The following is a 57,671-nucleotide window of genomic DNA, read 5'->3' on the forward strand; positions in this document are numbered from 1 at the left end:
TACGGCTCAGTCCAGCATATACGTCGCTACCCGGGCGCTTGCGCTTTTGCTTTTACATCGGGTCTTCTTGTGTTTGGTTTTCGTCATCGTCTGCGTAGTTACTTACATCATCGCTATTATCGTCATTTTGACCAGGGGATTGATATAGGTCTAAATGGGTTTGAAGGGATGTTCGGATGTTTCGTAAGCTGTCGTCTTCTAGCATGTAATAGTATAAGCCATCATCTAAGAATTGGCCTTCCCCTTCTAATTGCATCGTATCAAAGGTGATGTTGTTTCGGTTTATGACGTATTCTTTCAAGGACATCATTTCATCAAAATCCATGTTCGTTTTCATGTTACTACCGATGGAATCGATGACGGATCCGTATTTGTTGATGGAGGAAGGGTTTGATGCTTTATTAAAGATTGCCTTCATTAGCTCCATTTGACGTTGTCCTCGTTCTAAGTCACTATCGTATTTTCGTGTTCGTGCTAATGCTAGTGCCTCTTCGCCATTTAATTTTTGATACCCTTTTTCCAGTTCAATGGCATTATCCACATCATTACTATTTTGTTCTTTTAGATCAAACGGAACTTCAGCACTTATGCCGTTTAATGAGTTAACTGTTTCAATAAAGGCATTGAAATTAAGGCGTACGTAGTAATCGACAGGTACGTTAAACATGTTTTCCACAGCTGCTATGGAGGCATCAACGCCGCCAAAAGCGTGAGCGTGTGTGATTTTATCTTTATAGCCTTCTGTTGGAAGGTAAACGTATGAGTCTCGTGGGATACTGACTAATTTCATTGATTTTTCTTCTTCATTTAATGTTGCCAGCACCAAAGCGTCTGATAATGGATTTTCTTTATTACGCTTCTCACTGTTATCCACACCGAGGAACAAAATTGAAATATTGTCGTAGTTTGGATCGACAACCTTTTTACGCTTTTTCGATTTTTGACCACGATCTAATTCTTTTTGAGCGTCCTGTGTAACTTTTTCTGCCTTTTTCGTTAAATAAGCTCCATATCCTGTGGCAGCCCCTGCTGTTCCTAAGAAAAATATGAGGAGGAACCAGAGAATCAGTTTTCTCTTGGATGTTTTCCTGCGTGTCATTTTTCTATTCTCCTTTATGGTCTGGCGTCACATCTATTTCCATATACGACACATCGCCAGAAGTAATCGTAGCTTGATCACTCGTTAAATCAACAATCCATGTGGAAAAGATATCTTCGTTTCCTTCTTCCACATATACTTCTATTACCACATGTTCCAGGTATTCAATCTTTTTAATGATGTATGTACTAGAACGTAGTTCATTTTCTAGTTTACCTAAGAGTGAATAGTCAGCTGTTACGTTCATCGTTCTCATCAGCTGTCTTTTTACAATACCTGTCGTATGTAATGCTTCTGAGGTAGTGCTTGAATAGGCTCTTATCAGCCCTCCTGCGCCTAGTTTAATCCCACCAAAGTAACGGGTAACGACTACTACGGTGTCTTTTAGCCCTTTTTGCTTTAGGACGTTTAGAATAGGTACTCCCGCAGTCCCACTTGGTTCTCCGTCATCATGTGCTTTTTGGATTTGATCATGTTCACCTATCATATAGGCTGAACAATTATGAGTGGCGTCATGATGCTTTTTTTTAATTTGTTGAATAAATTCTTTCGCTTCTTCTTCCGTTTCTGCACGAGTTACATACCCAATGAAACGCGACTTTTGAATAACAATCTGTTCGGAACCGTCTCCACGTACTGTGAAATAAGTATTTAGCATGTTGCAATTAACCTCCTAAAACTTCATTATAAAGGTGTAAGAAATATTCGGCAATTCTATTCTGGAGGATGTGTAAATAGTCTTGGAAAAAATGGACAACACACCTTATGCGTCCTAACGGTCTAGAAGAGGTTATGCCGTATCCATCTTTTTTCACTGTCTAGGAACGATAACATTTTGGTTAATGTGAAATGTAATAATCTTTAGGAGCCACGTCCAGCTCCAGCGCCCAGCGACTAGTATGCTTCCCTCGCCTCCGTACGATAAGTTAACATCGAATCACTACGTTCTTCGTGTTGCCTTTATCTCCTACGATATCAGGGGAAGTTCTGGGGTGAAGAAGGTTCGATTAAAATCGCTGCATCGTGCAGCAACATCGAACTGACCTACATCCTGTAGGCCCGCATCACGCAGCAACATCGAACCAACCTACGTCGTGTAGGCCGCAGCATATATGTCGCTACCCGGGCGCTTACGCATTTGTTCCTAGTATGTCATGTTAAAGATTAGCTTTTTTTGATTTTTATAGGGAAAACCCCCACAAATATGAGTAGGAAAAACGAATGATTATTTGAACATAGTTGGAGGAGACGTTCGTATGTCGGAGAACAAAATTGGTGAAAAAGCACTTGATTCCATCATCGGTGAGATGATTGACACCGTTACGAATAGTAAGGATGAAATTTTCGAGATAGGTGAGCAATCTCGCACAGAATTTGAACAATTAAATACAGAGTTAAAAGAAACGAAAACACAAGTCGTCGAAATCATTGATGAAGGCGACAAGCTAGAACGACAAGTTCGCTTCTCAAGGATGAGACTCTCAGAAGTTAGCAAACACTTCGACAAATATTCAGAGGGTCAAATACGAGAAGTGTATGAGCAGACACACCAACTCCAAATGCAACTCTCTGTGAAGCGTGAACAGGAAAAGCAACTACGGGAAAAACGAGACGAACTAGAACAGCGCTTGCGCCGATTAGAAGAAACCGTGGAACGAGCAGATGCTCTTGGTGGAAAAATATCGGTCGTGCTAAATTACCTCAACAAGGACTTCCGACAAGTATCGGAGACGCTTGAGGATGCACGTGAAAAGCAGGCATTTGGTCTTCAGATTATCGAAGCTCAAGAAGAGGAGCGTAGACGGCTATCCAGGGAAATTCATGATGGACCTGCCCAAATGCTCGCCAATGTGATGCTGCGATCGGAGCTTGTTGACCGTACTTTCCGGGAACGCGGTGTTGATGAAGCCATCAAGGAAATCAAAGATGTACGAAAAATGGTCCGTTCTGCCCTCTATGAGGTACGCAGAATTATCTATGATTTACGACCGATGGCACTAGACGATTTAGGTTTAGTACCGACACTAAAAAAATACTTAGCGACAATCGAAGAGTATAATACGGATTTAGAAATCCAGTTTACGTCTCATGGGGAAGAAAAACGTCTTGACTCTAAATATGAGGTTGCCTTATTCCGACTTGTACAGGAAGCAACACAAAACGCAGTAAAACATGCAGAGGCAAAGCTTATACATGTAAGTTTCGAATTGACTAGAAACACTGTAAATATAGTAGTGAAGGATAACGGTAAAGGCTTTGATACTGGTCAGAAGAAAGAAAAATCCTTCGGGCTCGTCGGCATGAAAGAACGCGTCGAGATGTTAGAAGGGGAATTGAGTATTGATTCTGAAATAGGACAAGGCACTGTTATCATGATTCAGGTCCCACTAAATAAGTAGCAGAAAATGTAAATACTATTATCTAGTTCCTGTTTATATTATAATAGGATTAATAGAGGATGATAACGACTTTAGATTGGCTACCAAACGCCTACTTGTCGTGAAAGTAAGGATGTACGACTCACATATATAGAGAAAATTAGGGGATTAAAAAAAGAAAACTCAATGACTGAACTGTGGAATTATTTGGATATGGGAGGACTCTAAGCCATGACCACTAGAATTGTATTAATTGATGACCATAAATTATTCCGTGAAGGTGTAAAGCGGATTCTTGAATTTGAACCAACCTTCAATGTAGTAGCGGAAGGCGATGATGGTAATTCTGCAGAACAATTAGTAGAAGAACATAATCCTGATGTTGTCCTAATGGATATCAACATGCCTCAAGTAAATGGGGTACAAGCTACTTCAGAACTAATCAATGAATTTCCAGAGCTAAAAGTAATTATTCTTTCTATCCACGACGATGAAAACTATGTGACACATGCCCTTAAAACGGGCGCCCAAGGTTATCTACTGAAGGAAATGGACTCTGATGCTTTAATCGAAGCTATCAAAGTCGTAAGTGAAGGTGGATCATACCTTCATCCAAAAGTAACCCATAACCTTGTAAGAGAATATCGCCGTCTAGCTGATGATGGTGGCGGTGGCACAGCTCAAGCGAGCAAAACGATTGAGTATCGTAAGCCACTTCATCTGCTGACACGTCGTGAATGTGAAGTACTACAACTTCTTGCTGATGGCAAAAGCAACCGTGGCGTTGCAGAAGCGTTATTCATTAGCGAGAAGACTGTTAAGAACCACGTAAGTAACATTCTACAAAAAATGAACGTAAATGATCGTACCCAGGCTGTTGTAACAGCTATCAAAAATGGTTGGGTCGAAGTTTTATAAAATGGTCAAATGAGCTAGCTCTGGAATGGAAGACATTCTAGAGCTTTTTTATTTATAGATGGGACCTCTTGATTGGTAGTAGCATAAGCAAATACTATCATTTGCAAAAGATCATCACTACACAAGCCTGACTAGGATGTATTACGCACTTGCGCTTTTCTTTTAAAATCAAGGGTGCATTCTTTACTGCCTTCATGTAAAATTAGATGTATGCTTACATAATTTTCATAGAGTGAAAATTAGTTAAATACGTAAGGGAGTACGATACGATGAAGACAGCGATTCTAACAGATAGTACCGCCTATATACCGCCAGATCTACGGGAGCGCTGGAATATCCATATGGTCCCGCTTAATGTATTGATAAAAAATGAGAGCTACCGGGAAGAAATAGATCTAACAGCTGATGACTTTTATGATATGGTTCGTGGTGATGTAGAGCTTCCGAAGACATCGCAGCCATCTATTGGTGTGATTACCGAAAAGCTGGAGGAACTCTCCCGCGATTACGATGCGGTCGTCGCTATTCACTTGTCTAGTGGAATTAGTGGAACCTATCAAGCTACTGTTACGGCAGCAGATATGGTAGAGGGGCTCGATGTGCATGTGTTTGATTCTGAAATTAGCTGTATGGTGCAAGGGTTTTACGTGCAAGAAGCAACTGAAATGGCTAACCAAGGAGAAACACCGGAACAAATTATCGAACGCCTGAAACATATGAAAACGTCCGTTCAAGCCTATTTTATGGTGGATAACTTATCCCATCTGCACAGAGGTGGCAGGTTAAGCGGAGCTCAGGCGATTGTAGGAAGCCTTCTGCAGGTGAAGCCTGTTCTCCATTTTGTTGATACGAAAATCGTGCCGTTTGAAAAGATCCGCACAAGCAAAAAAGCCATCAAACGCGTCAAAGGCTTATTTGAAGAAGTGGCCGAGCAAGGAGAACCAATGCGCGCCACGATTATTCACGCGAATCGAAAAGAAGAAGCGGAAACCATCATGAACGAGCTCCAGGACAAGTATCCACACGTAGAGTTTGTCTTAAGCTACTTTGGCCCCGTTATTGGGACACATCTTGGCGAAGGTGCGCTTGGAATTGGTTGGTATAAGAAATAAAGAAAGGGAACTTCTTGTTAGTAGAAGTTCCCAAAGATTTGGTTAGATCTCATCTTTAATCGTTAACGATTGCACGTTTTGCTCTCCTTCTTGTTCTACAATAAGGGTGAGTTCCCAGGCGTCTTTTTCCTCCACGTATGCGATAGACTTTACCGCCACAATACCTCTCGTTGCGTCAATCTGTTCTAACCCTTTTTGAATCATGTCCTTTTCGGAGAAGAAGGAGCCTTTAGGTTTAGCTGTATTCATCAGTTTGATTTGCTTTACAGTGCCTTGGCTAGGGTAGGATTCTTGAATTCCACCGCGATACCATACTCGTACCTGTTCCCCGATTTGTATGATTTCTGGAGCCTCAGAAGTCCAAATAGCTTTGAGAACATGTTCTTTATCCCCATTTTCTCCAGGTTTGGAGGAAACCACTAATATCTCACCATCTCGTTTATCCATCACATACCCTTGTATATCAGGGTCACTCTTGATTGGTACGAACTTTTTTTCATTTTGACATCCACTTAGGATAAACAGAATCGTCAGTATTAGGAGTACTTTCTTCATAAGTATCTTCTCCATTCGGTTTATATGTAAAAATTTTATAACTATACGATATCACATCAATCAAATGAAAAAGGAGCAAACCGATGATTTTTTCTATGAGTATGTCTTTTGATTGGATTCCCTCTCCGTTAACCTCCGTATCTTCCCCTCATTCTTCTAAACTAGCAGGCCGTCTCTGGCTGGAAGCAAATCTCCCATTATCGACAGAAGAAACAGCCGATCTCATCGAAAAAGGGCTATTAACCCGTGTACCTGCACTGGAATCAAATTGGTGGGGGAGGCGCTGTCGTCGTTGTGGAAATACGACGGAACGATTGATAGTCCCTTGGCCGTGTGGGTGTGGACAAACGTGCCATTACTGCCGAAGCTGTATTGAGATGGGTCGAATAAGTAGTTGTACATCGTTTCTGTTGTGGACAGGCGCAGATCCAGACTGGCACCAGCATGTGGATGCTTGTGCATGGACGGGACAATTGACACCTTTTCAACAACAGGGAGCGGACCGTATCGTGGATACTGTGGAGAACCAAGGTCGTTTGCTCGTCTGGGCTGTGTGTGGTGCTGGGAAAACGGAGATGCTGTTCCCTGGTTTGGAGCGAGCATTGGCGCTTGGACGCCGAATTTGCCTGGCCACACCACGCTCGGATGTTGTCCGAGAACTAAAGCCTCGCTTGCAACAAGCTTTTCCACATGTGGATATCGCCGCGCTTTACGGTGGAAGTGACGATGTGGATGACGGTGCACAATTTATTATCGCAACCACTCATCAATTATTAAAATATGCTCGTGCTTTTGACATGATGATCATCGATGAAGTCGATGCCTTTCCGTACCACTCCGATCCGAAACTCCATTTTGCCGCAGCCCGCTCGTTAAAACGACATGCCTCGCTCATCTACTTAACAGCTACACCACGCTTTTCTCTCAAAGCCTCTTCTTATCTAAAAAAGCTGCCTACCGTGTTTGTTCCAGAACGGTACCACGGTCACCCCTTGCCAGTACCTCGTTTTTTAGCTGCCTTTGATACGAAGGCTTCTTTTCCAAAAAACCAACTCCCAAAAACATTCAACGATTGGCTCCATCAAAAGAAAAACGAAAAACGCCGTGTTATCGTCTTTGTTCCTACAATTAAAATGGCCGAGACACTGGCTGCCATTCTGGACGGCGCTGTGTATGTACATAGTGAAGATGCGGAACGAAAGGAAAAGGTGCAGCAATTTCGAGATAAGGAGATTTCCTTGCTAATTACTACCACGATTTTGGAGCGGGGTGTGACGTTTCCTTCTATTGATGTAGCTGTGATTGACGCAGGTCATCTGGTGTTTGATGAAGCGGCTTTAGTACAAATCGCAGGCAGAGCTGGTAGGAGCGCAGCTGATCCGTATGGGGATGTTGTCTTTTTTCATAGCGGTAAAAGTAGCGCGATGGTCCGCGCACGTGAAGCGATTCAAGATATGAATAGAAGAGCTCGAAAGGAGAAGCGGTAGTATGCACTGTTTATGGTGTGATGAGGAACAGGTTCCGGAAGTAGTATGGACGACAGTGCTTGCTCCGCGAAAAGAGAAGGTTGTCTGTGAAGCATGTGCTAGTCAGTTTTCTGTACTACAGGGAAGTCAATGTCCTCGGTGTGCGCGACCGATGGAGAAAGCGGAGATATGTTCCGATTGTATTAGGTGGCAGGAACAATCCGCAGCGCTGAAGCGGAATGTATCCGTTTATGAGTATAATAATTGGATGAAAGATGTGATTGCCAAATGGAAATATCGCGGGGATTATGTGCTGGTAGGTCTTTTCAAAGATCAAATAGTAAGCAGTTTCACACATGCATTTCCTTCAAAAGAAGCTTTCCTTGTACCTATACCGTTAAGTGAGGAGAGGCTCGCGGAAAGAGGGTTCAATCAAGCGCTCGCGATTGCCGAGTGTTTAGATTTACCAATCGAACAGGCCTTGAGTCGCATTAACTCTGAAAAACAATCGAAGAAAACTAGGGCGGACCGCATGCGTTCGACCAACCCATTTCAGGTGATTTTGCCTATTAAACAGCCGGTTATCCTCGTCGATGATATATATACAACAGGTCGTACCCTGCAATTTGCGGCAGAAGCATTGGTGCGCGAAGGTTGTCCTCGCGTTGAGGCATTTACGCTTGTTCGAGGGTAAGTCATTCAAAAACTCCTTTAAAAACCTTTTAGATTCTGTAAACCTGACGATATAATAGGAAGAAGATGAACAGAAGGAGAGAGAGCTATGGGGGAATTAGCGAACTGCCCGCGTTGTAACGCGTTATTTATGAAACAATTTAAATCCATTTGCGAGAATTGCTATAAAGAGGAAGAGCGAGATTTTGATACCGTCTATCAATTTATTCGTAAAAAAGAGAACCGCACGTCCACTGTTGATGAAGTTGTTGAGGCAACAGGGGTTAAGAGGGAAGTGATTATGAAATTTGTGAAAGAAGGACGACTACGTACAGGGATGTTTCCGAATTTAACGTATCCTTGTCAAAAATGCGGTGAGCCGATTAACGAAGGAAAAATTTGTGGAAATTGCTCATCGGAGATTAACACCGAGCTAAAACGTGAACAAGAGATAGAAGAGGTTGAAAGAGCCAATAAAATAAAAGAGCGGAAGCATTCTACTTATATATCAGGAGTTACTTCAAGAAAAAATCATAGATAATTTAACTTTTTGTTAAAATAGCCGATATAATAAGTAGAAATGTGACGGTAGCTTTTTAGAAAGAGGTGGTCCAAATGAAAATTAATGGTCCAAATCAGACGAACTTTAATCCTTACAAGAAGCAAGTTCAAAAACAACAAGAAGCTCAGAAGGCTAATGCAAATCAGGATAAACTAGAAATCTCCCAGCAGGCAAAGCAAATGCAAGAGACAAACAAGGCTCAGGAAGCACGTAGTGAGCGTGTAGCGGAGATTAAGCAGCAGGTTGAATCGGGCAACTATAAGGTTGACGCGCAGCAAACTGCTAAAAACATGATGAACTTCTGGGCGAACAACTAAAGGAGGGCATGATCCATGTCCATTCAGTCAATTGTAGCCATTATGGATAAGCTTTGCTCCTTGCATGAAAGTTTATATACCCTTTCCAAGGAAAAAACCGACATGCTGAAAGAGGGAGACACGCAGTCTCTTCAAACATTGCTCGTCAAAGAGCGGAAGCATATCCAGGCCATTAGCCAATTGGACGCAGAGCGAGAAAAGCTAGTAGCCAATTGGTTCCAAAGCAAAGGAATACCGACGAACGAACCAACCATCACAACGATGCTTGAGAACATCCAGTCTCAAGAAGAAAAGCAGCAGCTGGAAGAAGTGTTCGAACGGTTACTAGACGTACTGGCAGGTTTGAAGCAACAGGAACAGCTTAATCAAGAATTAACACAACAATCGTTACAATTTGTTGAGTTGTCCCTGGACATGCTTCAGCCTTCCATGAAGAATATGAATTACGGCAAACCAAACAAAAGTCAGGCAGACCAAGGGCAAAAACGGTCTGTCTTTGATTCGAAAGCATAAAGAGAGAGGAGCTCCATCATGACTTCAACGTTTCATGGGTTAGAAGTAGCCAAGCGGGGAATGTTCGCCCAGCAATCAGCACTATACACAACAGGACACAATATATCCAATGCCAACACAGATGGATATTCACGTCAGCGGGTGAACTTCGAACAAACCGCACCATATCCACCTGCATCCCGTAACCGTCCCGAGATTCCAGGACAAATGGGATCTGGTGTACAAGCTGGTACAATTGAGCGCGTAAGAGAAGGGTTTCTTGACGCTCAATTCCGTGGTGAAAATCATAAAGCAGGATACTATACAGCCAAATCAGACGCCCTAGGAAAAATGGAAGAAGTCATGAACGAGCCATCCGATCAAGGCCTTTCCAAAACAATGGACCGATTCTGGCAATCCCTGCAGGACCTATCCGCACAGCCTGAAGATTCCGGTGTCCGTTCCCAGGTAAAGCAACGAGGAAAAGCCGTAGCTGATACGTTTAACTACCTTTCCGATTCGTTAAATGGCATCAAGCAGGATTTTAAAAATCAAATCGATGTAGCAGAAAAGGATATCAACTCTCTAGCAAGACAAATCAACAACCTAAACAATCAAATCAGTGAAGTAGAGCCACACGGCTATCTTCCAAACGATTTATACGACGAACGAGATCGCTTGATTGATGAATTGTCCACCCAAGCCAACATCAAAGTAAGCTATGAAGAGAGCAGCAGCTCTGCATTGGCACAAGCCCAAGGAAAAGCAACCGTTGAAATCGTAGATGGTAGTGGCAATTCTTTGTTCTCTAATGGAGGTAATTCCGTACCTCTAGTAGACGGTTCTTCCAATACATACAATCAGATTTCCGTTCAAGATACCGATTCAAATGGCGGCATGGATACCGTAGCATTAGGTGGTACTGCTACAGTGGATGCGAAAGATTTTCAGTCAGTTGGAAAAATGATGGGCTTGATTGATTCGTATGGTTATGATGATGGTGGTTCTGTGAAAGGAACGTATCCGGAAATGCTCAATGAGTTGGATGGGATGGCTCATACGTTTGCAACGGAGTTTAACAACGTGCAAAACAATGGAGTTAGTTTAAATGAAATTGAAGACGCTTCTGAAGACAATGTGGATTTCTTTACGCAGCAAGGAAGTCAAGCAGGTTACGCTGGTTCGATGGAAGTGAACATCGATGATATTAATGACATCGCTGCAGCGAAAGGCGACCCCACAACCGCAAATGCAGGGGACGGAGATAATGCCATTGCGTTAGGAGATGTAAGCTCGACAACGCTAGACTACAATGGCACGGATGCATCCTTCCAAAGCTACTATGAAGGAGTTATCGGGGAAATGGCAATCCAGTCTCAAGAAGCAACACGCCTACAAAACAACTCCGAGACCCTTCGTCAATCTGTGGAAGAACGCCGTCAGTCGGTAAGTGGTGTTTCCTTAGATGAGGAAATGTCCAATATGATTAAGTTCCAGCATGCGTACAATGCAGCTGCTCGTAACTTAACCACAGTCGATGAAATGCTCGATAAAATCATTAACGGCATGGGCCGTGTAGGAAGGTAGGTGAGTAAATCATGCGCGTAACGCAAAACATGCTTTCAAACAACATGCTTCGTAATGTTAGCAACAGTTATGAACGAATGGGAAAATTCCAGGAACAGCTATCAACAGGTAAAAAGATAAGCAAGCCTTCCGATGATCCCGTCGTCGCGATGAAAGGTATGAACTATCGTACCGAGCTAACGGAGATTGAACAGTATAAGCGAAATGTCGGAGAGGTTCACAACTGGATGGATAACTCAGACGCCGCATTAGATAAAACAACTCAATCTCTCCAACGCCTACGCGAACTAGCTGTTCAGGGAAGTAACGGAACGTACGAAGAAGGCCAGCGTAAGAATATCGCGAAGGAAGTAAGTCAGCTGAAGGATCACTTGCAGGACATTGGGAATACGAAGTTTAATAATAAGTACATCTTCAATGGAAATGATACGACGACGAAGCCTATCGATAGCTCAGGTGTATCGGACAATAGTGAACCAGTAAATATTGAAGTGTTTGACGGGATTAAAATTCAAACGAATGTGAATCCTCAGGAAGTATTTAGTCAGGATATGTTCGATAAGATTGATTCCTTCATTGGAAAGTTAGAGGGAACGGAAAGTGGAAGTTTAGATGAATCGATAAAAGATATGTCCGATCTCATTGATAACACCGTTAACGCACGTGCTGATCTAGGTGCTCGCATGAACCGTGTCGATTTGATTGAAGATCGCCTTGCTTCTCAAGAGATTTCCGCAACGAAAAATCTATCAGATGCAGAAGATGCGGACATGGAAAAAGTCATTACCAATTTAAAAACGCAAGAAAGTGTCCACCGTGCTGCTCTTGGAGTCGGCGCGAGAATCATTCAACCATCGTTAATGGACTTTCTACGATAAGCTATCTGATGCCAGATAGCTTTTTCTTTCATATAATACTAGTTAGGAGGCGAGCGTGATGCAGGTACCACAGGTCCAAATACAAACGACCCAGGCTAAATTAGGATTACGTACACAAAATGCCAAAGTAACGTTACAACAACCAAAAGCAGATGTAAGCATTCAACAACCAGAAGCAGACCTGTCCATCAAGCAGCATCCTCCGAAGTTGAGCATTGATCAATCGAATGCTTGGCGTAACCTTGATTTAAAAAATGTCTTTGAACGGACAAGAGAGCTTGCCAAGCACGGCAATCAAGCGTGGTCAGAGAACCTCGCCAAGATGTCCCAAGAAGGCGATCAGATGATGCGTATTGAAAACAAAGGAAATCCTATAGCATCTATAGCGAAGCGGAGCGGTCATTGGAATTTTGATATTCAAGTTGGTGGGATGCCAGTGTATGACCTTGTGTCGATTGATTATCAACCAGGCAAGGCAGAGATAAATGCGCAAGCCAATCAACCAAACATAAAAGCAACACCACGAGAACCGAAAATCACCTATCAACGAGGTCAAGTAAATGGTCAAATGGAACAACGCTCTAGTGTAAATATTGATGTGAAGAATTTGAAATTCAAGGGTTGGCAAGGGTTTGAAATGACGATATAAGAAGGGTGACATATGAACATACATACAAAATTTTTCGGTGAAGTCGATATAAAGGAAGAAAGTATAATAGAGTTCCCAAATGGGTTACCAGGTTTTGAACAGGAAACGAGGTTTGTTTTGCTAGATATTGATGAACAATCTACCTATCATTCATTACAATCTGTTGAGGAAGCGGAAATAGCATTAATTGTAACAAATCCTTATCTATTCTTTAGAGATTATGAGTTCATCTTGGATGACAATACGGTTAACTTACTTGATATTCAGAACAGCGAGGACGTCGTTATCTTAAGTGTACTTACATTAAAAGACCCATTCAAAGACACCACAGCTAACCTCCAAGCTCCAATCGTACTTAATAGCAAAAACAACAAAGCCAAGCAAGTGATTCTAAAGGATACAGAATACGAAACAAAACACCACATCATCTCGAACGGAAAGGGTGTGTAGTCAGATGCTTATTCTAAACCGAAAGCTAAACGACTCCATCCAAATCGGTGATGATATTGAGATCAAAGTGATTTCCATTGATGGAGACCAAGTCAAAATTGGCATAGACGCCCCGAAGTCGGTTGATGTCTATCGAAAAGAACTCTACATAAAAATTCAAGAAGAAAACCAGGAAGCAAGCAATACGACAAATGATTTACTAAATCTATTAAAAAAACCAAATAAAGACTAAACTATTATTCCTCCTTACCGATATAAGTAGTGTAAAGCCAAGGATACATAAGGCGGCCGACTTATGACACGCACTGGCAAACACAAAACTTATACTTAATAGGCATCACAAGGACGTGAGCCGTTAATATTCAAGGAGGAATATTTAATTATGCGTATTAATCACAATATCGCCGCGTTAAACACGCACCGTCAACTTTCACAGGCAAACAATGCTAACCAACAGTCAATGGAGAAACTATCATCAGGTCTTCGTATCAACCGTGCAGGAGACGACGCAGCAGGTCTAGCAATCTCCGAAAAAATGCGTGGTCAGATTCGTGGTCTAGAGCAAGCTTCTCGAAACGCTCAAGATGGCATTTCTATGATTCAAACTGCTGAAGGTGCTTTGAATGAAACGCATTCAATACTACAACGTACTCGTGAGCTAGCTGTTCAGGCTTCCAACGATACTAACACTTCTGATGATCGTAAAGAAATTCAAAATGAAATATCTCAACTTGTAGAGGAAGTTGATCGTATTGCAGATGATACTGAATTTAATACACAATCTCTTTTAGATGGAAGTATTTCTAAGTCTACTAGTGACCAAGGTACTGTTTTAGAATATCAAGGTACAATGAATGACGGTACAGGTTCGGCTGCTGTTACTGCTACATCATTAACATCATTAACTGATGCTAATGGTAATTCACTAGGGCTTACTGATGGTGACACAATCGATATTGAAGTAGCGATTAATGGATCAGTTACCTCTACTAGCCAAGCTGTTACTGCATCAACAACAGTTGGAGATCTTATGGCAGCTGTAACTGGTATGAGTAGCTCAGTAACATCTGGTGCTATTTCTTCTGGAGATCTTTCCTTTACTGGAGATAATGGAGTTTCCAATGCAATTAATTCAATTCAGATGAGTGCAGATGATGGTAGTGGAAATGAAAGAACATCCTTTAACAAGTTTATGAGTAATGTAAAAGAAACTCAATCTGCTCAGAATGTCACATCAGATGACTCAAGAACTATACAAATTGGAGCAAATTCAGATCAATCTCTTTCTGTAGATATTAATAATATGAGTTCTAATGCACTAGGGATAGGCTCAATTGATGTATCCTCTCAACAGGGAGCCGATGTTGCAATAGAAGTAGTAGATGATGCAATAAAGCAAGTTTCAGAGGAACGTTCGAAACTAGGTGCTTATCAGAATAGACTTGACCATACTATTAATAACCTTAATACTTCAGGTGAAAATTTAACAGCAGCAGAATCACGTATAAGAGACGTAGATATGGCTAAAGAAATGATGAATCAAACCAAGCAAAATATTCTATCTCAAGCTTCACAATCAATGCTTGCAAAAGCAAACCAACAACCACAAGGTGTTCTTCAATTATTGAGATAAGTCTAATTTCTAAAAGGATAGGATGTAATCCTATCCTTTTTTTAATAGAGTAACTCGACTATATTAAAAAAAGGATACAGGAGGGTTCACATTGAAATTAAGTATCGCAATGATGATAAAGAATGAAGAAAAATACTTAGATAGATGTTTGGCGAGTTTGGCTAATATTCGAAATAATATAGAATCTGAATTAGTAATTGTAGACACGGGCTCTACAGATTCTTCTGTAGAGATATCAAAAAAGTATACAGAAAAAGTTTACTTTCATGAATGGAACAATAATTTCTCAGAAATGAGGAATAAAGTACTCAGCTATACGATTGGGGAATGGGTTTTAGTTATTGATGGAGATGAAATTGTTGAAGAAGACAGCGATTTTATAAACTTTATTAATTCTCCATCAAGTAATACATATAATGCTGGAGCAGTTGAAATTAGAAACGTTTTATTAAGTGAAGAGGATCATACTCCTTCTTTCTATGCACCAAGAGTATTCAGAAATACATTGGATTTTCACTTTGAAGGTGCAATTCATAATCAACCAAATTATAAAAAACCTATAACAATTGTTGGGATAAAAATAGTACATTTTGGTTATGTTAGTCACGATAAATCTTTAATGGAGAAAAAGTTTAACAGAACTACTAAAATATTGTTTGCTGAGTTAGAAAAGCAACCCGAGAACACATACTATATATTCCAATTATCTGTAAGTTTTGGTATGTATGGTGATCAAGAAAAAAGTTTATATTATGCAAGAAAAGCATATGAAGTTGCCAAAAAGAATAAATTAAATTTAAGAAAACAAATGTATATTTATACCCAATTTATTAAATTACTATATATTAATGGTGAGTATGACGAAGCTATATTAATTGGTGAAGAAGCTAATAAGTTAAAACCAGGCTATCTAGATATAAGTTACTATTTAGGTAAATCTTTTTTATCTATATTTAAAGAAGAAGAGGCTTTGAACAGTTTTAAAAGCTATATTGAAATACATAAGAATTATGAAAAATCTCCTGGTAGATTAGATGACTCAGTTCTAGAGTATTCATATGGTAGTTTATCTGAAATTAAGCAAATAGTTTTTACTCTAAGTTATAAATATAAAGATTTTGAATATGTAGTATCAGAAGCTTTCAATGAGCTAGATTATGAAACTGTAAAAAAAACAAATTATCATGTCATATCTTCAATTATAGAGTTAGAGGAATGGAGTGTTTTAAAGGATTATTTTAAATTAGTTGTTGGAAAACATAAACCTTTAGAAGAGAATGTAATCAACAGTATAGAAAGAGCTAAAAACAAACTTCTACAAGAAAATAGAATACAAATTGAACGGCTATTTTATAATGATGGTACATACTATGGTCTACTAAATAAAACTAGGTTAGACTTGAATGGAGACTTAAAAAGAACAGAAAAGAAGAGTATTATAAAAAGCATAGAGAATATTAATTTTCTAAACTTACAAGAGTATTATGGAGATTTAATTTACTATTTATTAAAAAATAACTACCAAAAGTTTCATACTTTATTTATAAACGTTTTTGAAAGTAACTTAAGTGAGTTTTTAAAGTATATATATAATAAATATGATGATAGTTTAAATGTCATTTATGAATATTTGCGTAACAATAGTGAAGTAAGAACATTTGAAGAGATAAGAATTAATAAAGTGTTAGCGAGGTACTCTTTATACTTGTTTAACAGTGATGACCAATTATTTGGTTATATCTTCAAATATTTTATAAAAATTGGTTCTCAATGGTTAACATATGTATACAGTTCCTATGTCATTGACAATGAAATGATATATGATTTGAAGAATGAGGAGGAGCAATTTTTACTTTACATGTATAAAGCAGAAAATCTAAGAAAAAGTAATGTGTCTTTAAGTTTAAAATACATAAGAAAAGCTTCAAAAATTTATCCTCCATATAAACAAGGGATAAAATTACTTTTAGAGGAGATTTCTTCAGATGTTATTAATGAAGATAAAAACCAAACTCTCAATGAAAGTGAAGATATTAATGAGTTTATTAGAAAAATAGAGTCATATGTGAACAAAGGTGAATTTAATATAGCCATTGATTTAATAGAAAAACACGAAAAATTAAACGGTAAACAACATGAAGAAATAATCACAATAAAAGGAGTTATCTATTTCTATAAAGAAGAATACAATGCTGCTCTTAAATGTTTTTACCATTCATTAACACTTAATAGTAAGAATTCTGATACTTTATTTAATTTGGGTAAACTTTATAATCACTTAGGTAGGTTTAATCAATCATTGTTATATCTTGATCAAGCTTATAATATGACAGAAGATGTATCATTAAAAACTGAAATTTCAAACACAATTAATAATATTAACGAGAACAATAATATAAAAAGCATAAAAGATGAAGCTATTCTAGAAACTAAAAATAAAATGAGTTATTCTGAAAGTCTGAAGGAAGAAATTTCTACTAAAATAGAAAAAAATGTAAATGAAAATGATTATGATAAAATGGTTTCTTTATATACACCTGATTACTTAGCATTTAATAGAGTTGTTGTAGAGAGAGGTGATTGATTAATGATTGTAAATATATGCTGTTGTGGATCTTCTGGTAGTACATTGTTCTCTAATCTATTGAATAGACATCCAGATATACTATCAGGTGAAGAAATGAGTGTGTTTTCAAATAATACAATTTTTGAGAATTTTTCATTAATCAAAAAATATCCAGAGTTTTTTGTTGAAAATGGAGTACCTGATTTTCCAACCAGTCCTTTTCCATTCCATCCAGGAAGAGTATTCTTAACTGATGTAGATAATTATCGATTAAGTCATAATGAGATATTTACTATGCTCAAAAAGTCAGAGAACACACATGAGTTTTTATTTAAATTAAAGAATAGTGTGCTTAAATCTAGTCAAAAGAAAATTTGGGCTGAAAAAACTCCTGAGAATATTCATGCGGTAGGTAATTTTTTAAATACATTTAATAATCAAGAAGCGAAAGTAATCCATATTGTTAGAAATCCTAAAGATGTTATCCTCTCTTTAATGAATAGAAATTATTCCTTTTTTTCTGCTGCTGAAAGGTGGATTACTTCAGTTGCAGCAATTCAACCTTATGTGAATAATAAGAATGTTTTAGAAATCTCCTATGAAGATCTTGTTTTAAAACCAGAAATAATTCTGAATCAAGTATGTGAATTTTTAGGTGTTTCTTTTAATTATGAAGATTTCCAAGCACAAAATAACAATAGTGGTGTACAAAGAAATCATCAAATAAGTTCATGGAACAATTCACCATTTGGAAAAATATCAAGCAGTTCCCTTAATAAACATAAAACTAGTAGTATTAATTTTGATATTCTATACAATATGAAACTTAGCAAAGACTATGCAAATTTTTTAGGACAAGACCATATTAGCTTTAGGGATTTAGCTAATAAGTATGGTTATTAATTATTGATAATATTACTTATAGGGTGAGCTAATATGTGCTTTATGAATTATGTAGTAAAAAAAATTGAAAACAAAAATGTGAAGGTTGGAATTATAGGTTTAGGATATGTGGGTTTACCATTGTCCATCTCTTTTTCTAATGCAGGTTATTATACAATAGGATTCGATATTGATTCTGAGAAAGTCAAAAAAATTAACAAAGGTGAAAGTTATTTAAAACATGTAAATTCTAATGAAGTCGCATATGCAATCGGAATTGGTGAGTTAACTAGTACAACTGATTTTTCTCTAGTTCAAGAAGTAGATATAATTATCTTATGCTTACCCACACCACTTAATAAACATAAAGAACCTGATTTATCTTTTATAAATAATACTATGAAAAGTATCATGCCTTTTTTAAAACAAGGTCAAACTCTTTGCTTAGAAAGCACAACTTATCCTGGAACTACAGATGAAGTAATAAAGCCTTTAATAGAAGCTCAAAAATTTATTATTGGGAAGGATTTTTTTATAATTTATTCACCTGAAAGAGAAGATCCGGGAAATAAACTTTATAATACATCAACAATTCCAAAAGTTTTAGGAGGATGTACAGATAAGTGTGTAGTAATCGGTAATGAATTATATAAAAATATAACAGATGTAGTAACAGTTAGTTCTACTAAGGCTGCTGAACTTACTAAACTTCTAGAAAATATTTATAGGGCAGTTAATATAGGTTTAGTAAATGAAATGAAAATAGTTGCTGATAAAATGAATATCGATATTTGGGAAGTAATTAATGCAGCTGCGACAAAACCTTTTGGTTACACACCGTTTTATCCAGGTCCTGGATGGGGCGGGCATTGTATACCTATTGATCCTTTTTATCTTACATGGAAAGCAAAAGAATATAATGTAAATACAAGTTTTATAGAATTAGCTGGAGATGTAAATACAAAAATGCCTAACTGGGTTATCCATAAAATAATGGAAGCCCTTAATGAAAAAGAAAAAGCATTAAAAAATTCTAAGGTCTTAGTACTAGGATTATCTTATAAAAAAAATATTGATGATACTAGAGAATCCCCAGCTGTGAAATTAATGGAGTTATTAAGAAATAAAGGAGCGGAAACATATTATTCAGATCCTTATATATCTCATTTTCCAAATATGAGAGATCATTACTTTGATTTAAAATCTACAGAAATCACCAAATATAATTTGGAGTTAATGGATTGTGTGATTTTAGCTACTGATCATAGTGATTTTAACTACGATTTCATCCTAGATCATAGTGATTTATTAATAGATACTCGAGGGGTGTACAAAAAAAATTATAAAAAAGTAGTAAAAGCTTAAAATTTTATATTAAATAATCTTAACTTTATACAATTTCTTCCGATATATACATTGAAGAAAAGAATGTCGCTAAAGAATTAGATTAAGATATAAGACTCAAGGATGAGTTGTTAAACTTATTGTTATTCAGATAACTTTGTAGCTTTAGCAACTTATTTTTTTTATAAAATGTAAAATTTTAACATTGTATAGTCGTGTAGTGTTATAGTTACATCTCACAGATATACTTAAACAGTAGGATGTTTAATCTAATTAGAAATAAATGAAAAATTTTTTGTTAGCTTCAATTAATCAAAACATAATGTCCTCTCTCTTGAATATCACCGATTAAATCTATTCTTAAGTACTTAATCTCTTTCATAATTGATAGGACTAATACATGAAAGTTAAAAAGAATTTTCTGGTAATAATTTTAAATTTTTATTAAACATTTTGTACCTACCTCCGATAATAGATATAGAAAGTAATTACTAAAAGGACTTTAGTAATTACGACTATATTAAGATGCTCAAGGAAGAGTATCTTTTCTATAGGAATCATATCGCAGACTCAAGGATGAGTTAGTGAACCTATGGTTATTTCGGTGAAGATCGAGGTAGCTTCAGGTTTATTAACTCATCTATTTTTTTGGAGTAATATAGGTACATTTGTACAGGGAGGAATCGCACAAATGCTAGTAATAGGAAGGAAACCTGGGGAATATGTCATGTTGGATGACGACATCATGGTAAAAGTCGTAAAAAGTGAAGATGGGCATCTACGTTTAGCTATAGATGCACCAAAAGATGTGAAAATCACTCGAGGAGAACTATACGAGGATCAAAATAACGAGAGAATAACAAAGTAACTCAAGGACGAGTTCGGTTATGTAGATTCTGCAAGGACGCAGAATATCTATAACCGAACTCGTCCTTTTTTTATTATTGGATGAGATTGCAAAGACAGTAAGGGCCCACTGTCGGCGCGATTCATTATACATTTATTTATTAGGTGAAAAAGGATGTTCACCAAAACAACCATTCCAGGGAGGAATTATTAAAATGAGAATTAATCACAATATTGCTGCGTTGAATACGCATCGTCAATTGAATCAAGCTAATAATGCAAATCAAAGTTCTATGGAAAAGCTCTCTTCAGGTCTTAGAATTAATCGTGCAGGTGATGATGCAGCTGGTCTTGCAATCTCCGAAAAAATGCGTGGTCAGATTAGGGGATTAGAGCAAGCGTCTCGCAATGCACAAGATGGTATTTCTCTGATTCAAACTGCAGAAGGGGCTTTGAATGAAACACACGATATACTTCAAAGGATGAACGAACTTGCAACTCAAGCAGCTAATGGTAATCTTCAATCAGAAGATAGAACTGCAATCAATGATGAAATAACAGAACTTAACAGTGAAATTGATCGTATTTCTAGCTCTACAAATTTTAATGGTAAAAAACTATTGGATGGAACTTTTGGGGTTCAACTAGACTCTGCAAATACAGGTATAGCTGTAGGGAGCGAAGGAGTAACATCCATTGATGTTAGTGGTGCTGATGCATCAACTACTTTTGCACTATCATCTGGATCAAACGCTGGAGAATATGTCTTAACAGCGGGTGGGGATTCCCAAACTGTTACTTTAGCAGATAATACATCAGGAACGCTTAATTTTGATAGCTTGGGTGTTAAAATTTCTTTTAATGGTACACAAACAAGGACAAATGTCCTTGCTGCTGCTAATGGTAGTGCAGGCGCTGGAACAGCAGGTAATATTGTTACAGGAGCACAAGAAGATGTTAATATTCAAATTGGTGCTAATACTTCAGCTGCTGAACGATTAGGGATTTCTATCTCTGCTATGGATACGACTGCTTCATCATTAAATACTGGGGCAATTAGTGTAGCAACAGATTCAGATGCTAGAAATGCTATGGATATAACTAAAGCTGCTATAAATAAAGTTTCGGCAGAACGCTCAAAATTGGGTGCTTATCAAAATCGATTAGAGCATACAATTAATAATGTGAGTACATCTTCCGAAAACTTAACGGCAGCAGAATCACGTATCCGTGACGTAGACATGGCCAAAGAAATGATGAACCAAACGAAACAAAATATCCTTGCACAGGCTTCTCAGTCCATGCTTGCAAAAGCAAACCAACAGCCTCAAGGAGTACTTCAGTTACTACGTTAATTTTCATAATCAAATGGTCGCCTTCCATAGGCGGCCATTTTTTTTACATCATAAACTACTAGTCTAATAAATAAGCATTTTTTCACCATTCCGCTTTCTTTTCCCCCAAAATCCCTAAAGACTCCCTACCCATCATCCGATATAATACATAAATAGATGTGAGGAGAGGGGTTCGCTAGCGATGGATGTGGGGAAAATCTTATCTGGATCGCAACTCCTGCAACGGGCTGAGCACATCACTGTATCGACAACAGAAGCAAGAGAACGATCTGACCAACCAGCAGATGTACTATTAGAACAGAATCTATTACAAAAAGAAGCGTTACATAAAGATGAAGCTGAATCAATCGTGAAGAGTTTGAATGATTTTTTGGAGCCGACGTCTTCAGAGGTTCGGTTTGAGTTTCATGATAAACTCGAGGAGTATTATGTAACGGTCGTCAATAAAGACACAGATGAAATCATTAAAGAGATTCCACCGAAGAAAATGCTAGATGTCTATGCGGCAATGGCAGAGTTTATGGGATTTCTAGTAGATCGCAAAATATAGGATGGTGAATCAACATGGCGAATGACATGCGTATAGGTGGTTTAGCCAGTGGGATGGACATCGACAAAATCGTCGGTGACCTTATGAAAGCAGAGCGTATGCCTCTTGATAAGATGGAAAGGGAGAAAACCTCTCTGACCTGGAAACGAGATGCATATCGTGATGTGAATAAGCAATTGTTTGAAATGGAAAATATGGCTTTTGATATGAAACTGGAGAAGAGTTATAACAGTAAGTCTACCTCTTCAACAGATTCTTCGGCTGTTACCGCATCTGCAACATCTGATGCAGGTAATGGAAATTATAAAGTTGAAGTTAATCAATTAGCTTCTGCAGCATACAACTTGAGTGAAACAGGTATTTCAGCAAGCGGCTCGGACAAGATTGACCCAGATGCTACTTTGTCTTCCCAGAAAAGTAAATTTAATAATAATAACTTTAATATAGGAGATACGTTTACGTTAAAAACCTATAATGAAGAAGGGGCCCAATCTGAAACATTTAAAGTGGAGTCTGGTGATTCATTAAATGATGTATTAAAGAAAATCAGTAACTCTGGCCTTGGACTTAGAGCATTTTATGAAGAGAGTTCAGATAAGGTAATGATTGAAAGAACGAAGGAAGGTAACTTCAATTCAGACTCTAATGAATTTCTTGGTGCCGAGATTGGATTTGATGGAAGTACTGCTCCATTTTTAGCTGACACTTTAGGTATAAAAAATGGAGATAATTCTAGTGGTACATGGGAATTAAACGAAAAAGGTGGAAACGATGCTAAATTCACTTATAACGGTGAAATGAACATTACTTCCCACACCAATGAATACACACTGAATGGTGTGAACTTCAAATTCAATAAAGAGACTACTAGCCCTGTATCAGTAAACGTCACAAACAACGTAGACTCTGCTATCGAAAAAATCACAAAATTCGTAGACAAATACAACAAAATCATCGAAGACGTTGGAGGCCGCATCTCTGAACAGAAGAACCGAGACTATCAACCTCTTACAGATAAGCAAAAAGAAGGTATGGAAGAAAAAGAGATTGAACTGTGGGAAAAGCAAGCCAAGAAAGGACTGCTTCATAGTGACTCTACCCTTCAAGGTGCTATGTTTGAAATGCGGAATGAATGGTACCAGAGTGTTAATACGTCTGGTCAGTTCTCGCAGCTTTCTGAGATTGGTATTGAGACGTCATCTAGTTACCGTGATAACGGGAAACTGATTATTGATGAAGATAAGCTGCGGCAGGCGCTTACAGAAGATTCGGCTTCGGTATCGAAACTATTCGTTGGCGAAGGTGAAACAGAGGGGATTGCCGATAAGTTAAAATCAACGCTTAATGAGACGATTAAGCAAGTAGAACGTAAAGCAGGTAAGCCATCAAGTGTACCTTCCTCTTACAATCTAGGGGAAAGTATTACGCAGATTGATGACGAAATGGATGCATTCCAGGACCGTCTAAATCAAATTGAAGATCGCTACTGGTCTCAGTTTACGCAGATGGAAAAGGCGATTCAGAAGATGAATTCGCAGTCTAACTATATGATGCAACAATTTGGGTAAGACTTAATAGAAGGAGTGTTGACTCATGTCTACACAAGCATATCAAGCGTATCAAAGTAATTCGGTTCAAACGGCATCTCCAGGGGAATTGACCTTGATGCTGTATAACGGTTGCTTGAAGTTTATGAAACTAGCGAAGCGTGGTATTGAAGAGAAAGATTATGAGCTGAAGAATACGAATATCCAGAAGGCGCAGCGTATTATTCAGGAACTAATGGTTACGATGAACCCTGATTATGATATTACCAACGAAGTAATGCCACTCTATGAATATATTAATCGTCGTTTAATGGAAGCGAACCTTCATAATGATACGACGATTCTAAATGAAGCGTCTGAGCTTGTGACAGAATTCCGTGATACGTGGAAAGAGGTTGTTCGCCAGACACGCCAACAGAAATTTGGCGAGGGCGGTAACGCGTAATGAGCCAGGTGCGAGAACTTCACGATTTAACATCAACGCTGTATAAGCTGGTCCATGAAACGCCTAGTTCCGAGGAACGTACGGAACATATTGAGAAGCTGAACGATCTTTTTGATAAACGAGAGGCGTATATGGAGAATCTGGAGCGTCCTACTTCTGAGGAGGAGAAGGCGCTTGGTAAAGAGATTCTGGACATGGACCAGGTGATTCAGGATAAGGTGAATCATCAAATGAAAGACCTCAAGCGGGAAATGGCTCGCTTGAAGAAGACAAAGACGTCGAATCAAAAATACACAAATCCCTATCAACAGGTGAGTAACTACGATGGGATGTTTTTAGACAAAAAGAAATAGGTGATGGTGTGTCGAACATAACTGTGGAACAATTTGATTTTTTAAAGCAATACGATCGTATGCTTCACACGATGAGTGAAGGATTCGAATACTTAGAAGAAAATTTGACCGAAGAAGCACCCCCTCAAGTAGAGCAGGTGTTTGCCGATATCGTGACGGCTCTTCAGCAATTGAACCAGGGGAATGAAAAACTCGCTAGCTTGCTAGAGGATCGTCAGGATGAGGTCCAGCAGATGCTTGTCGATTTTCAGGATATTGTCGAACTGATGAGCCAGTGGTTCGACAAGCAAACGAACGAGGAGAAGCGTGTCCTGTTAACGCAGCAAATCATTCCTTATTTTGAAAGCTGGCGCAGTAAAATGCACCAACTGCTTCAACCGTATATTGCACACTAATCTGTTTCCGTACCTCGTATAGTTAGGTGCGGAACTTTTTTATGTATGGATATTCTTGCTGATACCCTTTCGCACAGTAACTTGCTACTAGTCCAAAAATATTCACAAAAAATTCAAGCATATGATGCTATACCAAGTAAGAAATAGGTGTACAATAAGAGTAAGGAAAGTACTTTAAATTTTGTGTTAATTTCTTGTTTAGTACATGTAAATGAAGGGTACTTTTTTTAAACAAACATCCTTATTAATTCTACCAGTAATTTCCGACACAAAATATTCAAAAAACTCAAAATATTAATAGAAGCTTATAGGTGGTTATGGTAGAATAAGAATACATAAGGATGAAAGGAGGACACTTGTATGAAGTACAACATTCGCGGAGAAAATATTGAGGTAACGGCGGCTATTAAAGAATATGTCGAGAAGAAAATAGGGAAACTAGCCCGTTACTTTGATGAGGAACCATCATCCGAGGTGCATGTAAATTTAAGTGTCTATAATGATGAGCAGCAGATTGAGGTTACTATTCCAATGCCTAACCTACTATTACGTGCTGAGGAACAGCATGTGGATCTATATGCTGCTATTGACCTTGTGGTAGACAAATTAGAACGTCAAATCCGCAAGCATAAAACGAAAGTGAACCGCAAATTCCGAAACGAGGGCGCTCCAAAATACGTATTCGCCCAAATGGAAGATGAAGCGAAAAGAGCAGATCCTTATGATGACAATGACATCGAAATTGTAAGAAACAAGCGCTTCGACTTGAAGCCAATGGATTCAGAAGAAGCGGTTCTACAGATGGATATGCTGGGCCACAGCTTCTTCGTCTTTACAAACGTTGAGACTGACTCAACAAACGTAGTGTACCGTCGTCGTGATGGACGCTATGGCTTGATTGAACCAAGCTAAATTTATACCTAATGAAAAGTAGGGAGATTCCACATAGGAATCTCCCTTTTTATTTATTCAGAAATGATATGGAAACTTATCCCTTTGCCATCTATCCTCTATGAAAAAGTTCATTTCCCTTCTATGAAAATCCATCTTTCCTCACTTGATCATCATATAGACGACAACTTTTCTAATTCGCCATCCTTGTCGAACGATGGTATAAATTAGGTAGTGATGAAAGGAGGCATGATTATGAGTCAGGAAAAATGCAATTCTTGTCGTAAAATGCAAGACGCCATTCGGAAGCATGAAGAGATTTTGACGCAATTGATCCATTTTGTCGGGAACAATCATGAACGTATGATTCTACTGGAAAAGGAGCTTAAATCCACTCGTTATCAGCACCTCATTAGCTAATCCCCTCCATTAAATGGTTCCCTCGTTAGACCCACAAACATCCACGCAACACCTCTCCACAAGAAAAGAGTAGCTCATCCTCGGGCTGCTCTTTTTCGACAATGTCACATCATTTCCAATACCTCTTTTCCCCTATCATGCAAGTTGTCATCCTACTTCTGTTAGTGTTATTATTAGTAATGGACTAATCTATGAGGAAATAACGATTTCTATAAAATAGGGGAGCGTTATAAATGCGTGCTTTACTAAAAAAAGTGTTCGGCGATGAGAATTCACGTGCACTGAAAAAAATCGATAAAACAGTAGAAGAGATTGAAGGCTTAGAACCTGAAATCGAGAAGCTTTCGGATGAAGATTTACAGGCTAAGACTGACGAATTCAAAGGCCGGTACCAGAAAGGGGAAAGCCTTGACGATATGCTACCGGAAGCGTATGCGGTTGTCCGTGAAGCTTCCAAGCGTGTATTAGGCATGCGCCCGTTCCCAGTACAGTTAAGTGGTGCGATTGCCCTACACGACGGAAATATTGCTGAGATGAAAACAGGTGAAGGTAAGACCCTTGCGTCTACTATGCCTGCTTATTTAAATGCGATTACTGGAAAAGGCGTTCATATTATCACGGTCAACGACTACTTGGCTAGTCGTGACGCGGCTGATATGGGTGTTTTATATAACTTCCTTGGTTTAACGGTAGGCTTGAATGCGAATGGCCTTTCCAAAGAAGAAAAGCGTGAAGCGTACCTAGCCGACATTACGTACGGTACAAACAATGAGTACGGCTTCGACTACCTTCGTGACAATATGGTGCTATACAAAGAGCAAATGGTTCAACGTCCGTTGCACTTTGCCATCATTGACGAGGTGGACTCTGTGCTAATTGACGAAGCAAGAACGCCGTTGATTATTTCTGGGTCCGCGCAGAAGTCTGCGAATATGTATCATAAAGCTGATCAATACGTACGCACATTAAAGCAAGAAGAAGATTACACGTATGATGAGAAAACAAAAGGCGTTCAATTAACAGAAGAAGGAATCAACAAGGCCGAACGCTTTTTCCAAATTGAGAACCTATTTGATCTTTCCAACGTAACCCTGACGCACCACATTAACCAGGCGCTAAAGGCGCACACGTCGATGATGCGTGACCAGGATTATGTGGTTCAAGAAGAAGAAGTTGTCATCGTTGACCAATTTACTGGTCGTCTGATGAAAGGTCGTACGTATAGCGATGGCTTGCACCAGGCAATTGAAGCAAAAGAAGGGCTTCAAATCCGTAATGAAAGCCAAACGCTAGCAACGATCACGTTCCAGAACTTCTTCCGTATGTATGAAAAGATTTCTGGTATGACCGGTACAGCGAAGACGGAAGAAGAGGAATTCCGTAACATCTACGCGATGGATGTTGTGGTTATCCCAACGAACAAACCAATCGTTCGTGACGACAAAGCGGACATGATCTATAAATCAATTGATGCGAAATTCAAAGCGGTTGTCGAGGACATTAAAGAGCGCTATAGCCGAGGCCAACCTGTTCTAGTTGGTACGGTTGCCGTGGAAAGCTCTGAACTCGTATCCCAATACTTGAAAAAAGCAGGCGTACCGCACAACGTACTAAACGCGAAGAACCACTTCCGTGAGGCGGAAATCATTGAGAACGCTGGTCAAAAAGGAGCGGTAACGATCGCGACGAACATGGCCGGTCGTGGTACCGACATCAAGCTAGGCGATGGTGTGAAAGAAGAAGGCGGTCTTGCCGTTATTGGTACAGAGCGTCACGAATCACGTCGTATCGATAACCAGCTTCGTGGTCGTTCCGGACGTCAGGGAGACCCAGGTGTTTCCCAGTTCTATCTAGCGATGGAAGACGAATTGATGCGCCGTTTCGGTTCTGACAACATGCGTAACATGATGGACCGTCTAGGTATGGATGATACGCAGCCGATCGAGAGTAAAATGGTCTCCCGTGCTGTGGAATCAGCACAGAAGCGAGTAGAGGGTAACAACTTCGATGCTCGTAAGACCCTTCTTGCCTACGACGATGTGCTTCGTCAGCAGCGTGAAGTTATTTACAAGCAGCGTTATGATGTGCTTGATTCAGATAATCTTCGTGAGATTATCGAAGAGATGATCAAGTCCACCATCGAGCGTCAGGTTTCTACCCATACGCAAGATGAAGAGGACGAAAATTGGGATCTTGATGCATTAGTTGATTATCTTAAAGGAACGGTCCTTGAAGAAGGCGATGTTATAAGAGCTGATCTGAAAGGCAAAGACCCAGAAGAGATGAACGAACTCATCATGGAAAAAGTGAAAGAACGCTATGATGAAAAAGAAGAAGAGCTTACGTCCGAGCAAATGCGTGAGTTTGAAAAGGTTATTCTTCTTCGCACTGTGGATACGAAGTGGATGGATCACATTGATCAAATGGATCAGCTTCGCCAAGGTATTCACCTACGTGCCTATGGCCAAAATGATCCTCTTCGCGAATATCAATTTGAAGGCTTCGCCATGTTCGAGCAAATGATTGCCAACATTGAAGAAGATGTAGCTAAATACGTCATGAAGGCGCAAATCCGTGAAAACCTACAACGTCAAGAAGTAGCCAAGGGAGCAACGGCTGTTTCTGGCGATGACCAAGAAGACAAGAAAGAAACAAAACGGAAGCCGATACGAAATACAGAGCAAGTAGGGCGTAACGCACCTTGCCCTTGTGGAAGCGGCAAGAAATACAAGCATTGTTGTGGACAATAAATAGACTCCAAGGCACTCTCTAGCAGAGGAGAGTGTCTTTGTCTGTTGTTTTATTTTTAGAAAGAGAAGCTTATAAATGGTTTTCGTCAATGCTGAGGAGAGGCAATTCGCGCCCTGAGCTTTTCATATAATTACTGATGAGGTGAGATGCAATGGAATTAGTAGATCTTAAGCATGAATTAGATAAAATGGCTAATCAATTAGCGGACTTCAGGGGGTCTCTTTGACTTCGATTCAAAGAAGGCTCGTATTCAAGAATTAGAAGAACAAATGGCTGAACCGTCCTTTTGGGATGATCAAAATACAGCTCAACAAGTTATTAGTGAAGTGAACGGCCTTAAGGAATTGGTTCATACACTAGAACGTCATGAAGAAACGCATGAAAACTTAGAGGTTTCTCATGAACTTGTCAAAGAAGAGCAAGACGATGAGCTTCATAAGGAACTAGAAGAAGATGTGAAAAAGCTTCGAAAATCCCTGGATGAGTTTGAACTTCAAATGCTGTTAAGCGAACCGTATGATAAAAACAACGCCATCCTTGAACTTCATCCAGGTGCTGGTGGTACCGAGTCGCAGGACTGGGCGAGCATGCTTCTACGTATGTACACTCGCTGGGCTGAGGGACGTGGCTTCAAGGTAGAAACGATGGATTATCTACCTGGTGAAGAAGCAGGCGTGAAAAGTGTGACCCTGAACATCCAAGGTCACAACGCCTACGGTTACCTTAAAGCTGAAAAAGGTGTGCATCGCCTTGTTCGTATTTCTCCGTTTGACTCGTCAGGCCGTCGCCACACATCTTTTGCTTCATGTGAAGTGATGCCTGAATTTAACGAAGAGATTGAAATTGAAGTACGAAGCGAAGACTTGAAGCTTGATACGTATCGTGCCAGCGGTGCTGGTGGTCAGCACGTTAACACGACCGACTCAGCTGTACGTATTACGCACTTACCATCGAACATTGTCGTAACGTGTCAGTCTGAGCGTTCACAGATCAAGAACCGTGAGCAAGCGATGAAGATGTTGAAAGCTAAGCTATATCAACGTGAAATCGAGCGCCAGCAACAAGAGATGGATGAAATTCGTGGCGACCAAAAGGAAATTGGCTGGGGAAGCCAAATCCGCTCGTACGTGTTCCACCCATACTCGATGGTGAAAGACCACCGTACCAACAAAGAAGTCGGCAACGTACAAGGCGTCATGGATGGCGACATACAACCTTTCATTAACGCATTTCTGCGCTCGCAGATCGATTAAGAAGGACCCTGTCTACAAAAGTAGGCAGGGTTTTTTTGGGTGGTAGGGCACCCCACTCCTTTCATGTACTAATACGTTATATCACTGGCGTTTACACCCCTCATCCATCGTGCTATACTCCATAACGGAATTCATTCCAGTTTTTTCGTAAACGAACATATTTTTAATCAAAACAAACAAGAATAAAAGAGCAGGTTGCCGCGTTTACGATGCGCGGTCATTTTAATGGGAAAATCTCCTGAACTGCTCTTTTGGACAGAATGTGAGAGGTGTTGTGCATGATGATGATGATGAAAAAATACCGTAGGGAGCCGATGCCTTCCTGGCTTCATCATACGATTGAATACTTATTTGTAATCATTGGCTCCGCTTTTGTAGCGACGGCTTTTAATATCTTTTTGCTTCCGAATGAAATTGCTTCTGGCGGCGTAGCTGGAATTAGTACGATTACCAAAGGGCTTTTTGACTGGGACCCAGCGTACGTGCAGTGGGCGCTCAATATTCCGTTATTTATTTCAGGGGTCTTTATTCTTGGGAAAAACTTCGGTGCCAAATCTCTTGTAGGTACGATAGCTCTCCCGTTTTTCGTTAAGCTGACAAGTGGCATTGATCCAGCTACAGAAAATGCGCTACTTGCTTCTATTTTTGGGGGAATGGGTGTAGGACTTGGCCTTGGTATCGTCTTTCGTGGACGTGCTTCCACCGGAGGAGTTGATTTACTGGCTCAAATCATTCATAAATACACGCATATCCCATTAGGCCTATGTATTGCCATGGTGGATGGGGTCATTGTAGCCAGTGCCGCGATTGTTTTTGACGTGGAAAAAGGGCTTTTCGCACTAATCGGTTTATTTGCAACGAGCAGAACGATCGACTTTGTACAGGTTGGTTTCAATCGCTCGAAAAACGTTATGATTATCTCGCAAGAATTGGATGCGGTACGGTTGGCTATCCTACAGGAGATTGATCGAGGTGCTACCGTATTAAATGGTGTAGGTGGCTATACCAATGAAGACCGGAATATTATCATGGTTGTGGTAGAACAGAGCGAATTCACCAAATTGACACAAACTGTCAAAAAGATTGATCCCACAGCGTTTGTCATCGCTATGAACGCTGCCGAAGTGCTAGGTGAGGGTTTTAAATCCGACTAGTTTGGATATAATATCCTTGATGGATTTTTTCTATCAGTCCACTTCGTTAGGGGGAAGTAAGTTGAAAAAGTATGTAATGGCAATACTCTTCGGCTCTGTGCTAGTACTTAGTGCTTGTGGCGGTGGCGGAGAAGAAGATGGTGGCTCCACAGACAACGGAGAAGATACCCAGACAGAAGAAAATGGTGGCGACTCTAGTGAAGATGCTGGCGGCGATAGTGGTGGCGAAGTAAACACTGCTGAAGCAGAAAAGCTGTATAAGCAAAACTGTGCTAGCTGTCATGCGAACGATCTTTCTGGTAACGTCGGTCCAAGCTTGAAACAAGTTGGCTCAAAGCTTGATAAGAGTGGAATTAAAGAAATTATCATTAACGGTAAAGGCTCCATGCCTCCAAAACAATTGGAAGGACAAGAAGCCGAAACCGTTGCAGCATGGCTAGCTATGAAAAAGTAACCATTTTTGATAAAAAAATACTTATGAGTAAAAACCTAGATAACTGGATGGATAATCCAGCATCTAGGTTTTTTTAATGCCGAAATAGGTAGGAAAGTATGTAGCTTATTTTAAGATTAAGCAAACGCTTCATCCATTGCCATATCGCGAATTGTAAGAGATTAGGTTGTAAAATCTGAAATGAAAATGTAATAATTTTATGTCTAAAAAAATCGAATTTAAATGTTATAATGAAAAAGGACACGAAACGACGTCATTATTTGAACGTTCAAATAATTAATACACAGCCAAAGGTAGAACATCATAGATAGATAAACAACGATAGAGACACAGGTGGTTTTCTGAATGATTGAGATGAAAGATGTTAATAAGACATATCCCAATGGGGTTACAGCCCTACAAGGAATAGATTTATCCATAGCTCAAGGTGAGTTTGTGTACATAGTTGGTCCAAGTGGCGCTGGTAAATCAACGCTTGTTGGAATGATGTTTCGTGAAGAAAAACATACAAGCGGTAGCATCACCATCAACGGAATTGATTTAAACAAGCTAAAAGAACGCAAAGTTCCTCAGCTACGCCGTAACATCGGAGTAGTCTATCAGGACTTTAAACTATTACCAAGACTCACAGTTTATGAAAATATCGCGTTTGCGTTAGAGGTTCTTGAAGAATCTCCTAAAAATATAAAAAAACGAGTGATGGAAGTACTAGACTTAGTGAAGTTAAAAAACAAAGCACGCCATATTCCAGATCAACTATCTGGAGGAGAGCAACAGCGTGTTTCGATAGCTCGTGCGATTGTTAATCATCCCAAAATGATGATCGCAGACGAGCCTACAGGAAATTTAGACCCAGATACATCATGGGATATCATGCAAATCTTCGAAGAAATTAACGCAAAAGGTACGACAGTCATTATGGCAACACACAGCAAAGAAATCGTAAACACAATTCGTAAGCGAGTCATAGCCGTTGAAAGTGGCCGTATTGTCCGTGATGAAAGCAGGGGTGAATACGGTTATGAAATTTAGAACATTAGGAAGACATGCACGTGAAGGTGGTAAAAACATCTACCGAAATGGATGGATGACCGTTGCATCCGTTGGGGCGGTTACAACCACCTTAATTCTCGTGGGCGTTTTTATCGCGCTTATGCTTAATTTGAACCAGATAGCAACCAACGTAGAGAAAGACGTCGAGATAAAAGTACTAGTTGAATTGACAGCTGAAGAAGGTCAAATTGAGGACCTTGAATCCAAGCTCAAAGATATTCCTGAAGTCGAATCCGTCAATTTCTCCTCTAAAGAGGATGAATTAAATCGACTCATTGAGAGCATGGGTGAAGAAGGACAAGCTTGGGAATTATTTGAGCAGGACAATCCATTAAATGATGCCTTTGTCGTAAAAACAACAGATCCAAACGACACATTTGATGTTGCTGAAAACATTAAGAACTTCGATTATGTTAACGAGGTTAATTACGGTCAACAGGTAGTGGAAAAGCTACTCAGCTTTACTAAGTATGCTCGTTACATAGGAGCAGCACTTATTATTGGACTTGTTTTCACTGCTATTTTCCTTATTTCCAACACGATTAAACTTACAATTATGGCGCGAAGCAAGGAAATTGGCATTATGAAGCTAGTCGGAGCAACAAATAGCTTTATACGCTGGCCTTTCTTCATTGAAGGAATGCTTCTAGGCGTATTAGGTTCACTAATTCCAATCGGTGCTACCGTTGGAGGGTATTACTACCTATACAATAATTTAAGAGATAAAATACAGTTCACATTCGTGGAACTACTACCATTTAATCCGTTCGCTTGGCAATTAGCTCTTATATTGCTTTCAATTGGAGCGTTTATAGGAGTTTGGGGTAGCGTCATGAGTGTCCGTAAATTCTTGAAAGTATAAAATCACAGTGGCTAGGGAAGGAGAAAGCGTTGGAATGAAAAGAGTATTAGGGATCCTTTCAACACTATCAATTGCATTAGCATTAACATTTACGACTACAGCAGCAAACGTCTCAGCAGCTACCTTAGACGAAATCGAAAAAGAGATTAACGAACTTAAAGAGAAACAAAACTCGATTGATAGCCGTCAGAATAAAGTCGAAGGAAACAAAAACGAAACAGACTCTAAAATTAATCAAAACCAATCTGAACAGCAACAGATTAACGAGCAAATTAAAGAATTAGACCAACAAGTTGCAGACACGAACAGCAAAATTCGTAAAAAGAACGAACAAATCGATAACACTGAACAAGAAATCACGAAAACAGAACAAGAAATAGAGCAACTGGAAAAAGATATTGCAGACTTAAAAGAGCGAATCGAAAAGCGTGAAGCGCTTCTTAAAGATCGACTGCGTAACCTTCAAGAAAATGGTGGAGACGTTAGCTATTTAGAAGTTCTAATGGGTGCAAAGAATTTTGGAGATTTTCTTGACCGTGCAACAGCGGTGACGAAAATCATGGACCAAGATAAGAACATTATGGAAACCCATATTCGAGAAAAGAAAGAATTAGAGCAAAAGAAACAAGAAGTGGAACAAAAGAAGAAAGACTTAGAAGAAAAGAAACAAAACCTAGAGAATCAAAAAGCTGAATTGACAGCACTAAAAGAGAAGCTAGACGCTCAACGTCAGCTAAAGAATAAGCTAATGAAAGAACTAGAGCAAGAAGAACAAGAGTTGAAAGAGAAAAAGCTTGAGTTAGAAGAACAACAAGAAATCCTAAGCGGTCAAGAAGCAGCAATACAGGCTGAGATGAATCGAGCAGAGAACGATAAACAGCAACGTAAGGAACAACTAGCTGCTCAACGCCGTGCAGAAGAGCGAGCTGCTGAACGTCGTCGCCAAGCACAGCAAAATAACTCATCATCAAGTAATGGCTCTAGTGGTGCCTCTAGTACACCAGCCCCAAGTGGTAGTGGCTTCATCAGCCCGGCAAATGGCCCTGTAACATCTGGATATGGTCCACGTTGGGGAAGCACTCACTTCGGTATTGATATTGGAAAATATGGAGGCTCTAGTCCAATCAAAGCTGTAGCTTCTGGTACAGTCATTAAATCCTATTACTCTTCTAGTTACGGAAACGTTGTTTATATTTCTCACTCTGTGAATGGACAAATTTACACATCCGTGTATGCACACTTACAGAACCGCGAAGTTTCAGATGGCCAATCCGTATCTCAAGGTCAACGCCTAGGATACATGGGATCAACCGGACAATCCACTGGACCTCACCTTCACTTTGAACTTCACAAAGGTCCATGGAACTATAGTAAGAGCAACGCTGTAAATCCAGCTAGCTACATTAACTTTTAATCTTTCCTAGATTGCTAGTTTCATAGTAAGAATTAGAAACCACCTACTTTTTCTAGTAGGTGGTTTTTCTATATTTATTGAGAAAGAATTAGAAAGTGTCTCATAAGGAGGATATAGGCTTCCATAACGGGAGTTTATTTCATGAAGCCAAAACTAAAGTCCGGAGAATTGGAAATATATATGTCTACTTTCAAATAGGTGTATGGGTGCTATACATATTTACAAAGTAACAACACCCAGTTAGAAAAAAACCCCAACATTCTGAAACCAACTTTTACTTGCTTGCGTCTATGTGGGTAGATATCGATATTTAAGAGAGGATCTGTTCATGCGCATTAGCAGCCAAACACGTATTTATTCTAAGGAGGATGTTAAGATGATGAAGAAACTTTTTGGTGTCATTGCCGGTTTATTGGTTTGTATCGCTTCTGTGAATCCAGTGTTTGCTGAGGATAATGGAAAGCCTCCCGTTGAAAAGCTAGAGCAACAATTTAATCAGATGATGAGTTTGGAAACAACGAAAGATGGTAAGGTCAAAAAATATGATTCATTAGGTCGTTTAGAGCAAGAATTGAAAAGCATCATGACTTGGCCACTAGCGGATAGCTATTTGGATACCTATTTTTACGAAGAGAATGACAAGCTGTATATGGAAGAGATGGATGGACCACTTCGCTTGAATACAGATGAAGATTATACGCTAGAAAAAATAAACGACGGTCAATATAAATTGACTCAACAAGGTCACAATGAATTACGTGATGACTATACGTTAACCATCGAATATAGCTATGAAGCAGGAAAATGGGTTTTTGCAGATCGTAACAATCAAGTAGGAGAAGACGAATACGATGGTAATAACGGAGGTCAATTGCCAAACACTGCTACCAATCTACCAATGATGGCCTTATCAGGTGGTGCTCTTATGGCACTTGGGGCTGTTGGACTGTTTGCGCGTAGAAAATTTTCTACTCAAAACTAGTAGGTGAAGAGATATGAAGGAACTCGCGACCTTATTGATTCTCTTGGGAGCAACGATATGTGCGTGGACGGTTGATGCTTGGTTGGAGCAAGTCAATGCCGTTACTCATGATCCTGACCAAGTAAAGCAGGCTCATAAAGGTTGGGATGAGACGGATATACAACCTACAATCCAGCCAAAGACAACCACTTCCACGAAAAATACGAAGGATACACCGCGATTCTTTGAAACGGGGGAACAAGTAGGGAAACTCGAAATCCCTCGTATCGGGAACTCTTATGATGTGTTCTGGGGAACTGATAGAGATACGCTAAAAAAAGGGGTTGGCATGTATGATAGCAAGTACACTGTGGTCCCAGGGCAAGCCGGTCATGTATTGCTAGCTGGTCACCGCGATACAGTGTTTCGAAAGTTGAAGCAGGTGAAAAAGGGAGATCATCTGTATGTAGAATTTAATGATAAAACCTATGACTACCAGGTAAGAGACATTTGGATTACAGATCGAGACGATAGATCTGTCATAGTAAAAAAACAAACTCCAACCCTGACGCTTTCTACTTGCTACCCATTTGATTATCTAGGCGATGCTCCAAAACGGTATATCATTCAATCGAAGTTGGTTTCGGTTGAAGAGAATAATAAATAGGCTCGCTATTAAGGTGAGGTGACTATTTTGGTTTGAGATCGAAAAAGTGTTGGGTTTGAAAGTAAATAAGGTCTAATGTAATGAATGCAGGTCCTTCTGTTGATTCATCAGCTTCTTGGACCAATTCAAGACCCAGATGGCAATCCAATATTAATCGATCAACATCGATAAAGGGAGAAGCTTCACAGAAAGTAATAAAAAGAAAAGGCGTGATAATAGCGCCTTTTCTAATATGGAAGTATTCTATTTTGCGTTTTCATCTGGTTGATGGATACCAAAGATATTTCCTTCTGTATCCTTATAGTATCCCTGCCACGCCATTCCAGGCAGAGCATATTTTGGTAATGCAACTACGCCACCATTATCCAGGATTTTTGCTTCAATAGCATCGTAATCTTCTACACCCATTGTACATGCATAGCCATTTAAAGGCTGATTTTGTTCTGGTGCTGGGCTTTGACGTTGCATTAGAGCCCCATTAATACCAGGCGTATCTTCACCGCCGGTCACTGCTCCATAGTAAGGCATGCCAGCATATTCGCTCCAATCTTCAAATGACCATCCAAATACTTCTCCATAAAAATTCTTTGCGCGATTCATGTCATCTACGTGAATTTCGAAATGTATTAATCTTCCCATGAGTTCCTCCTGATTATTTAACTATTTTTAAGTAACCAATCCTCTAATATATTTTCTACTAACCTATTGGGTACTCCTTTTTTTATGGAGATTCATTGAAACTGCTGGGGTAGATCTTCGCTGCATACATAAGATGCTAAACGGAAACTTTTGCATTTGTTCGAAAAGATTATGGAGGATGCGAGGAGTAAGGGAAGCAAGGGTACAAAACATTATCATTTGCTTGAGAGTGAAAAATAAAGGGTCCATGATGAAACTAGATTTCTATCATGGACCCTTACTTTCTTAATTATTAATATTTATATTAGCATTAATTATTTCGTTAGCTGTTTCCTTTGCGGCTGCTATCCCTTTCGATAAACTCATGGAATACGTAACTGTAATTCCCTCATGTAGAATGAGCAGTCTTTCTGCGATATCATCAACATGTTCGAGCCCCAGTTGTTTTAAATAGGTGGCGAATAGCTGTTTAAGCCATTTTTTTTCTTCAATAATTACCTCTCTACCAGGGTGAGATTCTTCAGCTAGTTCAGCAAAAGCATTCACAAAGGCGCAACCTCGTTGATTATTGGTGGTCAACCAATTCTCCAGCGCATCAAATATACTTAAGATCTTTTGTAATGGTTCCTCGTCAGGAACATGGTCCGAATAATTTGAGAGATGGTTCTTCCATTGACTATCTCTGTCTTTTAAATAGGCCACGATTAGTTGGTCCTTAGAACCAAAGCGATCATATAGTGTTTTTTTGGTTACGCCTGCCTCATTCGCTATGGTTTCGACTCCGATAGAATGAATACCTTTCCAATAAAATAAATGAGATGCTGTTTCTAATATTTTGGAAGCAGCAGGTGTCATTTTGGTGTTTTCACCCATATTGTCCACACCCTTTTACGATACATTCTTTATGTTTAGGCTTGGAAGTTGCCTGTTTTCTGATAATCCATACACCTATAAAACATAATACCATTCCTACTATCGTTAGGAAACCAATCCTATCTCCGAACATAAGAAAAGCCCATAGCATAGTCACTGGTGGAGTTAGATATAGAAGACTGCTAACCCTAGTGACACTGCCTAATTTCAGGTTTAACCAGTAAAATCCGTACCCTCCTATCGTTGAAAGTCCTGCTACCCATGCAACAGCAAACCAAAAGTTTATCGTAGCAGGAGGGGCTGCATAGCCCGTTGTGAATCCTATTATTAAGAAAAGGATAGCGCTTATTAGCGTTTGAATGGGTAATGCGTCTGATAGGTCGACAGAATGTTTTAGACTTTTTTCATATAATGTTGCACAAACCAAACTAATCATCGCTAAAAATGATAATGCATATGCCCATAAAGGTACTTGTGAAGATGTTCCTAAATCTTCATAAACGACAAACAAGACACCTACTATTCCAACCAATAAACCACCCCATTGTTTCAATGACGTTGATTCTTTGAGGATAGGACCAGCCAAAGCAGCAGCCATGATAGGTTGAAGGGTCGTTATTAAGTTAGAAGTACCAGCTGAAACGCCATGTTCCACTGATAAAAATACACAGTAGAGATAACCACCTTGAGCAAACAGACCTATTAGAGCCTGGGATATAACGCTTTTAACAGATAATTTCTTTCGATGTCTCCATAACCACCAACCACTTAGAATGTTTGCTGCCACTATAAATCTCCACATTAATACAGTCATGGAGTTCGCTTCAGCCGTTCCTAAACGGGCTCCAATGAATCCCGAACTCCACATGATGACAAACCCAACTGCCGCTAAAATGTTTATATGTTTCATTGATAGCATGAAAAGAACCTCCTTTTAAAGTAAACCGTTCGGTATAATATGCACTAATGTAACCATACCGGTCGGTATAGTGTCAAACGAAAATAGCTGAGCTTACCTATGTGGATAACTCTCATATTTTTTACATTTTTACCACATTTGTGCCAGACCATTGCCAAACCATTTCTCTACAATAAGAATTACAGATTCATTAAGGAATGAATACACATTATTTAAATAGAGAGGTGGGGAGCTATGATGGATGAACATCAAAATCAAGTAGACCCAAATCAACATACAACGAAAGAGAGAAAACAAGGTTCCAAATGGGTGTTTCGTATTACGACGAGCCTTTTGGCTGTAGCGGCTATTTTATTCTTAGCAGCTTTTTCCCTAAATAAAGCGAATGTGTTTCCGTTTGATTCCGCATCATCGAATGTCGACAAAACGAACGCAGAAGCTTCCGGTGAAAATAAGGAATTAGACGCAACTCAGCTGTCTACCAGTAATTCAGAAGAAGATGCAGCTGTCGTAGAGGCAGTAGACAAAGCATCAGGCGCAGTTGTTGGAGTGAAAAAGTATAGTCAGTCTCAACAAATGTTTGAAAAAAGTCAGGCTGGAACAGGATCTGGCGTCATTTATAAGAAAGAAAATGGCTCAGCATATGTCGTAACCAACAATCACGTTATCGAAAATGCTGCTTCTATTGAAGTAATTTTAAGCGGAGGCAAGAAGGTTGAAGCGGAACTTGTCGGACGAGATCCGTTTACAGACTTAGCCGTTCTGAAAATGGATGGTAAGAATGTGGAAAATGTAGCGGAATTTGGTTCTTCGAAGGATCTAAAAGTTGGCGAAACGGCGATTGCAATTGGGAACCCACTTGGAATGAAATTCGCGGGCTCTGTTACAAAAGGAATCGTGAGCGGCTTAGACCGTTCTATGCCAGTAGATATTAACAAGGACGGAAAAGTAGATTGGCAGACAGACGTTCTCCAAACGGATGCAGCTATTAACCCAGGTAATAGTGGTGGTGCCTTGATCAACTTGAGTGGTGAAGTGATTGGGATTAACTCTATGAAAATTGCCAAAGAAGAAGTAGAAGGACTAGGCTTCTCCATCCCGACTTCTACAGCAAAACCAATTATCAAGGACCTTGAGGAAGACGGTGAAGTGACTCGTCCATTTATGGGAGTATCTACGAGAGACCTATCTTCTATCTCCGCACGTAATCAGCAAGAAGCACTAAATCTACCAAAAGATGAGGATGCAGGTGTGGTTGTAGCTGCTACAAAAGCAGACTCTCCAGCCGATCAAGCAGGCTTAGAGAAATATGACGTCATCACTAAAGCGGATGGTAATGAGATTGCTTCTCTAGTAGAGCTACGTAAGTATATCTATGAGAATAAAGAAGTAGGTCAAGATATGAAGTTAACCTTCTATCGTGACGGTCAACAGCAGACTACTACACTAACGTTAGGTGAATAGTCGGTTTAAGGAGGAAAGGGGGCAACCTATTGCCTTCTTACCTCTACATATTTTAACTAGCTTGAATAAGGAGGATATTTTTCATGAAAAAACTAGTACCAGTATTTTTAGCTATTATAGCTGTTCTTTCCTTGGCAGCATGCAGTAATGGCAGTGCATCAGAGTCTAAAGTGGTGGCTTCTACGGAAAATGGCGACGTGACTAAGGAAGCGTTTTACAACAAACTGGTCGATCAGTACGGTGATTCAGTTTTAAAAGAAATGGTATATGACCAGGTCCTTTCAGAGAAGTTCTCTGTCTCGGATGAAGATGTACAGAAGAGATTGGAGCAAATGAAGCAACAATATGGCGATCAATTTCAGTCTGTATTAGAGCAAAATGGGTTTAAAAATGAAGAACAATTTAAACAAGCAATTCGCTCCTCAATGTTGAAACAAAAAGCAGCGGCTGAGGGAGTGGAAGTGACAGATGAAGAAGTGAAACAATACTATGAAAATATGAAACAAGAAGTACAAGCAAGTCACATTTTGGTTGAAGATAAAGAAACTGCAAGTGAGGTCCAGAAGAAATTAAACAACGGTGGAGATTTTGCTAAGTTAGCAAAAGAATATTCAACCGATAAGCAATCCGCTCAAAAAGGTGGAGACCTTGGATATATCTCTACAGGACAAATGGTACTGCCGTTTGAAAAAGCAGCCTACAACTTAGAGGTTGGAAAAGTTAGTGAACCGGTGAAATCTCAATATGGATACCATATCATTAAAGTAACTGATAAGCGTGAGAAAGAAGACACCTCATCTATTGGTAAATATGAAGAGATGAAGGATCAACTTCGTGAAGAATTAAAGACTCGAAAAGGTAGTCAGGAAAATATAACCGAAGTAATGGAAGCTGCGAATGTGGACATTAAAATAGAGGATCTTAAAGATAAGATTTCCTTTGAGCCGCAAACACAATCCAGTCCGTAACATGAATGGTAATCAAAGGTACGAAGCATACTAACCAGTAGCTATGAAAAAGAGTACGCCTTTTCCAAAATAAGAGCATTTTGTATGGTTCAGAGAGGTCTGAAATATGTTATCATAGACATATATTAGGGATACCATACCCTTTTCCAAAAGAACATCGCTAATTTAACGATTTTTTTGTTACCTTCCATTAGTGGACATGTCTGGTAACTATATGGCATAACGTTATATAGAGGCATCGCACATTACGGTGTGATGCCTCTTTGTGCAACTTAAGTGAGATTTGGATACAAAAGTCTATTAGAGGTGAAAAGTATGAACCTAAAAAGGCGTTATCTGGCCGCATTGCTCGTATTTTCCATGATTCTTGGAGGCGTTGCGACCTATACAGCAGTCCAGTTTATCCAAACGGGTACAGGACAAGCACAAACACAATCAAATCAAGAAGAAAGTAACAAGCAAGCAAGTACAGATGGCGAAGCTCAATCAGGTGATGAGTCCATAGGAGATGTTCTGGATGGCTTAAAAGAAAACAATGACGGGGAGCTATCCAAAATTGATAAGGCATATTCCCTTATTCAAGAGAAATACGTAAAAGATACTGAATCGAAAGAGCTAATTGAAGGTGCAATTCAAGGGATGCTGGATACGTTAGAAGATCCGTATAGTACATATATGGATAAGGAAACAATGGAGCAGTTCAACAACTCGATTTCCTCCTCATTCGAAGGAATAGGTACAGAAGTGAGTATGGTGGACGGAAGAGTTACCATTGTATCTCCATTTAAAGGGTCTCCAGCGGAAGAAGCTGGCTTAAAGCCAAAGGACCAAATTGTGAGCGTAGACGGTGAAAGTATTGAAGGCATGGACTTGTATGATGCCGTCCTCAAGATTCGTGGTGAAAAAGGAACAACCGTTTCCCTCGAAATTGATCGTCCAGGTGTGGAAGAGAACTTAACGATTGATGTGAAACGCGATACGATTCCTATCGAAACCGTGTATTCTGAAACAAAAGAAGTGAATGGTAAGAAAGCTGGCGTGTTAGAGGTAACATCGTTCTCTGAAAATACAGCAGCTGATTTTAATAAAAAGCTAAAAGAATTAGAATCGAAAAATATCGATGGACTAGTTATTGATGTCCGAGGTAACCCAGGTGGACTATTTACGGCAGCTCAGGATATTTTAGAGAATTTCATTCCTAAAGGGACACCATATGTACAAATCGAGAATAGTGACGGGGAGAAAAAGCGTTACGTTTCAAACCTTGAAGAGAAAAAAGGCTATCCAATCGTTGTACTAATGGATGAAGGTAGTGCATCTGCTTCAGAAATCCTTGCTGGTGCAATGAAAGAAGCAGGCGACTATGAATTAGTCGGTACGAATAGCTTCGGTAAGGGCACTGTTCAACAAGCACTTCCGATGGGTGATGGAAGTAACTTGAAGTTAACGATTTACAAATGGTTAACGCCTGATGGAAACTGGATCCATGAAGAAGGAATTAAACCAACCGTGAAGGTGGAGCTACCTGAATTTTATTACACAAACCCAGTTCAAATCGATAAAACACTAGAATATGATATGAACAACGACAAAATTGCTAACGTACAGAAGATGCTAGAGGGTCTTGGCTATGATCCTGGTCGTAAGGATGGTTACTTTAGCAAAGAAACGCAAGCAGCTGTAAAGCAATTCCAAAAGGAAAATGACTTGAAGGTAACCGGCACTATCAATGAAGATACAGGTAATAAACTTCAATCTTCTGTTGTAACAAAGGTGCAAAATAAAGAGAATGATACGCAAATGCAGAAAGCACTTGATGTGTTGTTTTCTAAATAAGCTAAACTGATTGCTTACCATGAAATCCGTAGCCTTAAGGCTGCGGATTTTTCTGTGAGAAGTTTTGCGCTTGCATGTCCACCCTCGTTGCGCCTATTCAATTGGCGTCTTACGCACCTATCCATTCGTGGCAAAAATACACCACGATGAGACTTAACCTAATCCTATCGATGTAGAGAAAAAGAGCACTTTACGCTTTTCTTAATACATATTAGAATAATGTTTTCATTTCGGGCATTGTGGCGTACAATCAAAGTATATATACCATATTTCAAGATTTGTAAATATAGAAAGTGAACGTGGAGGGTATCAGTACATGGAATCATGGCTTTTGGAAATGGCAAAGGGGTTGGGACGTTTATTTTTACACCCTTTGTTCTATTGGGCGATTTGTTTAACGTTTCTAGCTTCCGTAGCAAGGATTAAGCGAGAACGGCGCGATTTTGGGATTAAGATATTTAATATTTTCTCAGAATGGAAAGGCACGTGGGGGACAAGCCTTATAGCGGGTGTGTGTATATCTGCTGTTTCGATTGGGGCAGGTATGATATTTCCTTATGCAATGGTATTGCTGTGGTCCGCCATCGTCATTCTTGTAAGCATAACGAAGCGATTTAGCTGGCTTTCTGCTGCTTATACAGCAAGCGTTGCCTTTTTAGTGCTGGTGTTTTTACCAGAAGGTGCGCTTTCTTTCCTTCCAGGGAGTTGGTTGGATGGTGTGAACCAAACTAGTGTTACCTTCATGCCTATTCTTATTGGAGTTCTCCTACTTGTGGAAGCAGTATTAATGAAGCGTCAGCATAGCAACTCCTCCTTCCCGCAATACATAAAGGGAGGCAGAGGTAAAATTATTGGACAGCATCGCGTGAAAAAACTTGCACTTATCCCAGCATTTTTCCTAATTCCCGGAGGAGCTATTGAACCGTTTGCTCCATGGTGGCCGACCTTTTCAATAGAGGGGCAAAGCTTTGGGCTTATGCTCGTTCCTCTTTTGATTGGTTATGAACTCGTGATGAAAGGAATCTCGCCAAAGCAAGCAGCAGGTCAGCTAGGAAATTACTTGGTGGTACTGTCTATCATCGTAATTGGATTAGGAGTAGGTGGAATGTATGTGCCTGTTCTTTCTATTGTAGGTGTAGCCGTCGCACTGTTTGGCCGTGAAGTCAGTGCGTTTATTGTAAAGTGGAAGGATCAAGGTCGCAACCCTTACTTCACTCCCCGTCACGATGGCTTACCGGTTCTTGGCGTCATTCCTCATTCAACAGCCGATAAAATGGGGCTTCTTGTCGGAGAACGAATCGAAAAAGTGAACAACTATCCCGTTTCCAATGAAGAGGAATTTCATCAAGCCTTACAAGCAAATGGAGCCTACTGCAAAATAGAAATCCGCGATACAAATGGAGAACTACGCTTCGCCCAACGAGCAATGTACGAAGGCGATCATTATGAACTAGGATTAGTTTTCGTGAAAGATCGCTATCGTAAGGATGATGTAAAAGGAATGATGGTTAAATGAGACGAAGGGACAGGTTCCTCGTCTCATTTTTTTGAATGGGATGAGGGACCTGTCCCCTCGTCCCACACTGGATATAATGTATTGGAAGTTGGGATGGACGTATGAAGGAGGTATCAGGAAAATTATCTGAATCTCTAAAAAGTATAAGACAGATTGAAGATCTGGAATTGTTATGAGGATACGAAGGACAGGCTGCAATCATGTATAACAGTTTACTTAATGATATGATTTTACAGCAAAAAGAAGGTTTTTTCTTTCATGAACGAAATAAGCGCCCTCCTCAAGGTAGAATGTACGCAATGCTTTCCTTTGCTTATACATTATTGAGTAATGATGTAGCAGCTTCATTAGAAGGAGTAGGACTCGACTCATACGTAGGTTTTTTACACAGAGATCGTCCTGGAAGAGCCTCATTAGCACTTGACTTAATGGAAGAATTAAGGGGGGGATATGATGATCGATTTGTACTCTCCTTAATAAATAAGAAAGTAGTGGACAGTGAGGATTTTACCATTAAAGAGAATGGTGCTGTGCTTATGAATGAAGATGCACGTAAAAAGTTTCTAAAAGCTTGGCAAGAAAGAAAGCAAGAGATACAACACCCTTACTTAGGATAGAAAATTTCATGGGGGTTGGTTCCCACGCTCAAGCCTTATTATTAGCAAGGTTCATACGAAAAGATGTTGATGAATATCCACCATTTATGTGGAAGTAGGTGTAGGAAATGTTAATAGTGATAACTTATGATGTAAGTACTAAGGATTCTGCCAGTAGGAAGAGACTTAGAAAGGTTTCAAAACTGTGTCAAGATTATGGGATTAGGGTACAAAACTCTGTTTTTGAATGTTTTGTGGACTCTACACAATTAAAGCAGTTAGAGTTTAAATTAATAAACCTAATAAATGATGAGACAGATATTTTGCGTATCTATCGCATAGGAGACAAGCATAAAAATAAGGTGAAGCATATTGGTGCAAAAGAAACTTTTGACCTAGAAGACTCTCTTTTTATATAGTGCGAACCATAAGTGGACATAGAACTTTAGAGGGGTTCGAACTTTTCATTTTATTGAAATAAATAGCAATATAGCATGAATATTATGGTGTAATGTTTTCACTTACTTTAATTGTAATGAAAAAATGACCTTTTATAGGTTTTTGTACCTAAAAAAACGCTGTCGCATTCTATATGGGTGCGTGGATTGAAATAACATACTTAAAAAAGAGGAAGCGTAAGGATTAATAGTTCTTATCTAAAAAACAGAAAAGGGAACAAGTAAACATGAGGTCGTGCATTATGTTTCTTTGCACGTCTCTGTTCATAGTCTACAAGATTACAAGCTCTACAGTCTTTATATATGCAATCAAATATAATGAATTTAGAAGTTGAGGAGGGAGCACACACGAATAGTGTTTTTTAGTTTTTTTTAAAAAACAGCCCACCCCATGTTGGTAATAGGAGGGCTGCTTTTGCTTTAAATAAGTTAATTTCACACTTGAAACTCTTTAAGTGCAAAATGTATATAAAAGTTATTTGTAAAGGGTATTAGTGAAAATCCAATCTACATCATGCCTATTGTTATATCCGTTGTAATCTGGGTTATATCTAACAAAATATTGAATATCTTTTCCTGCATGATATGCCTGTTGATACATATCAGCTCTAGACTCAGCTCCACTACCAACTAAAAAAGAAGCTACTGCAACTGAGCCTGAAGCGAACGTTCCAACTTGCTTAAAGAAAGCTAAACTTGCTGCACCTGCACCGGAAACAGTTGCTGTCTTTTTAACTTCATCTATCAAAGCTGGTAATTCATGATTGTGAATGTAATCCGTGTGAATATAATCATAATCACGTGGTAATGGTTCCCATTGAGTTGATGGTCCACCAACGCTTGCACCTGCTGCGTTAGAATTAATCGGCGCTACTGCTAGAGTACTTCCAAAAAAAATAAGCCCTGCCATAAGAAATTTTGTTACTTTAGATTTAAAGATAAATCTTACCTCCTATGTTATTATTTAAAAAATCTTAAAATTAAAAATTTACATAGGAGGTAAATTATGACAATAAATGGCGGCAAATATTCTAAAAATTTAAAAACTTCTATAGGATCTTTGATTATATTAATCTTATTAACTATTGGATTTTATATTCAAGGTTTCGGTGATTTCGTAAAATATTTTAGTCTGATTCTTACTATTATTGCTATACTACGTTTAGTTTGGGATATACGTTTATACTCAAAAAATAAAACATAAAAAGTGGCTATAATTGTCGCGAAAAGCATCCCCAAGAAAGTAGCATAGACCGTGATACTTTTTTGAATTAGCGAAACAAGGGACCTTTAACACCTAAAGAGAGGGGAATATAAATTTAGCTATAGTAACGGTGCTGTCGAAGTAAGGGATGAAGGTATAAGTATTATTTGTCATGGCAAATAATACACTTCAATATTTCTATTAGAATAAGACCAAACAATTTAGTAAAGTAAGACATAATTAAGTGGGATGGAGGGACAGGTTCCTCGTCCCAATTATTTGGGGATTGAGTGGGATGAGGGACCTGTCCCTTCATCCCACAGTTTTTTGAAAGGGAAATAGGAAATGATAAAACGAATTATAACTTTATCTATAATGGTTTTTTTAGTTTTGATATGGTTTGTTTCAAATTCAATAGGGGATTCCTTAGAAACTGATTTAGGTGAAGAGAACATGAAGCCGTTAACTATAAAAAGTGGAGAGAGAAAGCTAGAGCTAGAGCCTAATGTAATTTGTTCTAATCTTGAAGATTGTAAAGACTCTCAAACACACACATTAGATGGAAAAGCTCCAGCATATCCAACATTAAATAATGTTCATTCGGGAGATGAGATAATAGTGGATTTTAAGAAAATGAATCCGGATGAAAAGGGGCTTACTACTATAAGAAATGGAAATCAACTAGTAGGACATTTGAAAAATAATAGAATTGAAGTCATACATGAGGGAGCGGATATTGTTCGTTATAAGGTTTATGCAAAGTGGAAAAATAAACAAAACGATTTATATGGCATACTAGTTTATATGTTCGAAGCGAATATATCACATAAAAGTTAAGCTGTTATTCATTTCATAATGAGACGGAGGGACAGGTTTCTCGTCTCACAGGAGGAAATCATATGAATTTTAATTTAAAAGAAGCGTTTGAAATTCTGGAAAGAACTCCACAAACTTTAGAAAGCTTCTTAACGGGTTTATCGGACAATTGGCTGGAATGTAACGAAGGGGAAGAAACTTGGAATCCCGCACAGGTGGTCGATCATTTAATTGAATGCGAGAAAAGTAACTGGTTACCAAGAATAAGGACGATTGTTGAGAAAACTGAGAATAAGGTATTCCCTCCATTTGATAGGCATTCTCATATAACCAGGCCCTCTAACACATCAATCACCCAAAAGGTAGACGAGTTTAAAAGACTAAGAGGTCAGAATATCGAAAAAGTGAAGGAATTGATTCAATCTGATGCCCAATTTGATTTAACTGGGGAACATCCTGCATTTGGTGAAGTAAAGTTAAGGGAATTACTCTCGACATGGGTGGTTCACGATTTAACCCACATATCTCAAATTGTAAGAGTGATGTCAGAAAGATACAGGGAAGATGTCGGCCCCTGGGAAGAGTATTTGGGTGTGCTAAAAAGCTAAATGAGACGAAGGGACAGGTCCCTCGTCTCATTTTTTCTTAGCTCTTTTATGCGCTCTTTGTTCCGTGGCAAAGAAAAAAATAGCGATAAGGAAGAGGATGTTTGAAACGGTTAATACAATACCGTCCCATTCACCATCGAATATTGTTGTATTCAAAAGATTAGTAAGATGCATAATAACAATTACAATGAATAATACTTTATAGGTTTTCAGGTTACGTCACCTCTTTTGTTTATTAGAGCTCCTTTTCAACTACCCCATTTCTTTTACTGGCTGGCTTAATTATAAAACTTAGCAAAGGATTTGAGTAGCTCTTCTTTTTATATGTACTCTTTTGAGTAAGGGATATAATCACAGAAGATACACGTTTTAATCTTCAATGTAAGCAAAAAAGTGAGACGGAGGGACAGGTCCCTCGTCTCACAAATTCAAAGGGACGAGGGACCTGTCCCTTCATCCCACTTTAGAAAAATCTTCTTCCTCTAAAACCACCGAAGCCTCTACGCCCGAATCCTCGTGGTCCAAAACCCCGACGTCCGAATGGACCGAAACCTCCGAATCCACGTCGTCTAAACCCTCCACGATTGTATGGTCCGAAAAATGGCATACATGAATCACCCTTCCTTGTTTATTTGAAAGACAATGTTATACGAACTTCCATTGATGTATCCTATTCCCGGCCGCCTTGTGTTGTATAGGTGTCTATATCTAGTCTAGGTATTCTGAGGAAAGAGTCTAAATTATGTAGTGGGACGAGGGACCTGTCCCTTCATCCCATCCCATCTCATTGGGACGAGGGACCTGTCCCCCCATCCCACTTAGTCGTAGAACCATTTTTCGATTTCTTCGATGGTTATGGGGTGGTTTCTGTCTCTTAAGACGGTGTAGACTCCTGCGATTTCGACTGCGCATAATATGATGATCGTTAGGATTCCAGTAAGCATTTGCCATTTTCCTTTCTTTATTTGGAATTTGGCTTTACTATATGGTATGAAATGCGTTTCAGAGCAAGAGATTTTTTAAAATAGATCGTTCATTTATTGTTGAGGTGATATGATGGCGAATATTAAGGATGTTGCGCGCTATGCGAATGTTTCCGTGACAACTGTATCAAGGGTGTTGAATGGGCATCCTTATGTCACAAATGAAAAACGAGAAGCGGTAGAGGAAGCGATGGAAGCACTGCATTATCGTCAAAATATGAATGCCATTCATTTATCAAAAGGGAAAACTCGTTTACTAGGTGTCGTTATTCCATTTGTAGATCATCCTTATTTTTCATTGCTGCTTAATGGGATGTCCAAAGAGGCATTACATCAAGAGCATACGTTGGTGTTGATTCAAACCAATTATGATGCGATGAAAGAAGTGGAAGCACTGGAGATGTTGAAGTACAAGCAAATTGATGGATTGGTTATTGCCTCCCGTTCGAACACATGGGACGTAGTGGAGGAATATACAGCATTTGGACCGATTGTCGTTTGTGAGGATCGTTCATCTGAAGTGGTGTCTTCTGTGTCTATTCGACATTATGATGCTTTCTATGAAGGAATGAAGCATCTTATCAAGAAAGGTCATCAGAAGATAGGTTTTTGTATAGGGAGGAAAACAGGAACCAACAGTAACCTTCGCTATCAGGCGTATCGAGATGCGTTACATACAATACAAGCTACATACAAAGAGGATTGGATTTTCACAAATTGTTTATCGATTGAAGACGGCGAACGTGTTGTTGAGGAATATCAATCCCTAGTTGAGAAGCCTACTGCTCTCCTTGTAACGAGTGATCAAGTTGCAGCTGGGATTCGAATGGAATGTCAAAAGCGAAACATTGATGTACCAGAGGAACTGGCTATTTTGGGATTTGATAATCACCCGCTAGCAAGGGCGTTGGACCTCTCTACCATTGAATTGCCACTTCATGAGGTGGGAAGGAAACTGGTGATTAGTGCGCTAAATGATAACGAAACGATACACACGCAATATGGATTTTCCCTTATTGAGCGAGGAAGTGTGTAAGAGGGGTTGAGTTTATATGCAAACGTTACTATCTCTTATTCTTGTATTAAATATTGTGTTCTTCAGTCTACTTGTCCTGTTATATGGATTTCTTATGTTTCGAAAAGCAAGAGATAATAGGTATGAGGAACGAAAACAGATGCGGAAAGCAACGCTTTTACCTTCTATTCAGAATATGATTATGAGAGGGGAAAAGGTTGATATAGATATTACGCAGCATAAGCGTGTCGATGTAGAAGCCCTACAAGAGCTATTAGAAGAGCGGTTATCGAATATAAAGGATCCAACGATCCAACAAAGAGGGCAGTGGATTGCGGAAACATATCTTAAGGAATACTATCAACGGTGTTTGAGACATCGTAGGTGGAGTATTCGCATGAATGCACTATATCAGATAGAAGATTTTCAGTTAGTAGCATTGCAGGATACAGTGTGGAAAAGATACAAGCAATCCTCTTACTCAAATCTATCAGAGCTTTATCAGCTTATTCGAACGTTAAGTAGTCTTCAGTCAGCAGAATTTCATTATGAGTTATTGCATCAGGAAGAGCCGTATCCTCTATTTTTATATAAAGATGTTCTTAGACGTTACGAGGAAGAATTTACAAAAGATATACTGTATCACTTCGAGAACCTGAATCCGATACTACAACAAGCCATTGTAGAATGGATTGGGGAGCAACGGTACACCGAATATGTAAGCTATGTGACCCCGCTTCTCTCTCATGAAGACTCAGAGTTACGTATGAGTGCGCTAAAAGTGTTTGTGTCCTTTCAATACGTCCCCGATGTACAGCAAATTATCGATTTTCAAACATCACCATACTTTCAAGAACGGATGATGGTAGCGCGTATTGCTAAAGTTACAAGGAGGCAACGTTTCAAGAAAGTACTAATTGACCTTCTCTCCGACCCAAATTGGTTTGTACGGCAAGCTGCTGGTGAAGCCTTATCCCACTACCAGGATGGAGATTGGTTATTAGAACATGTTGTAGAAACAAGCAAGGACCGCTTTGCAAAAGAGATGGCTCTTCAATGGTTAGGGAGTGAATATGTATGGACGCAATAATGAGTATGATAAATTGGGGCTTTATCATTTTTTCCTATATTTTCATCATTTATATGGGATTTATTTTTCTATTTTATACTATTATACTGCTGATTTCGGCGCGTCAGTTACGTACACAATACGGTTTGAGTCAAAAGGAACCTTATGAGGACTATCTACATAATGTTGATACCAAGCCAGTTTCTGTTATTGTGCCAGCTTATAACGAAGAAGTTGGAATATATAATAGTGTGCGATCGTTATTAAGTATGCATTATCCCCAGTATGAAATTATTGTAGTAAATGATGGTTCGAAGGATAATACAGTTCAAGTAATGAAAGATCGGTTTGATATGTATCAAGTGAATCATGTTATTCGAAAACAGCTAGAGACCAAAGATGTGAAAAAAATCTATCGGTCAAAGTCACATGAAAATGTCTATATGATAGATAAGGAGAATGGAGGAAAGGCAGATGCTCTTAATGCTGGTATAAACTTCTCTCATTATCCTTACATATGCTCCTTGGACGGGGATTCTATTTTAGAAAGAGATGCCTTCCTAAAAGTGATGAAACCAATGTTGGAATCAGGTGGAGAGATTATTGGCACAGGTGGAAGTATTCGTGTAGCAAATGGGTGTCGTATTGAAAGAGGAGAGGTTATGGAAGTAGGATTATCTAAATCGCCTTTCGTTGTCATGCAAGTGATTGAATATTTGCGCGCGTTCCTAATAGGTAGGATTGGGCTTAGTAGGCATAATCTACTTCTCATCATATCTGGTGCATTTGGTGTTTTTCAAAAGGACTGGGTGATTAAAGCTGGAGGGTATCGAACCAATACGGTTGGTGAGGATATGGAGTTAGTCGTTCGCCTTCATCGACTTATCAAAGAGGAAGGGGCATCTAAAAAGCTCGTTTATATCCCTGATCCAGTATGTTGGACAGAAGCTCCAGAGTCTGCAGCTATCCTTCAAAGGCAACGAAGTAGGTGGCACCGAGGATTATTTGAAGCACTTTGGATACATAGAAAAATGATGTTCAATCCGAAATATAAACTAGTAGGAATGTTGTCTATGCCCTATTTTTTATGTATTGAGCTAATTGGATCTATAGTGGAGCTCGCAGGGTACTTCTTATTACCTTTAGGGTATCTATTTGGCTATATTGATTATCCAAACGCCCTCATCATGCTAAGTCTAGCCTTGTTATACGGCTCGTTGCTCTCGATGAGTGCCGTATTATTAGAGGAATGGAGTTTACGGAGATATCCAAAGTTAAGCCAGCTAAGCCGATTGTTTTTCTATGCGTTGACGGAAACATTTTGGTATCGTCCGCTAACGGTTATCTGGCGGAATCAAGGACTAGTCCAAAAGCTTATGAAAAAATCGGAATGGGGTCAGATGAGTCGGAAAGGGATATCGAAGTGACTAATGAAAAGCTCTGTTAAAAGGTATTGTCTATGTTAAAAAATAACCATTTATTGGAACGATTTGTGATAGGAGTTCGTAAGCAAGGGGAGAAAAATCTTATTTAGATAGGAGTGGGAGATGTGAATATGTTTACTACCTTTGCTGACGCAGTACAACTTGAATTGTTTGATAATGTTGAGGACGCTAATAAGTGGCTTAAATCGAATCCGAAGAAGGAAGTGATGGATGTTCAAATTAATTCATCTACAGATAAGATCCTGGTTATTTATAAAGACCTGTAATTAGTGTACATTTTTCCGATTAGATTAATCACTATAAAGCCATTCAAAAAGGCATTGTCCTGGACAATGCCTTTTGTGATGATTTATTTATTTTCATAGTTCGAGAACACATCTTGCAGAATGTAATAGGACTTCTTCAACCGTTCTTGATGCTTCGGTTCATTCCACTTTTTCCAAGCGTACGTATAGAAGTCTCCGAGTTGATTGTCTCCATCAGAAGGGAGAATGCTCGTTACGTTTCCGTTATCATCATGTGTGATAAAGGAGAAACCAATTTCATCAAGCTGTTCGCTTCCTTTTAATCCTTCCTCCCACAAATTGGTCATGATGGTTCGTTGGCTAGGGTCTTTTACGTTCAACAGTAACCAAGGAATACGAATTTCCAGGGTGTTTCCTTCAATGGCATAGTCTGTTAGGGAGTTATAGTTATCTGATTCTGGATTACCATTACCGTGCTTAAGTATGCCAGTTTTATAAGAGGAGAAAGGAATGGTCTCTTCTATAACTGGAATGGTCATCTCTTTATTTAACGCTAAACGAATCGGATGAAATGTACCGTTATTGTTCTGAGATGCATAGTCCTTTTTCTCCAACATATTTAACTGGTCTCCGTACTGGTAATAAAACGGATCATAGTAACTATCTACTTTCATTTCCGCCTGTTCTTTCCCTTGAATCTCTATTTTGAAGTCAATGCCTTGTTTGCTCTTCACCTTGTTTTTAATCTGTAATTGGCCTTGATTTTGAATGGTATCCAACCCAATCGTCAGGTTCTCCTCCTCAAAAGAGAACGAATCTTCCATTTGGAATCGCATGTACAAGTATCGTTCATCGTGATCAGCAGTTACTCGATTGATCTTCCCATTATTCTCGTCTTCATATAAAGGCTCGTTACTCCATTGCTTCCCTTTTCCATCCACTTTTTGCTTATGGCGGTCAAAGCTTAATAGCCCGAATTGCTGTTCATTTGTTTGCGCATTGGACCAATAAGGTCTTCTGTTTGGATTATCAAGCTCCATCGTATTCCACGTTCGCTTAAACCATTCATCTTGCCATGTAAATACGAGACCACCCATGTAGCCCTCATGCATAATATCTTCGAATAAATGTTTATTGATATTTCCTTGCTGGGTTTCTGTTAAGTTCCCTTGATTCCAGCCGTATGGATTCTCATGGGTCATACCTCTGGAGGAAGGGACACCAAATTCAGCTACTAGTACAGGCATATCGTGCGCTTTCTTTAGGTCGTTTAAATATCCAGCGTAACTGTTCTTTTCACCACGGTGATCCTCATAGTTAAGATAATCCTTTGAATAGTTCATGAAATCCGGATAATACGGATAGACGTGATAAGATGCAAAAGCACCAGGCTTAAACGTATCCTTCATGCTAATGACATTCGGATCAACGCCGACTAAGTCCTCGTCTTCAGAAGGTTCCATTGGATGGTCTAGTAAATCTGTTGTTACCCAATTGGTAAAACTAATCGGACGTTGCCACTGGTAGTTTTCCATTTCATAAGAGATAGTGTGTTCCATCATCTCAGCTAACCAATGTTCAAATGGGGATGCCTTTTCTGTGTACACATATTCTCCATCGAACTGTCCAATGTCTTGGTGTTCTTCGTTGGTGTTTTCGACCATATGAGGATACCATTCTATACCTAAAATCCATCCTGCTACATATTTAGAGATATCGGCCGTATAATTTCCGCTCGCATGTCCAGGTTTTTCGGGGATTTTTTTATTACCGTGAATGACATCGACAATCGTTTCAATTTCGTTCTTAAATCCATTCACACTCTCAGAGGAAAAGGCATCTAGTGTTTCTTCTAATGGTTTTTCATCAACCCAGGCGCCATGAAATACATATATAAGATCTTCGGCTTGCTCGTTATAACGCTTCAGCGCTCGATAGAATCCAGGTGGGTGAATCGTGTACACGCGTATCGCAGTTGCATTCATTTCGCCAATTTGTTCGAACCATCTTGCGTATTCTTGTTCAGAAATAGCTGCTTCACCAGGGAAAGCTCCTGGTTTGCCCATCCCAATATTGACACCTTTTATGACGGTTTCGTTCCATTCACCGTCTTGGTAAATTTCAAAACGATTACCACTCACTTGAGTAGGATAAGAGATATCATTTTCTTCAAAGGCCTCAGCCTTCTGCATTTCTTTGTTTTCACCCTCTTGATTAGCCTCTTGTAAAATCGACTCCATCATCGGGACGTATGTTTCCCAGTAAAATTGTTCTGGACTTTTCTTGAAACTAAAGGAAAAGTGCTGTCTAATGGTAGAAATGCCTTTGTAACGATAAACTGGTGGAACGTTTGCCGTATCAACAAAATCTCCTGCAAAATAATAAGCTGGAAATCCGTCTTGTGTGGTTTTCGTCACTGCAGGGAATTGAAGCGGTATCCCGTTTTGTTCCAGCTTGTTCTTACCACTTTCTTTTAACCCCCAGTTATAGCTCGCCAAGACTTCTTCCTCACTAGCAGGCTCAATAATGTCGAACCAGTACATATATGCAGGACTTTCTTTTAAGTTGAAGAAAGATTGTCCTTTCTTAGAAAAGTTGACTGTTAGCCCTTTTTTGTTCACATCTTCATCTTCTTTAAGCACAACAATTCGATTATCCTCATGAACCAATACATACCCTGCACCGGAGTAGTCCCATGAAGCTCCAGTAGTCTTTCGGTATTGCTCGACTACCCAATTAGGAACTTCTGATTGTTGATTTGTATTTAATTCGGAAAAATACCTTCCTGTCCATCCGGTCCATTCTACATTTAATAAGCTTTCCATCGATTTTCTTGTTTTCTCATCTGTAGGATCACCGAATGTATTGAACTCTGCTACGAGTGTGGAAGGATTTTCGAATAAATATCCCTTTATTTTTTCCACTTCATTATAGGAAAGGCCACCATAGTTTTCTTTATTATTTTTTTCTAAAAGTGTTCCTTGGTGTTGGCCGTATGTATCAGCTATGTATAACATATCGTGATTTTGTAATTGATTTGGCAAGGGGGTGTAAGCGTATTGTTCATCTTCTTGAGGTTTAACCCCAATGTATTCTTCATTTGAATAAGAACTTCCGTCATTTTGGCTGTAGTTTTTGTGGTTTAATAACCACGTAAGGCCTTTATGTTCTCTATAGGAGTCATCGGGGACGGTTTTATCTACGAGTAAAACATCAAGTTTTTTACTTGGCTCCACTAACCACCATAAAAACGGGGTCAAGAAGAGAGTGATGATTACCAAAGTGATTCCAATCCATTTTTTCATTGTTAAGTAGCTCCTTATCGAAATAGTCTACCTATAACCATACGTTTATTTTATAAGAATTAAGTCCGACATCCAAAGATATGAGGTGAAATAACTAGAGCGCGTGTAATATTATGTCGAAATGACTAAGACTTTCGTTTTCTTTCTGACTAATATACTGGAAAAGTGTTGAATTAACAAAATTTACCCCTTACTATTTTGATTAGTTAGAATTTACAAAAAATTAACACAACAATGGTAGGGGGAGTACAAGTGAAGAAAAGAAGAATGCTTTCTTCTGCACTAGCGATGGCATTGGCATTTGGACCACTTTCTGTCCATGCGGCTCCATCAACAGGAGATGGGAAAGAAAACAAGGCGTCCCATGAACATTACGAAGGTGGATCTCCATTTGATATGGCGATTGCCAATGATGAGCGTTTAATCGAAATGTTAAAGGAAAAAGGGGAAATTTCGAAAAACGCTACACCTGAAGAAGCACAGAAGGCTCTGAATAACTTTTTAAAGGCAAAACAACAATCGGCTGAAAAGGAAAAAGGAGAGCTTCACAAGGATAAGGAAAAAGTGAAGGATAAGCTTAAGAAGCAAATGGACAACAATAGCCTTACGAACGGAAATGGTAATAAGCTTGGACAAGCCAAGAAAAATCGACCAGATGCTGTTCAAGAGGAAGCCTATAACGGGGAAGTACGCGAGGATAAGGTACTAGTGCTATTAATTGAGTACCCTGATAAGCCTCATGATACATTAAAAGAAGAAGACACGGATATGTATTATGAAG

56 protein-coding genes and 1 pseudogene (1 of these 57 running past the window's edge) are annotated in these 57,671 nt (G+C 39.2%); 49 read left to right on the forward strand and 8 right to left on the reverse strand.

Translation table 11 applies throughout. The annotated features are described in order from the left end of the window. Positions 1–52: 52 nt before the first annotated feature. Complete coding sequence (locus N782_RS05685) at positions 53–1,099, reverse strand: LCP family protein (RefSeq protein WP_036817278.1); 1,047 nt, start codon at positions 1,097–1,099, stop codon at positions 53–55. A gap of 4 nt (positions 1,100–1,103) precedes the next feature. Further along, entirely contained in the window at positions 1,104–1,757 is a 654-nt protein-coding gene (locus N782_RS05690; protein WP_036817281.1) for a YigZ family protein, read from the reverse strand. Between the two features lie 598 nt (positions 1,758–2,355). Between N782_RS05690 and N782_RS05695 the strand changes: the two genes are divergently transcribed. From N782_RS05695 to N782_RS05705, 3 genes are all read left to right on the forward strand, one after another. Beyond that, entirely contained in the window at positions 2,356–3,498 is a 1,143-nt protein-coding gene (locus N782_RS05695) for a sensor histidine kinase (protein ID WP_036817285.1), read from the forward strand. 210 nt (positions 3,499–3,708) lie between these two features. Continuing rightward, positions 3,709–4,395, forward strand: coding sequence for a response regulator (locus N782_RS05700; protein WP_036817288.1), 687 nt, complete (start codon positions 3,709–3,711; stop codon positions 4,393–4,395). A gap of 269 nt (positions 4,396–4,664) precedes the next feature. After that, the gene (locus tag N782_RS05705; RefSeq protein ID WP_036817290.1) at positions 4,665–5,507 is read left to right on the forward strand and encodes a DegV family protein; all 843 of its coding nucleotides are present in this window, start codon (positions 4,665–4,667) and stop codon (positions 5,505–5,507) included. Between the two features lie 42 nt (positions 5,508–5,549). Here the strand turns inward: N782_RS05705 and N782_RS05710 are convergent, their stop codons facing one another. After that, positions 5,550–6,062 (reverse strand): DUF3221 domain-containing protein, encoded by a 513-nt coding sequence (locus N782_RS05710; protein ID WP_036817292.1) that lies wholly within the window; start codon positions 6,060–6,062, stop codon positions 5,550–5,552. Between the two features lie 101 nt (positions 6,063–6,163). Here N782_RS05710 and N782_RS05715 point away from each other — a divergent pair, with 101 nt between their 5' ends. The 32 genes from N782_RS05715 to N782_RS05865 all read left to right on the forward strand — a co-directional run bounded on the left by N782_RS05715 (position 6,164) and on the right by N782_RS05865 (position 36,931). Further along, positions 6,164–7,549, forward strand: coding sequence for an ATP-dependent helicase ComFA (locus N782_RS05715; protein WP_052111199.1), 1,386 nt, complete (start codon positions 6,164–6,166; stop codon positions 7,547–7,549). 1 nt (position 7,550) lies between these two features. After that, entirely contained in the window at positions 7,551–8,222 is a 672-nt protein-coding gene (locus N782_RS05720) for a ComF family protein (RefSeq protein ID WP_036817296.1), read from the forward strand. Between the two features lie 129 nt (positions 8,223–8,351). Beyond that, the gene (locus tag N782_RS05725) at positions 8,352–8,741 is read left to right on the forward strand and encodes a TIGR03826 family flagellar region protein (RefSeq protein WP_237582580.1); all 390 of its coding nucleotides are present in this window, start codon (positions 8,352–8,354) and stop codon (positions 8,739–8,741) included. 74 nt (positions 8,742–8,815) lie between these two features. Beyond that, complete coding sequence (gene flgM / locus N782_RS05730; RefSeq protein WP_036817301.1) at positions 8,816–9,079, forward strand: flagellar biosynthesis anti-sigma factor FlgM; 264 nt, start codon at positions 8,816–8,818, stop codon at positions 9,077–9,079. Positions 9,080–9,094: 15 nt separating this feature from the next. After that, positions 9,095–9,592, forward strand: coding sequence for a flagellar protein FlgN (locus tag N782_RS05735; protein ID WP_036817304.1), 498 nt, complete (start codon positions 9,095–9,097; stop codon positions 9,590–9,592). Between the two features lie 18 nt (positions 9,593–9,610). Next, complete coding sequence (gene flgK, locus N782_RS05740; RefSeq protein WP_036817307.1) at positions 9,611–11,158, forward strand: flagellar hook-associated protein FlgK; 1,548 nt, start codon at positions 9,611–9,613, stop codon at positions 11,156–11,158. Between the two features lie 11 nt (positions 11,159–11,169). Continuing rightward, positions 11,170–12,036: a flagellar hook-associated protein FlgL gene (flgL, locus tag N782_RS05745; RefSeq protein WP_036817310.1), complete on the forward strand. Its 867-nt coding sequence runs from the start codon at positions 11,170–11,172 to the stop codon at positions 12,034–12,036. A gap of 58 nt (positions 12,037–12,094) precedes the next feature. Then, positions 12,095–12,685 carry a DUF6470 family protein gene (locus N782_RS05750; protein ID WP_036817312.1) on the forward strand — a complete coding sequence of 197 codons (591 nt, stop codon included), beginning with the start codon at positions 12,095–12,097 and terminating at the stop codon, positions 12,683–12,685. Between the two features lie 12 nt (positions 12,686–12,697). Then, positions 12,698–13,135, forward strand: a complete 438-nt coding sequence (gene fliW / locus N782_RS05755; protein WP_036817314.1) for a flagellar assembly protein FliW — start codon at positions 12,698–12,700, stop codon at positions 13,133–13,135. 4 nt (positions 13,136–13,139) lie between these two features. Further along, the gene (gene csrA, locus N782_RS05760) at positions 13,140–13,367 is read left to right on the forward strand and encodes a carbon storage regulator CsrA (protein WP_036817316.1); all 228 of its coding nucleotides are present in this window, start codon (positions 13,140–13,142) and stop codon (positions 13,365–13,367) included. Positions 13,368–13,517: 150 nt separating this feature from the next. Next, a complete protein-coding gene (locus tag N782_RS05765) occupies positions 13,518–14,768 on the forward strand; it encodes a flagellin N-terminal helical domain-containing protein (protein ID WP_036817317.1) in 1,251 nt (416 codons plus the stop codon). Positions 14,769–14,859: 91 nt separating this feature from the next. Beyond that, positions 14,860–17,352, forward strand: coding sequence for a glycosyltransferase (locus N782_RS05770; RefSeq protein WP_036817319.1), 2,493 nt, complete (start codon positions 14,860–14,862; stop codon positions 17,350–17,352). Positions 17,353–17,355: 3 nt separating this feature from the next. Next, positions 17,356–18,237: a sulfotransferase family protein gene (locus tag N782_RS05775; RefSeq protein WP_036817322.1), complete on the forward strand. Its 882-nt coding sequence runs from the start codon at positions 17,356–17,358 to the stop codon at positions 18,235–18,237. Between the two features lie 42 nt (positions 18,238–18,279). Then, positions 18,280–19,581: a nucleotide sugar dehydrogenase gene (locus N782_RS05780; protein WP_237582582.1), complete on the forward strand. Its 1,302-nt coding sequence runs from the start codon at positions 18,280–18,282 to the stop codon at positions 19,579–19,581. Between the two features lie 583 nt (positions 19,582–20,164). Further along, positions 20,165–20,428 carry a carbon storage regulator gene (locus tag N782_RS05785; protein WP_237582584.1) on the forward strand — a complete coding sequence of 88 codons (264 nt, stop codon included), beginning with the start codon at positions 20,165–20,167 and terminating at the stop codon, positions 20,426–20,428. 193 nt (positions 20,429–20,621) lie between these two features. Next, positions 20,622–21,761, forward strand: a complete 1,140-nt coding sequence (locus tag N782_RS05790; RefSeq protein ID WP_036817328.1) for a flagellin N-terminal helical domain-containing protein — start codon at positions 20,622–20,624, stop codon at positions 21,759–21,761. A gap of 181 nt (positions 21,762–21,942) precedes the next feature. Continuing rightward, the gene (flaG, locus tag N782_RS05795) at positions 21,943–22,311 is read left to right on the forward strand and encodes a flagellar protein FlaG (protein WP_036817330.1); all 369 of its coding nucleotides are present in this window, start codon (positions 21,943–21,945) and stop codon (positions 22,309–22,311) included. Between the two features lie 14 nt (positions 22,312–22,325). Then, positions 22,326–23,879, forward strand: a complete 1,554-nt coding sequence (locus tag N782_RS05800) for a flagellar hook-associated protein 2 (protein WP_036817333.1) — start codon at positions 22,326–22,328, stop codon at positions 23,877–23,879. Positions 23,880–23,904: 25 nt separating this feature from the next. Then, positions 23,905–24,303, forward strand: coding sequence for a flagellar export chaperone FliS (fliS, locus tag N782_RS05805; protein ID WP_036817335.1), 399 nt, complete (start codon positions 23,905–23,907; stop codon positions 24,301–24,303). After that, positions 24,303–24,656 carry a flagellar protein FliT gene (locus N782_RS05810; protein ID WP_036817338.1) on the forward strand — a complete coding sequence of 118 codons (354 nt, stop codon included), beginning with the start codon at positions 24,303–24,305 and terminating at the stop codon, positions 24,654–24,656. Before fliS ends, N782_RS05810 begins: the two co-directional genes overlap by 1 nt. An 8-nt stretch (positions 24,657–24,664) precedes the next feature. Continuing rightward, positions 24,665–25,051: a DUF8042 domain-containing protein gene (locus tag N782_RS05815; protein ID WP_036817341.1), complete on the forward strand. Its 387-nt coding sequence runs from the start codon at positions 24,665–24,667 to the stop codon at positions 25,049–25,051. A 360-nt stretch (positions 25,052–25,411) separates the two neighbouring features. After that, positions 25,412–25,963, forward strand: coding sequence for a ribosome hibernation-promoting factor, HPF/YfiA family (hpf, locus tag N782_RS05820; RefSeq protein ID WP_036817343.1), 552 nt, complete (start codon positions 25,412–25,414; stop codon positions 25,961–25,963). 234 nt (positions 25,964–26,197) lie between these two features. Then, entirely contained in the window at positions 26,198–26,362 is a 165-nt protein-coding gene (locus tag N782_RS21460; protein WP_161783075.1) for a hypothetical protein, read from the forward strand. Between the two features lie 233 nt (positions 26,363–26,595). Next, positions 26,596–29,112 (forward strand): preprotein translocase subunit SecA, encoded by a 2,517-nt coding sequence (secA, locus tag N782_RS05825; RefSeq protein ID WP_036817345.1) that lies wholly within the window; start codon positions 26,596–26,598, stop codon positions 29,110–29,112. A 152-nt stretch (positions 29,113–29,264) separates the two neighbouring features. Beyond that, positions 29,265–30,366, forward strand: a protein-coding gene (gene prfB / locus N782_RS05830) for a peptide chain release factor 2 (protein WP_152600720.1) whose coding sequence is annotated in 2 segments (ribosomal slippage) — positions 29,265–29,336 and positions 29,338–30,366 — 1,101 coding nt in all. Because the reading frame shifts where the segments join, the coding sequence is not laid out codon by codon here. Between the two features lie 290 nt (positions 30,367–30,656). Then, positions 30,657–31,520: a YitT family protein gene (locus N782_RS05835; protein ID WP_036817428.1), complete on the forward strand. Its 864-nt coding sequence runs from the start codon at positions 30,657–30,659 to the stop codon at positions 31,518–31,520. Between the two features lie 61 nt (positions 31,521–31,581). Further along, complete coding sequence (gene cccB / locus N782_RS05840) at positions 31,582–31,974, forward strand: cytochrome c551 (protein ID WP_036817350.1); 393 nt, start codon at positions 31,582–31,584, stop codon at positions 31,972–31,974. Between the two features lie 345 nt (positions 31,975–32,319). Then, positions 32,320–33,006, forward strand: coding sequence for a cell division ATP-binding protein FtsE (gene ftsE / locus N782_RS05845; RefSeq protein WP_036817352.1), 687 nt, complete (start codon positions 32,320–32,322; stop codon positions 33,004–33,006). Then, positions 32,996–33,889 (forward strand): permease-like cell division protein FtsX, encoded by an 894-nt coding sequence (gene ftsX / locus N782_RS05850; RefSeq protein ID WP_036817355.1) that lies wholly within the window; start codon positions 32,996–32,998, stop codon positions 33,887–33,889. The genes ftsE and ftsX overlap by 11 nt, the downstream gene beginning before the upstream one ends. 34 nt (positions 33,890–33,923) lie before the next feature. Continuing rightward, positions 33,924–35,303 carry a murein hydrolase activator EnvC family protein gene (locus N782_RS05855; protein ID WP_036817357.1) on the forward strand — a complete coding sequence of 460 codons (1,380 nt, stop codon included), beginning with the start codon at positions 33,924–33,926 and terminating at the stop codon, positions 35,301–35,303. 376 nt (positions 35,304–35,679) lie between these two features. Beyond that, positions 35,680–36,285 (forward strand): LPXTG cell wall anchor domain-containing protein, encoded by a 606-nt coding sequence (locus N782_RS05860; RefSeq protein ID WP_036817359.1) that lies wholly within the window; start codon positions 35,680–35,682, stop codon positions 36,283–36,285. Between the two features lie 13 nt (positions 36,286–36,298). Beyond that, the gene (locus tag N782_RS05865) at positions 36,299–36,931 is read left to right on the forward strand and encodes a class D sortase (RefSeq protein WP_036817362.1); all 633 of its coding nucleotides are present in this window, start codon (positions 36,299–36,301) and stop codon (positions 36,929–36,931) included. Between the two features lie 243 nt (positions 36,932–37,174). On the opposite strand, the gene N782_RS05870 is transcribed toward N782_RS05865, so the two are convergent. The 3 genes from N782_RS05870 to N782_RS05880 form a co-directional block, all read right to left on the reverse strand. Continuing rightward, the gene (locus N782_RS05870; protein WP_036817366.1) at positions 37,175–37,570 is read right to left on the reverse strand and encodes a VOC family protein; all 396 of its coding nucleotides are present in this window, start codon (positions 37,568–37,570) and stop codon (positions 37,175–37,177) included. Between the two features lie 285 nt (positions 37,571–37,855). After that, positions 37,856–38,443, reverse strand: a complete 588-nt coding sequence (locus N782_RS05875; RefSeq protein ID WP_036817369.1) for a TetR/AcrR family transcriptional regulator — start codon at positions 38,441–38,443, stop codon at positions 37,856–37,858. After that, positions 38,436–39,362: a DMT family transporter gene (locus N782_RS05880; RefSeq protein WP_084102993.1), complete on the reverse strand. Its 927-nt coding sequence runs from the start codon at positions 39,360–39,362 to the stop codon at positions 38,436–38,438. Before N782_RS05880 ends, N782_RS05875 begins: the two co-directional genes overlap by 8 nt. Before the next feature lie 237 nt (positions 39,363–39,599). Here N782_RS05880 and N782_RS05885 point away from each other — a divergent pair, with 237 nt between their 5' ends. From N782_RS05885 to cas2, 6 genes and pseudogenes are all read left to right on the forward strand, one after another. Further along, on the forward strand, positions 39,600–40,826 hold the full coding sequence (locus N782_RS05885; RefSeq protein ID WP_036817432.1) for a S1C family serine protease: 1,227 nt from the start codon (positions 39,600–39,602) through the stop codon (positions 40,824–40,826). An 83-nt stretch (positions 40,827–40,909) separates the two neighbouring features. After that, positions 40,910–41,794 (forward strand): peptidylprolyl isomerase, encoded by an 885-nt coding sequence (locus N782_RS05890; RefSeq protein ID WP_036817371.1) that lies wholly within the window; start codon positions 40,910–40,912, stop codon positions 41,792–41,794. Between the two features lie 315 nt (positions 41,795–42,109). After that, on the forward strand, positions 42,110–43,630 hold the full coding sequence (locus N782_RS05895) for a S41 family peptidase (protein WP_036817374.1): 1,521 nt from the start codon (positions 42,110–42,112) through the stop codon (positions 43,628–43,630). 316 nt (positions 43,631–43,946) lie between these two features. Continuing rightward, positions 43,947–45,146: a PDZ domain-containing protein gene (locus N782_RS05900; protein WP_036817376.1), complete on the forward strand. Its 1,200-nt coding sequence runs from the start codon at positions 43,947–43,949 to the stop codon at positions 45,144–45,146. A 98-nt stretch (positions 45,147–45,244) separates the two neighbouring features. Beyond that, positions 45,245–45,861, forward strand: a pseudogene (cas1, locus tag N782_RS05905) (CRISPR-associated endonuclease Cas1); the annotation flags it as partial. A gap of 9 nt (positions 45,862–45,870) precedes the next feature. Further along, a complete protein-coding gene (gene cas2, locus N782_RS05910; protein WP_036817378.1) occupies positions 45,871–46,161 on the forward strand; it encodes a CRISPR-associated endonuclease Cas2 in 291 nt (96 codons plus the stop codon). A 514-nt stretch (positions 46,162–46,675) separates the two neighbouring features. Here cas2 and N782_RS05915 read toward each other — a convergent pair. Next, a complete protein-coding gene (locus tag N782_RS05915; RefSeq protein WP_036817381.1) occupies positions 46,676–47,110 on the reverse strand; it encodes a hypothetical protein in 435 nt (144 codons plus the stop codon). A gap of 96 nt (positions 47,111–47,206) precedes the next feature. Here N782_RS05915 and N782_RS05920 point away from each other — a divergent pair, with 96 nt between their 5' ends. The 7 genes from N782_RS05920 (at position 47,207) to N782_RS21465 (ending at position 53,606) form a co-directional block, all read left to right on the forward strand. Beyond that, positions 47,207–47,404: a hypothetical protein gene (locus N782_RS05920; RefSeq protein ID WP_036817385.1), complete on the forward strand. Its 198-nt coding sequence runs from the start codon at positions 47,207–47,209 to the stop codon at positions 47,402–47,404. 345 nt (positions 47,405–47,749) lie between these two features. Next, positions 47,750–48,241 carry a hypothetical protein gene (locus tag N782_RS05925; RefSeq protein WP_036817388.1) on the forward strand — a complete coding sequence of 164 codons (492 nt, stop codon included), beginning with the start codon at positions 47,750–47,752 and terminating at the stop codon, positions 48,239–48,241. Positions 48,242–48,303: 62 nt separating this feature from the next. Then, complete coding sequence (locus N782_RS05930; RefSeq protein ID WP_036817391.1) at positions 48,304–48,828, forward strand: DinB family protein; 525 nt, start codon at positions 48,304–48,306, stop codon at positions 48,826–48,828. Between the two features lie 1,056 nt (positions 48,829–49,884). Next, positions 49,885–50,847: a LacI family DNA-binding transcriptional regulator gene (locus N782_RS05935; protein WP_036817393.1), complete on the forward strand. Its 963-nt coding sequence runs from the start codon at positions 49,885–49,887 to the stop codon at positions 50,845–50,847. Between the two features lie 16 nt (positions 50,848–50,863). Beyond that, entirely contained in the window at positions 50,864–51,916 is a 1,053-nt protein-coding gene (locus N782_RS05940; RefSeq protein WP_036817396.1) for a HEAT repeat domain-containing protein, read from the forward strand. Continuing rightward, a complete protein-coding gene (locus N782_RS05945; protein ID WP_420805578.1) occupies positions 51,904–53,322 on the forward strand; it encodes a glycosyltransferase family 2 protein in 1,419 nt (472 codons plus the stop codon). Before N782_RS05940 ends, N782_RS05945 begins: the two co-directional genes overlap by 13 nt. Positions 53,323–53,444: 122 nt before the next feature. Continuing rightward, positions 53,445–53,606, forward strand: a complete 162-nt coding sequence (locus tag N782_RS21465) for a hypothetical protein (protein WP_161783076.1) — start codon at positions 53,445–53,447, stop codon at positions 53,604–53,606. Between the two features lie 83 nt (positions 53,607–53,689). On the opposite strand, the gene N782_RS05950 is transcribed toward N782_RS21465, so the two are convergent. After that, positions 53,690–56,890, reverse strand: coding sequence for a hypothetical protein (locus tag N782_RS05950; RefSeq protein ID WP_036817398.1), 3,201 nt, complete (start codon positions 56,888–56,890; stop codon positions 53,690–53,692). 252 nt (positions 56,891–57,142) lie between these two features. Here N782_RS05950 and N782_RS05955 point away from each other — a divergent pair, with 252 nt between their 5' ends. Next, a protein-coding gene (locus N782_RS05955; RefSeq protein ID WP_420805579.1) for an immune inhibitor A domain-containing protein crosses the window boundary here: on the forward strand, positions 57,143–57,671 show its 5' end (the start). The gene runs 1,844 nt beyond the window's last position; only the first 529 of its 2,373 coding nucleotides appear in the window; its start codon is at positions 57,143–57,145; its stop codon lies beyond the right edge, outside the window.

Source organism: Pontibacillus yanchengensis Y32, from assembly GCF_000770635.1.
Lineage (GTDB): Bacteria > Bacillota > Bacilli > Bacillales > BH030062 > Pontibacillus > Pontibacillus yanchengensis.

Coding starts and splice junctions, on each gene's coding strand:
- N782_RS05685 (WP_036817278.1), bottom strand. CDS start 1,099: ATGACACGCAGGAAAACATCCAAGAGAAAACTGATTCTCTGGTTCCTC.
- N782_RS05690 (WP_036817281.1), bottom strand. CDS start 1,757: ATGCTAAATACTTATTTCACAGTACGTGGAGACGGTTCCGAACAGATT.
- N782_RS05695 (WP_036817285.1), top strand. CDS start 2,356: ATGTCGGAGAACAAAATTGGTGAAAAAGCACTTGATTCCATCATCGGT.
- N782_RS05700 (WP_036817288.1), top strand. CDS start 3,709: ATGACCACTAGAATTGTATTAATTGATGACCATAAATTATTCCGTGAA.
- N782_RS05705 (WP_036817290.1), top strand. CDS start 4,665: ATGAAGACAGCGATTCTAACAGATAGTACCGCCTATATACCGCCAGAT.
- N782_RS05710 (WP_036817292.1), bottom strand. CDS start 6,062: ATGAAGAAAGTACTCCTAATACTGACGATTCTGTTTATCCTAAGTGGA.
- N782_RS05715 (WP_052111199.1), top strand. CDS start 6,164: ATGTCTTTTGATTGGATTCCCTCTCCGTTAACCTCCGTATCTTCCCCT.
- N782_RS05720 (WP_036817296.1), top strand. CDS start 7,551: ATGCACTGTTTATGGTGTGATGAGGAACAGGTTCCGGAAGTAGTATGG.
- N782_RS05725 (WP_237582580.1), top strand. CDS start 8,352: ATGAAACAATTTAAATCCATTTGCGAGAATTGCTATAAAGAGGAAGAG.
- flgM (WP_036817301.1), top strand. CDS start 8,816: ATGAAAATTAATGGTCCAAATCAGACGAACTTTAATCCTTACAAGAAG.
- N782_RS05735 (WP_036817304.1), top strand. CDS start 9,095: ATGTCCATTCAGTCAATTGTAGCCATTATGGATAAGCTTTGCTCCTTG.
- flgK (WP_036817307.1), top strand. CDS start 9,611: ATGACTTCAACGTTTCATGGGTTAGAAGTAGCCAAGCGGGGAATGTTC.
- flgL (WP_036817310.1), top strand. CDS start 11,170: ATGCGCGTAACGCAAAACATGCTTTCAAACAACATGCTTCGTAATGTT.
- N782_RS05750 (WP_036817312.1), top strand. CDS start 12,095: ATGCAGGTACCACAGGTCCAAATACAAACGACCCAGGCTAAATTAGGA.
- fliW (WP_036817314.1), top strand. CDS start 12,698: ATGAACATACATACAAAATTTTTCGGTGAAGTCGATATAAAGGAAGAA.
- csrA (WP_036817316.1), top strand. CDS start 13,140: ATGCTTATTCTAAACCGAAAGCTAAACGACTCCATCCAAATCGGTGAT.
- N782_RS05765 (WP_036817317.1), top strand. CDS start 13,518: ATGCGTATTAATCACAATATCGCCGCGTTAAACACGCACCGTCAACTT.
- N782_RS05775 (WP_036817322.1), top strand. CDS start 17,356: ATGATTGTAAATATATGCTGTTGTGGATCTTCTGGTAGTACATTGTTC.
- N782_RS05780 (WP_237582582.1), top strand. CDS start 18,280: ATGAATTATGTAGTAAAAAAAATTGAAAACAAAAATGTGAAGGTTGGA.
- N782_RS05790 (WP_036817328.1), top strand. CDS start 20,622: ATGAGAATTAATCACAATATTGCTGCGTTGAATACGCATCGTCAATTG.
- flaG (WP_036817330.1), top strand. CDS start 21,943: ATGGATGTGGGGAAAATCTTATCTGGATCGCAACTCCTGCAACGGGCT.
- N782_RS05800 (WP_036817333.1), top strand. CDS start 22,326: ATGGCGAATGACATGCGTATAGGTGGTTTAGCCAGTGGGATGGACATC.
- fliS (WP_036817335.1), top strand. CDS start 23,905: ATGTCTACACAAGCATATCAAGCGTATCAAAGTAATTCGGTTCAAACG.
- N782_RS05810 (WP_036817338.1), top strand. CDS start 24,303: ATGAGCCAGGTGCGAGAACTTCACGATTTAACATCAACGCTGTATAAG.
- hpf (WP_036817343.1), top strand. CDS start 25,412: ATGAAGTACAACATTCGCGGAGAAAATATTGAGGTAACGGCGGCTATT.
- N782_RS21460 (WP_161783075.1), top strand. CDS start 26,198: ATGAGTCAGGAAAAATGCAATTCTTGTCGTAAAATGCAAGACGCCATT.
- secA (WP_036817345.1), top strand. CDS start 26,596: ATGCGTGCTTTACTAAAAAAAGTGTTCGGCGATGAGAATTCACGTGCA.
- N782_RS05835 (WP_036817428.1), top strand. CDS start 30,657: ATGAAAAAATACCGTAGGGAGCCGATGCCTTCCTGGCTTCATCATACG.
- ftsE (WP_036817352.1), top strand. CDS start 32,320: ATGATTGAGATGAAAGATGTTAATAAGACATATCCCAATGGGGTTACA.
- ftsX (WP_036817355.1), top strand. CDS start 32,996: ATGAAATTTAGAACATTAGGAAGACATGCACGTGAAGGTGGTAAAAAC.
- N782_RS05855 (WP_036817357.1), top strand. CDS start 33,924: ATGAAAAGAGTATTAGGGATCCTTTCAACACTATCAATTGCATTAGCA.
- N782_RS05860 (WP_036817359.1), top strand. CDS start 35,680: ATGATGAAGAAACTTTTTGGTGTCATTGCCGGTTTATTGGTTTGTATC.
- N782_RS05865 (WP_036817362.1), top strand. CDS start 36,299: ATGAAGGAACTCGCGACCTTATTGATTCTCTTGGGAGCAACGATATGT.
- N782_RS05870 (WP_036817366.1), bottom strand. CDS start 37,570: ATGGGAAGATTAATACATTTCGAAATTCACGTAGATGACATGAATCGC.
- N782_RS05875 (WP_036817369.1), bottom strand. CDS start 38,443: ATGGGTGAAAACACCAAAATGACACCTGCTGCTTCCAAAATATTAGAA.
- N782_RS05880 (WP_084102993.1), bottom strand. CDS start 39,362: ATGCTATCAATGAAACATATAAACATTTTAGCGGCAGTTGGGTTTGTC.
- N782_RS05885 (WP_036817432.1), top strand. CDS start 39,600: ATGGATGAACATCAAAATCAAGTAGACCCAAATCAACATACAACGAAA.
- N782_RS05890 (WP_036817371.1), top strand. CDS start 40,910: ATGAAAAAACTAGTACCAGTATTTTTAGCTATTATAGCTGTTCTTTCC.
- N782_RS05895 (WP_036817374.1), top strand. CDS start 42,110: ATGAACCTAAAAAGGCGTTATCTGGCCGCATTGCTCGTATTTTCCATG.
- N782_RS05900 (WP_036817376.1), top strand. CDS start 43,947: ATGGAATCATGGCTTTTGGAAATGGCAAAGGGGTTGGGACGTTTATTT.
- cas2 (WP_036817378.1), top strand. CDS start 45,871: ATGTTAATAGTGATAACTTATGATGTAAGTACTAAGGATTCTGCCAGT.
- N782_RS05915 (WP_036817381.1), bottom strand. CDS start 47,110: ATGGCAGGGCTTATTTTTTTTGGAAGTACTCTAGCAGTAGCGCCGATT.
- N782_RS05920 (WP_036817385.1), top strand. CDS start 47,207: ATGACAATAAATGGCGGCAAATATTCTAAAAATTTAAAAACTTCTATA.
- N782_RS05925 (WP_036817388.1), top strand. CDS start 47,750: ATGATAAAACGAATTATAACTTTATCTATAATGGTTTTTTTAGTTTTG.
- N782_RS05930 (WP_036817391.1), top strand. CDS start 48,304: ATGAATTTTAATTTAAAAGAAGCGTTTGAAATTCTGGAAAGAACTCCA.
- N782_RS05935 (WP_036817393.1), top strand. CDS start 49,885: ATGGCGAATATTAAGGATGTTGCGCGCTATGCGAATGTTTCCGTGACA.
- N782_RS05940 (WP_036817396.1), top strand. CDS start 50,864: ATGCAAACGTTACTATCTCTTATTCTTGTATTAAATATTGTGTTCTTC.
- N782_RS05945 (WP_420805578.1), top strand. CDS start 51,904: ATGGACGCAATAATGAGTATGATAAATTGGGGCTTTATCATTTTTTCC.
- N782_RS05950 (WP_036817398.1), bottom strand. CDS start 56,890: ATGAAAAAATGGATTGGAATCACTTTGGTAATCATCACTCTCTTCTTG.